General features: G+C 46.3%; 50 protein-coding genes. 1 reads left to right on the plus strand and 49 read right to left on the minus strand.

Annotated elements, in window-relative coordinates:
* Positions 1-277 precede the first annotated feature (277 nt).
* Complete coding sequence (locus tag OCL06_RS07450) at positions 278-1,042, plus strand: hypothetical protein (RefSeq protein ID WP_262993842.1); 765 nt, start codon at positions 278-280, stop codon at positions 1,040-1,042.
* 103 nt (positions 1,043-1,145) lie between these two features.
* Here the strand turns inward: OCL06_RS07450 and OCL06_RS07455 are convergent, their stop codons facing one another.
* From OCL06_RS07455 to OCL06_RS07695, 49 genes are all read right to left on the minus strand, one after another.
* Positions 1,146-2,333, minus strand: a complete 1,188-nt coding sequence (locus OCL06_RS07455; protein ID WP_262993132.1) for a nucleotide sugar dehydrogenase — start codon at positions 2,331-2,333, stop codon at positions 1,146-1,148.
* A 128-nt stretch (positions 2,334-2,461) separates the two neighbouring features.
* A complete protein-coding gene (gene rfbB / locus OCL06_RS07460; protein ID WP_262993133.1) occupies positions 2,462-3,544 on the minus strand; it encodes a dTDP-glucose 4,6-dehydratase in 1,083 nt (360 codons plus the stop codon).
* Positions 3,545-3,555: 11 nt separating this feature from the next.
* A complete protein-coding gene (gene rfbD, locus OCL06_RS07465; protein ID WP_262993843.1) occupies positions 3,556-4,413 on the minus strand; it encodes a dTDP-4-dehydrorhamnose reductase in 858 nt (285 codons plus the stop codon).
* Between the two features lie 6 nt (positions 4,414-4,419).
* Positions 4,420-4,965: a dTDP-4-dehydrorhamnose 3,5-epimerase gene (rfbC, locus tag OCL06_RS07470; protein ID WP_262993134.1), complete on the minus strand. Its 546-nt coding sequence runs from the start codon at positions 4,963-4,965 to the stop codon at positions 4,420-4,422.
* A gap of 62 nt (positions 4,966-5,027) precedes the next feature.
* Positions 5,028-5,909 carry a glucose-1-phosphate thymidylyltransferase RfbA gene (rfbA, locus tag OCL06_RS07475; protein WP_262993135.1) on the minus strand — a complete coding sequence of 294 codons (882 nt, stop codon included), beginning with the start codon at positions 5,907-5,909 and terminating at the stop codon, positions 5,028-5,030.
* Between the two features lie 28 nt (positions 5,910-5,937).
* Entirely contained in the window at positions 5,938-6,678 is a 741-nt protein-coding gene (locus OCL06_RS07480; RefSeq protein ID WP_262993136.1) for a sulfotransferase family protein, read from the minus strand.
* A gap of 32 nt (positions 6,679-6,710) precedes the next feature.
* Positions 6,711-9,452: a glycosyltransferase gene (locus OCL06_RS07485; protein ID WP_262993137.1), complete on the minus strand. Its 2,742-nt coding sequence runs from the start codon at positions 9,450-9,452 to the stop codon at positions 6,711-6,713.
* 8 nt (positions 9,453-9,460) lie between these two features.
* Complete coding sequence (locus tag OCL06_RS07490; RefSeq protein WP_262993138.1) at positions 9,461-10,666, minus strand: glycosyltransferase family protein; 1,206 nt, start codon at positions 10,664-10,666, stop codon at positions 9,461-9,463.
* The gene (locus OCL06_RS07495) at positions 10,666-11,118 is read right to left on the minus strand and encodes a hypothetical protein (protein ID WP_262993139.1); all 453 of its coding nucleotides are present in this window, start codon (positions 11,116-11,118) and stop codon (positions 10,666-10,668) included. Before OCL06_RS07495 ends, OCL06_RS07490 begins: the two co-directional genes overlap by 1 nt.
* A 10-nt stretch (positions 11,119-11,128) precedes the next feature.
* A complete protein-coding gene (locus OCL06_RS07500; protein WP_262993140.1) occupies positions 11,129-11,605 on the minus strand; it encodes a GDP-mannose mannosyl hydrolase in 477 nt (158 codons plus the stop codon).
* Positions 11,606-11,609: 4 nt separating this feature from the next.
* A complete protein-coding gene (gene fcl / locus OCL06_RS07505) occupies positions 11,610-12,569 on the minus strand; it encodes a GDP-L-fucose synthase (RefSeq protein WP_308446000.1) in 960 nt (319 codons plus the stop codon).
* Between the two features lie 60 nt (positions 12,570-12,629).
* The gene (gene gmd, locus OCL06_RS07510) at positions 12,630-13,745 is read right to left on the minus strand and encodes a GDP-mannose 4,6-dehydratase (RefSeq protein ID WP_262993142.1); all 1,116 of its coding nucleotides are present in this window, start codon (positions 13,743-13,745) and stop codon (positions 12,630-12,632) included.
* Positions 13,742-14,383, minus strand: coding sequence for a sulfotransferase domain-containing protein (locus OCL06_RS07515; protein ID WP_262993144.1), 642 nt, complete (start codon positions 14,381-14,383; stop codon positions 13,742-13,744). Before OCL06_RS07515 ends, gmd begins: the two co-directional genes overlap by 4 nt.
* A gap of 33 nt (positions 14,384-14,416) precedes the next feature.
* Positions 14,417-16,948, minus strand: a complete 2,532-nt coding sequence (locus OCL06_RS07520; RefSeq protein WP_262993145.1) for a glycosyltransferase — start codon at positions 16,946-16,948, stop codon at positions 14,417-14,419.
* 11 nt (positions 16,949-16,959) lie between these two features.
* Positions 16,960-17,901: a sulfotransferase family protein gene (locus OCL06_RS07525; protein WP_262993147.1), complete on the minus strand. Its 942-nt coding sequence runs from the start codon at positions 17,899-17,901 to the stop codon at positions 16,960-16,962.
* Positions 17,885-19,159 carry a hypothetical protein gene (locus OCL06_RS07530; RefSeq protein WP_262993149.1) on the minus strand — a complete coding sequence of 425 codons (1,275 nt, stop codon included), beginning with the start codon at positions 19,157-19,159 and terminating at the stop codon, positions 17,885-17,887. The genes OCL06_RS07525 and OCL06_RS07530 overlap by 17 nt, the downstream gene beginning before the upstream one ends.
* A 19-nt stretch (positions 19,160-19,178) precedes the next feature.
* Entirely contained in the window at positions 19,179-21,305 is a 2,127-nt protein-coding gene (locus OCL06_RS07535) for a hypothetical protein (RefSeq protein WP_262993150.1), read from the minus strand.
* 158 nt (positions 21,306-21,463) lie between these two features.
* Positions 21,464-21,997, minus strand: a complete 534-nt coding sequence (locus OCL06_RS07540; RefSeq protein WP_262993151.1) for a hypothetical protein — start codon at positions 21,995-21,997, stop codon at positions 21,464-21,466.
* A gap of 71 nt (positions 21,998-22,068) precedes the next feature.
* Complete coding sequence (locus OCL06_RS07545) at positions 22,069-25,749, minus strand: FG-GAP-like repeat-containing protein (RefSeq protein WP_262993152.1); 3,681 nt, start codon at positions 25,747-25,749, stop codon at positions 22,069-22,071.
* 296 nt (positions 25,750-26,045) lie between these two features.
* Positions 26,046-26,969: a hypothetical protein gene (locus OCL06_RS07550; RefSeq protein ID WP_262993154.1), complete on the minus strand. Its 924-nt coding sequence runs from the start codon at positions 26,967-26,969 to the stop codon at positions 26,046-26,048.
* Between the two features lie 214 nt (positions 26,970-27,183).
* Complete coding sequence (locus tag OCL06_RS07555) at positions 27,184-30,828, minus strand: hypothetical protein (protein ID WP_262993155.1); 3,645 nt, start codon at positions 30,826-30,828, stop codon at positions 27,184-27,186.
* 268 nt (positions 30,829-31,096) lie between these two features.
* A complete protein-coding gene (locus tag OCL06_RS07560) occupies positions 31,097-32,557 on the minus strand; it encodes a glycosyltransferase family 32 protein (RefSeq protein WP_262993157.1) in 1,461 nt (486 codons plus the stop codon).
* Positions 32,547-33,419, minus strand: coding sequence for a WcbI family polysaccharide biosynthesis putative acetyltransferase (locus OCL06_RS07565; protein WP_262993159.1), 873 nt, complete (start codon positions 33,417-33,419; stop codon positions 32,547-32,549). The genes OCL06_RS07560 and OCL06_RS07565 overlap by 11 nt, the downstream gene beginning before the upstream one ends.
* Entirely contained in the window at positions 33,416-34,198 is a 783-nt protein-coding gene (locus tag OCL06_RS07570; RefSeq protein WP_262993160.1) for a CatB-related O-acetyltransferase, read from the minus strand. Before OCL06_RS07570 ends, OCL06_RS07565 begins: the two co-directional genes overlap by 4 nt.
* Before the next feature lie 78 nt (positions 34,199-34,276).
* Positions 34,277-35,365 carry a glycosyltransferase family 2 protein gene (locus OCL06_RS07575; protein ID WP_262993162.1) on the minus strand — a complete coding sequence of 363 codons (1,089 nt, stop codon included), beginning with the start codon at positions 35,363-35,365 and terminating at the stop codon, positions 34,277-34,279.
* A 3-nt stretch (positions 35,366-35,368) separates the two neighbouring features.
* Positions 35,369-36,334 (minus strand): sulfotransferase family 2 domain-containing protein, encoded by a 966-nt coding sequence (locus tag OCL06_RS07580; RefSeq protein ID WP_262993164.1) that lies wholly within the window; start codon positions 36,332-36,334, stop codon positions 35,369-35,371.
* Positions 36,335-36,355: 21 nt separating this feature from the next.
* Positions 36,356-38,650: a glycosyltransferase family 2 protein gene (locus OCL06_RS07585; RefSeq protein WP_262993165.1), complete on the minus strand. Its 2,295-nt coding sequence runs from the start codon at positions 38,648-38,650 to the stop codon at positions 36,356-36,358.
* Positions 38,651-39,334: 684 nt separating this feature from the next.
* Positions 39,335-40,645, minus strand: a complete 1,311-nt coding sequence (locus OCL06_RS07590; RefSeq protein ID WP_262993166.1) for a glycosyltransferase family 2 protein — start codon at positions 40,643-40,645, stop codon at positions 39,335-39,337.
* A gap of 475 nt (positions 40,646-41,120) precedes the next feature.
* Positions 41,121-41,522 (minus strand): 50S ribosomal protein L17, encoded by a 402-nt coding sequence (gene rplQ, locus OCL06_RS07595; protein WP_262993169.1) that lies wholly within the window; start codon positions 41,520-41,522, stop codon positions 41,121-41,123.
* Positions 41,523-41,563: 41 nt separating this feature from the next.
* Positions 41,564-42,556: a DNA-directed RNA polymerase subunit alpha gene (locus tag OCL06_RS07600; RefSeq protein ID WP_262993848.1), complete on the minus strand. Its 993-nt coding sequence runs from the start codon at positions 42,554-42,556 to the stop codon at positions 41,564-41,566.
* A 19-nt stretch (positions 42,557-42,575) separates the two neighbouring features.
* The gene (gene rpsD, locus OCL06_RS07605) at positions 42,576-43,196 is read right to left on the minus strand and encodes a 30S ribosomal protein S4 (protein WP_218310942.1); all 621 of its coding nucleotides are present in this window, start codon (positions 43,194-43,196) and stop codon (positions 42,576-42,578) included.
* Positions 43,197-43,220: 24 nt separating this feature from the next.
* Positions 43,221-43,613, minus strand: coding sequence for a 30S ribosomal protein S11 (gene rpsK / locus OCL06_RS07610; protein WP_073325331.1), 393 nt, complete (start codon positions 43,611-43,613; stop codon positions 43,221-43,223).
* A 16-nt stretch (positions 43,614-43,629) separates the two neighbouring features.
* Complete coding sequence (rpsM, locus tag OCL06_RS07615) at positions 43,630-43,986, minus strand: 30S ribosomal protein S13 (protein WP_262993173.1); 357 nt, start codon at positions 43,984-43,986, stop codon at positions 43,630-43,632.
* Positions 43,987-44,145: 159 nt separating this feature from the next.
* Positions 44,146-44,259, minus strand: coding sequence for a 50S ribosomal protein L36 (gene rpmJ, locus OCL06_RS07620; protein ID WP_128786443.1), 114 nt, complete (start codon positions 44,257-44,259; stop codon positions 44,146-44,148).
* A gap of 25 nt (positions 44,260-44,284) precedes the next feature.
* The gene (secY, locus tag OCL06_RS07625; protein ID WP_262993175.1) at positions 44,285-45,604 is read right to left on the minus strand and encodes a preprotein translocase subunit SecY; all 1,320 of its coding nucleotides are present in this window, start codon (positions 45,602-45,604) and stop codon (positions 44,285-44,287) included.
* A gap of 5 nt (positions 45,605-45,609) precedes the next feature.
* Entirely contained in the window at positions 45,610-46,044 is a 435-nt protein-coding gene (rplO, locus tag OCL06_RS07630; protein ID WP_262993176.1) for a 50S ribosomal protein L15, read from the minus strand.
* A gap of 3 nt (positions 46,045-46,047) precedes the next feature.
* Positions 46,048-46,227: a 50S ribosomal protein L30 gene (rpmD, locus tag OCL06_RS07635; RefSeq protein WP_262993178.1), complete on the minus strand. Its 180-nt coding sequence runs from the start codon at positions 46,225-46,227 to the stop codon at positions 46,048-46,050.
* A gap of 6 nt (positions 46,228-46,233) precedes the next feature.
* Positions 46,234-46,734, minus strand: a complete 501-nt coding sequence (gene rpsE / locus OCL06_RS07640; protein WP_262993179.1) for a 30S ribosomal protein S5 — start codon at positions 46,732-46,734, stop codon at positions 46,234-46,236.
* A gap of 9 nt (positions 46,735-46,743) precedes the next feature.
* Positions 46,744-47,097 (minus strand): 50S ribosomal protein L18, encoded by a 354-nt coding sequence (gene rplR / locus OCL06_RS07645; RefSeq protein ID WP_262993180.1) that lies wholly within the window; start codon positions 47,095-47,097, stop codon positions 46,744-46,746.
* 12 nt (positions 47,098-47,109) lie between these two features.
* Positions 47,110-47,643 carry a 50S ribosomal protein L6 gene (gene rplF / locus OCL06_RS07650; protein ID WP_262993181.1) on the minus strand — a complete coding sequence of 178 codons (534 nt, stop codon included), beginning with the start codon at positions 47,641-47,643 and terminating at the stop codon, positions 47,110-47,112.
* 14 nt (positions 47,644-47,657) lie between these two features.
* Positions 47,658-48,050 (minus strand): 30S ribosomal protein S8, encoded by a 393-nt coding sequence (gene rpsH / locus OCL06_RS07655; RefSeq protein WP_262993182.1) that lies wholly within the window; start codon positions 48,048-48,050, stop codon positions 47,658-47,660.
* A 12-nt stretch (positions 48,051-48,062) separates the two neighbouring features.
* A complete protein-coding gene (gene rpsN, locus OCL06_RS07660; protein ID WP_262993183.1) occupies positions 48,063-48,368 on the minus strand; it encodes a 30S ribosomal protein S14 in 306 nt (101 codons plus the stop codon).
* A 13-nt stretch (positions 48,369-48,381) separates the two neighbouring features.
* A complete protein-coding gene (gene rplE, locus OCL06_RS07665; RefSeq protein ID WP_262993184.1) occupies positions 48,382-48,921 on the minus strand; it encodes a 50S ribosomal protein L5 in 540 nt (179 codons plus the stop codon).
* A gap of 16 nt (positions 48,922-48,937) precedes the next feature.
* Positions 48,938-49,252 carry a 50S ribosomal protein L24 gene (gene rplX / locus OCL06_RS07670; RefSeq protein ID WP_262993185.1) on the minus strand — a complete coding sequence of 105 codons (315 nt, stop codon included), beginning with the start codon at positions 49,250-49,252 and terminating at the stop codon, positions 48,938-48,940.
* Positions 49,253-49,264: 12 nt separating this feature from the next.
* Positions 49,265-49,633: a 50S ribosomal protein L14 gene (rplN, locus tag OCL06_RS07675; protein WP_262993186.1), complete on the minus strand. Its 369-nt coding sequence runs from the start codon at positions 49,631-49,633 to the stop codon at positions 49,265-49,267.
* A 213-nt stretch (positions 49,634-49,846) separates the two neighbouring features.
* Positions 49,847-51,934, minus strand: a complete 2,088-nt coding sequence (locus tag OCL06_RS07680; protein ID WP_262993187.1) for a GAF domain-containing hybrid sensor histidine kinase/response regulator — start codon at positions 51,932-51,934, stop codon at positions 49,847-49,849.
* A 121-nt stretch (positions 51,935-52,055) separates the two neighbouring features.
* A complete protein-coding gene (locus OCL06_RS07685) occupies positions 52,056-53,465 on the minus strand; it encodes a DUF4397 domain-containing protein (protein ID WP_262993188.1) in 1,410 nt (469 codons plus the stop codon).
* 218 nt (positions 53,466-53,683) lie between these two features.
* Entirely contained in the window at positions 53,684-55,642 is a 1,959-nt protein-coding gene (locus tag OCL06_RS07690; protein WP_262993189.1) for a S8 family serine peptidase, read from the minus strand.
* Between the two features lie 346 nt (positions 55,643-55,988).
* Positions 55,989-57,650, minus strand: a complete 1,662-nt coding sequence (locus tag OCL06_RS07695) for a S8 family serine peptidase (protein ID WP_262993190.1) — start codon at positions 57,648-57,650, stop codon at positions 55,989-55,991.
* Positions 57,651-57,671: the final 21 nt, after the last annotated feature.

Here is a 57,671-nt window from a genome sequence, read left to right on the forward strand (position 1 = left end):
AAGCCTTGCGGTTAGTAGTGACTCACTTGTTCGGTTGGCGTTGTTGCTTTCCCGTCGAAGTGGAGGCGCATTTTAGACAGTTATAAGTAAAGGTCAACACCTATACCCTAATTATATTGCTTCAACGCGTTCAAGTGGCTACTTTTTATTCATTGACACTTCTTTTGTAGACAATTTGAACTAAATAGGACTAGGATGGTTCAAATGTTACGATATGTTAATGTGCCGACAAGGATGAGTCTCACGATTAGTACAACTATATAGGTGGCAAGTTATGATGCGTAAAACAGGTCTGTTATTCAGTCTGGCGTCGCTTTGCTTTACAGCACCAGTGTTTTCAGCTTCATCAGACACCCCAGAGTCACGGGATAAATTTCAGACCACATTTCTAAAACGCCAGGTCGACCAGAACATGTCGGTAGGCAGGGCCATCCGCTCTATTGCCAGTCATTATCCGCAGGATGTGGTATCCATTGTCGATATCGCGTTAGACACCTACCCCGACCAGCATCGCGAAATCATCTTTGCGGCGATTTCAGCGCAGCCCGCATCCACTGAAGAAATAGTCCAGCTGGCTATTGCGAAGGATGTGAGTTCGTGTGCGGCGATTGTAAAGCTGGCGATTACGGCTGAGCCGAGCTATGTCGATTTCGTCGTGCAGGCAGCGGCCAATAGCACGCCGGAAGATCTTGACGAAATAGTACGGGTTGCCGTACTCACCGAGCCGGACTCTGCAGATAGCATTGTGCAAACCCTCAGTCAGGAACATCCGAACAAGTTTGTGCAAATTATGACCACCGCGCTGAATACCGTTCCGTTTGTTGGCGAGTATGTCGTAGATGCCATGCTGGCTGTGTTTCCCGATGAAGCAGATACTGTAATAGAAACGGCTGTCCGCGAGTCAGCTTCAGAACGCGAGCAGGTACTTAAAATATTAAATACCGCTCAGCACGCAGGTGTACCCGACAGCAAATTACGAATGTATGCGCTGGCGGCAGGCATTTCTGAGTCGGACTTCACTACTCATGTGGCGGGTAAGTAACACGGGGCACATCCTGGCTGTTTACTTCTCTTATAAAATAGATGAGTTAAAAACAAAAAAGCCGCGCGAGCGGCTTTTTTAGTATCTAGCGTATCGCTCACTTTTAGTCAGCGTTGAATAAATCCCGGGTATACACTTTATCCAGCACGTCGCTGATGTCGTCAGTGACACGGTTGGCAACAATCACATCCGACATCGCTTTAAATTCATTCAGGTCTTTCACTACCTGTGAGTTGAAGAATTCCTCTTCTTCTAACACAGGCTCATAAACCACCACTTTTATTCCCTTGGCTTTGACACGCTTCATAATGCCCTGAATAGCACTGGCCCGGAAGTTGTCAGAGCCTGCCTTCATGATAAGGCGGTAAATGCCTACTATTTTTGGTTTCTTACTGACAATGGAGTCGGCAATGAAGTCTTTACGGGTACGGTTAGCATCCACAATGGCCTGGATCATGTTATTCGGTACACTGCTATAGTTTGCTAATAGCTGCTTAGTATCTTTCGGCAGACAGTAGCCCCCATAACCAAAGCTGGGGTTGTTATAATGACCGCCGATACGAGGGTCTAAACTCACACCTTCAATGATTTGTCTGGTGTCTAAGCCGTGAGCCTCAGCGTAGCTGTCTAGTTCATTAAAATACGCCACCCGCATAGCCAGGTAGGTATTCGCAAACAACTTGATAGCTTCAGCTTCGGTACTGTTGGTAAACAGTACGTCGATGTCTTTTTTGATTGCGCCCTGCTCCAACAATTGCGCAAAGACTTTTGCCCGCTCACTTTGCTCGCCCACAATGATACGGCTGGGGTGCAGATTGTCGTATAGCGCCTTGCCTTCGCGCAGGAACTCAGGTGAAAATATCAGGTTGTCGGTGCCGTGGCGCTCTTTAGCGTCAGCCGTAAAGCCTACCGGCACGGTAGACTTGATCACCATTACAGCATTTGGGTTCACCGCCATCACAGACTGAATAACGGCGTCCACACTGCCAGTATTGAAATAGTTCGTCTGCGGGTCATAGTCGGTAGGCGTGGCAATAACCACATACTCGGCATCTTTATATGCGGCCTCTGCGTCCAGAGTCGCCGTCAGATTCAGCTCTTTTTCAGTCAGGTAAGCTGAAATCTCTTTGTCTTCAATTGGCGACTTTTTACTGTTAAGCAGCTCGACTTTTTCGGGAACCAAATCGACGGCGGTTACTTCATTGTGCTGCGCCAGAAGGACAGCGTTTGATAATCCTACATAGCCTGTGCCGGCTACGGCTATTTTTAAGCCATTTTGAACGCTTTCCATACCTGCGTAACTCCTTCATATACACACTAAGTTTTTCTACTGCTATTAAAGCAGGAACGATTTCTTTGATAAAGCAATAAAAAAGCCAGCTGGACATGCTGGCTTCGTTAATTTATAACATTTTTTAACTAGGAACCGGCGCCCAGACGCTCGCCCTGATAACTGCCATCCAGGACCGCTTTCCACCAGGCTTCGTTATTCAAATACCATTCAACAGTTTTACGAATGCCGCTTTCAAAGGTTTCCTGTGGGGTCCAGCCAAGTTCTCGCTGTATCTTTGAAGCATCAATGGCATAACGCATATCGTGGCCGGGACGATCCTGTACATACGTGATTTGCTCAGCATACTTCGCATTTTTAGGCTTCACATCATCCAGAATGGAGCAGATTGTTTCTACAACCTCGATATTCTGTTTTTCGTTATGCCCGCCTATATTGTAGGTCTCACCGATCTTGCCTTCCAGCGCAACTAGTACCAGCGCACGTGCGTGATCTTCCACATACAGCCAGTCGCGAATTTGGTTCCCTTTGCCATACACTGGCAAGGGCTTCCCTGCCAGCGCGTTTAAAATAACCAGCGGGATCAGCTTCTCAGGGAAATGATATGGACCGTAGTTGTTTGAACAGTTAGTTACCAGGGTAGGTAGCTTATAGGTACGCAGCCACGAGCGCACAAGCTGATCAGATGACGCTTTGCTCGCAGAATACGGCGAGCTGGGCGCATAAGGGGTAGTTTCTGTGAATAAGGGCAGCTCGGTATCAGCTTCCACTTCGTCTGGATGTGGCAAATCACCATATACCTCATCGGTGGAGATATGATGAAACTTAAAGCCGGCTTTCTTTTCCTCTGCCAGCTTTGACCAGTACGCGCGTGCTTGTTCAAGCAACGTGTAGGTGCCCACGACATTAGTCTGAATAAATTCGCCCGGCCCATCAATAGAACGGTCTACATGGGATTCCGCCGCCAGGTGCATAATAATGTCCGGCTGGTAGGCTTCTAACACTCGTCCAATATTTCCGGCGTCACAAATATCTACCTGCTCGAAGTGATATCTGTCGCTATTATCCACTGACGTAAGTGATTCCAGGTTACCTGCGTAGGTAAGCTTATCGACATTTACTACGGTGTGGTCCGTGTCATTAATCAGGTGCCGGACTACTGCCGAGCCGATAAACCCGGCGCCGCCGGTAACTACAATAGTTTTGCTCATATGGCTAATTCTTACTTTAATTCGTTCATCATCGCTGACAACTGCTGTCGCCAGTGCGTTAGCGTTGCATCACTAAACGTTTTCCGCGTTAATGTTTTATCCAGCACGCTGTAATGCGGCCGCTTGGCCGGCGTGGGATAATCTTCAGTAGGGATAGGTGCAACGGGAATCGCAGTATCCAGTAAGCCTGTTTCACGGCCTAACTGTTGAATCGCGAGTGCGAAATCATACCAGCTACAAACGCCTTCATCTGACCAGTGGTACACACCAGTGATTTTCTTATCAACCGCCTCAAGACACGCTTCCGCCAGTCCTTTAGCCCAGGTGGGCGAGCCAATCTGATCATCTATAATAGTCAGTGCTGGCTTTTCCGCCATCAGGCGAAGCATGGTTTTTACAAAGTTATTACCATGGGCTGAATATACCCAGGAGGTGCGAATGATCGTACTTCTATCAGGCAATATCGCCTGGAGTGCTTGCTCACCTTCTGCTTTGGTTTTTCCATAAACGCCTTGAGGTTCAATTTTGTCATCAACGGCATAAGGTGCGCCTTTTTCCCCGTCGAATACGTAATCGGTAGAGCAATGCACCAATTGAAGCTGCTTCTCCCGGCAATATTCTGCTAAGTTTTTTACCGCGGTAACGTTTAGCGCTCGCGCTGCTTCTTCATCAGACTCGGCTTTATCCACAGCAGTATATGCTGAGGCATTAATAACTGCGGTAATCTCACGCGCCTCCAGCTTTTCCTGTATGGCTGATTTATCGCTAAGGTCAATATCCTCTCTGCCTAAGCAAATACATCTGTCTGAAGCTAAGCGTTTAAGTTCCCAGGCTAACTGCCCATTTTTTCCAATAACTGCAATCATAATAGCTGCTTAAAACGTAGGGGCATCAACGAAGGCTAAGCCGTCTTCATCTTTTGCAGACAATGAGGGAGTCTTGCCATCGACCAGTGGCCAGTCTATGTTCAGTGAAGGGTCGTCATACTTTACTGAAATTTCAGACTGCGGGTGATAGTAGTCAGTGCATTTATACACAAATTCCGCAGAGTCACTGGTGACGTAGAAACCGTGGGCAAATCCAGCGGGCACCCATAGCTGGCGCTTATTATCTGCAGAAAGCAGTACACCCACCCATTGTCCGAAGGTAGCTGAGTCTCTGCGCATATCCACCGCAACGTCATATACTTCGCCACTCACAACACGCACTAATTTACCTTGAGTATGTTCAAGCTGATAGTGCAAGCCGCGGAGAATTCCCTGGGAAGATTTAGAGTGGTTATCCTGAACGAACTCCACATCAGCGCACTCTTTTTTAAACCAGTCAGTTCGGAAGGTCTCCATAAAGAAACCACGCTCGTCGCCGAAAACTTTAGGCTCGATAATTTTGACATCTGGGATATCAGTTTTTACTACTTGCATTGCTTTTCTTTATTCCGAATAGTCTTAAATTCAGGCTTGCGATAAGTACACCGGCAAACTGGTTATTGCTTTACCCGGTCGTGGATAACCTGCAGCAGGTAGTCGCCATAGCCGCTCTTTTTCAATGGCGCAGCCAGCTTTTCAAGTTGAGCAGCATCAATGAACCCCATACGGAAAGCAACTTCCTCTGGACAACACACTTTCAACCCCTGGCGCTTTTCGATAGCCGCCACAAAATTTGCGGCATCCAGCAGGCTGTCCAACGTGCCCGTGTCCAGCCAGGCTGAGCCTCGCCCCATTAGCTCTACTTTCAGGCTACCATCCTGTAAGTAGAGATTATTGAGGTCAGTAATTTCAAGCTCGCCTCGGTGAGACGGCTTCACTTCTTTGGCGAAATCTACCACACGGTTGTCGTAATAGTATAAGCCGGTTACCGCATAGTTTGACTTCGGTGCAGGGGGTTTTTCTTCAATAGACAATGCATTCCAGTTTTCATCGAAGTCTACTACCCCATATCGCTCCGGATCCTTTACGTGATAACCGAACACTGTAGCCCCATGTTCTTGCTTAAAGGCACTTTGCAGTGACATCTTTAAGTCGTGCCCATAGTAAATGTTATCACCCAGCACCAGCGTACAGCTGTCGTTGCCAATAAATTGCTCGCCAATTAAAAATGCCTGCGCTAAACCATCAGGTGAATCCTGCACGGCGTACTGAATATTCAGACCCAGCGATTCACCATCGCCAATAAGCTCTATAAACCTTGACTGTTCAGCAGGGGTGGTAATAATTAGAATATCGCGGATACCTGACATCATTAATGTTGTCAGCGGATAAAATATCATTGGTTTATCGTAAACGGGCATGAGCTGCTTACTTACCACTTTGGTAAGTGGATGGAGACGGGTGCCCGATCCGCCCGCCAGGATGATTCCTTTTCTCATTTCTCGTACCCTTTTCTACTGACAAGCATTATGCGTCAAATTTTTGCTTAGCTAACTCGTATAATGCGAGGTCGTCTGCATTGTTTTCAAGTAGAAACTCATATGCGTCTTCACCAATTTCATCACGGATTTCAGCAAGCTTCTCATCGATGGATTTTCTGGTATCCCGACTGACGTTATGTTCTTTCGGTGCAATCGTAATATCCTTGAAGCCTTCCTCACGCAACCACGTTTCCAATTTGCGTAATGAATCGTCAAAAGCTTCGACAATTCCGACAAATGGCAGATGTTCAACAGCAAGCTTTGCTCTCGTAAGTTCATCACCGTGTTGGGGACCACACATGTATGCAAACCGATCGGTATGAAAGTTTTTACACTGCCTGTCGTAACCCAGTGCTATACGCGTCTCAATGTATCCCTTGAGAGACGTATTTCTAGCTAACACTGCACCAAATCCATCGCCGCCTTGCTTCTTTTCAAATGAATACGCGGAAGCAATTCGATCTATAGGGTGACGTATAAAGATGACGGGCAACAATTCCATTTCATCTACTCTGGGCACAGGTAATAATGCCGTATGGGAAGAAAAGCACTGAGCCTGCGTGTTACTACGCACCCAGTCTTTTACAAGTTCCCGGTTTTTACCCGGATGGGCCGGAAACTCTTCGGTGACCCACTCGACGCCTTCTTCAAAGTTTTCTTTAAGTGAAGCGTCAAGCGATGTCCCGGCATTTTTAAAAAGGTGGTAATGGAAAATTGCTTTTTTCATAAATCTCAAATTCTGTTTCGAACAATCCAACTTTATTGAGTGGTGTACAAGCCAACGCTCGCAAAGATCTCTTTAAACACTTTTTTGCCATGCTCAAATGAGTAACGTTCTGATACCAACGACATCGCGTTAGATGAATATTGTACCCACTTCTCTTCGTTGTCATATAATTCTTGAATTGCGGTGACCCACTCATGTGAACTTTCTGCAATTTGTGTACTGATACCGCTAGCCAGACCGGTACCTTCAGCTGCCACTTCGGTCAATACAGAGGGTAACCCATAAGCCATCGATTCCAGCACTTTACCTTTAATACCTGCACCTGATAGCAGTGGCGCAACAAACACCTTATGTTTATGGAATACGTCGTCTAAGCTTTCCGCGAAGCCCACCATTTTAATGTTGTCACATTCATAATTTTTAAATTTGGCAGGCATCTTACTACCATACACATACAACACGATATCGGGTCGTTCTGCGTGGAGGGCTGGCATAATTTCTTTAACAAGATACTCTACCGATTCAACGTTGGGGAGATGGTTGAAGCCTCCCAAAAAGGCAATCCCCTCTCTCGCATAAAAATCGGGACCAGGGACTTTTTCTTCCAAGACCCAGGGTGTGATGTGCATATTATGCTGCTCAAGCGTATGCGACTGGATCACCGCATGCTCCGTTGAATTATACGTAAGGATAGCGTCTGCTTTTCTGCACACATCCAGCTCACGTTCTTGTGTAACCAAAGCGGCTTCTATTGCGTCACTGTCGTTACTTCGCAATGCGGCACGGATTTCACGCAGAAAATGTAAGTCAGCGTTATTAAACAGCACCGGCTTACCACTCTCTTTAATGACATCTATATATTTTTCCGCCACTGTATAGCGGGTAATATAGACCGCATCCATTTCCGGCAGTCTTCTTTCCAACACATCAAACAACGAAGTGTAGAACGGTGCTGCAAGCACTTCCACGCCCATGCGCTGAAGGTTCTTGGTAAATTTGCCCATGTACGCCAGGTTATCGGGAACGAACGTCACCTTGAAACCCAATGCCTGCATTAATTCAATTTCTTTAACTGCAGCATAGCTTCCCGCGTCGTTATTCGGCATAGGGACGGCGTAATCAATTACCAAAACCCGTTGATCTACATTGTTATCCTTTTCTTGGTGTAAGCGTTCTGCTGATGGTTTGCTCTTGGCTTTAAACGCGCTAAACCACTTCTTTCTGAACGTGGCTTCGTTTACCTTCTGGTAGCGCTTTAACCCCACGGTAGTGTCAGTACCATGACTTTTGCCTTCCAAATGGATCACCACTGAATGAGGTACGTACATGGTTCGGTACCCAGCCTCTCTTACTTTGAAAGCAAGATCAGCATCTTCATAGTAGCAAGGGGCAAACTCATCGCTGAAGCCACCCACTTCTTCCCATACGTTTTTGCGAATACACATTGCTGCACCGGTGACGTAGTCTACGTCACGGGCATAGTTCCACTCAGGCGCCCATGGGTTACTATTTCTGCCTACATTCCACGGCTCACCGTTGCCCCAGATGAGGCCACCGGCTTCCTGCAACGAACCGTTTTCGTTGATTAGTTTCGATCCCGTTAATACTACCTGGTCGTCTTTTTCGTGCTGGAGAACAAGCTCGTCTATCCAACCGGAGGTAACCTCTGTGTCATTATTTAAAAATACGAGGTACTTACCCTTCGCTATTTTAGCAGCCTGATTACAACTTCTTAGGAAACGAAGATTTTCTTCGTTCCGGGAGATAACCAGGTTCTCTATAAGGTCTTCAGCTCTACTGGTTACATCTTCTGAACAATCATCGGCTAAAATAACTTCGTAACTGGTTTTATTAAAAGACAATGCAATAGAAGCTATGCAGCGGTACGTGAGTGCGAACTTATTGTAGGCGGGCACCACGATAGATACCTTAGGGTTTTCTACCTTAGGCAGTGCAAAAGCCGAAAATGAGGTCATGTCTTCGTGAGCATTTACAACGGCATTATGCACTACGTGTAAATTTCTAATTTCATCGACCTCACCACTTTTTGCGAGCGCTTCCATCTGTAGCTTTAGCGACTCATAGCGATAACCGGCATGACCCGGCTTGCCTAACAATTCTGGTTCTGATGCGCTGTGCGCTAAAAACTGCACTGGTGTTAGGATGGGCGATGATTGTATGTAATCGACACCGGCGTTTGTTGACGCACCTATTACGCTTATGACAATTTTCTGCTTACTGTCGGTCAGTAGATCTTCGGGTAACCAGATATAATCAAAAAATTCCGTATGCTCGCTTTCAATGGCCTTTTCACAAAACACGCCTTGTTCGGAAGCAAACCGAATTACCTGAGAACCAATTTCGGTGGCCGAGGTTAAGCGATAACTGAGTTTGTTACCTTCCACATTGATGATATCCGCATGAAAATGCTGACCAAGCTTAGGAAGAGTAAATTCGTTAGTAGGAATTTTTTCATTAGAACTGGCCACTCTAATCTCTACAGAAGTTCCAGGGGTGAGTTTATCTTCGTCAATCTCTACAGAAAACGCGTGATAGCCCGCGTTGATCCCATGTTCTTCCAGATCAGCCCGAAATTCGTTTGCTAAGCCTTTACCTAACAATTCGCCTTCGCTTGTATAGATACAAACTTCCAACGGCGCTTCATCCTCCAATAATGCCGCCCAGCCTGTAAGTTTTCCGGCCTCCAGCCCATCAATTGAACCTGCGAGTTTCTTTCCTTTGGAGGCAAGCCGATTCTTTCCTGCTTTAAACATGGTATTTCCTATCTGGTCAATTTCTGTAATTTTTCTGATACCCAACCGCCGAACGAGCGACAAATTTGGCGTTTATACTCATTGTCTGCGATCAATTCGCCGCCGGTTGTATCTCGCCAAGCGCGCAGAGCGGCATTCAAACTCGCATCGTCATTATAGTCAAATAAAAATGCCCGGCTTCCAGTGCTAGTTGCTTGGCGGGATAGCCACGTTTTACTTGTACAAAGCAGTGCACAACCTCTGGCCAGGCCATCCCAGAACACCCCTGAGGTTTTGTAAAAGTAACTTTCCGGGTGATAATTAAATAACATAGCGTCCACGCTGTTTAGTAAACCTTGATAACGCTCAAAGCTTAGCTCGCCTAAGTACAGCTCAAAATTGTCGTAGCGAGGCTCTAACGCAGATAAATGACTTTCAGCATCAGGAAAGTCTCTTATTCCCGGCGACTCAGTGTTCCAATGCACGATAAATTTGATATCGGGGAAAGAGTTAAGCAAATTTTCTAGCTGGGCTAAAATTAGCTCAATACCTTTATCTGCTTTTACACTTCCTACATATATTAAAATCCGTCTCGATTGATTACCCTTATTCGGCGTAACCTGCGAGTTTAAGTTAATTGCCGGGTGCAGTTCTACCGGGGCTTTGAGTATCTGTTGGTAAGCCGCCACATATTCTTCGCAGCTTGTCGCAAATACTAAACGTGAAGTTGCTATAGAAGATTCCAGCAATGTCAGCGCCAGATTATATTTTATCGACCATGCTACACGATCAGCGTTAGTGCGCGAATCAATAAGATAATTGCCTGGATCGAACATGCCACATAGGAGCAATGCAGGCCCGGCGTCTCTGCCCACCTTCATAAAGAACTTAGCTAACCCAGATATATGAAAGCTAAAGCCTGTGTGCAGAAGTAGAGTGTCTGACCGTTGAACTCTCCCTTCGCTGTACAAGCGAAGTAATTCATCAGCAAAGCTATCAGAAATACGCTCCTCTTCTTGAGAAGAAAGCGCAAAAAGGCGGTTAGTATAACAAGGCGTCTGAAAGTACGAATTTACGCGCCCCCCGCTTGGGAGGGTTATAGCTTCGTTCAACTTCTCAGACGCATATACCCGAATATTGCCAATTGACTCGCCCAAGAGATGGGATACGGTGACATGATGGGAGTGCGTATCTTCGAAACCGGGATCGAGAACAACGAGACCAGACTCCTGCATTACTTTATGAGGGCGGTTAGTTTTTCACTAAGCTCGTGGGTAGAGAGCTGTATTTGCCTGTGAATTTGCTGAGTCATGGCCACCATCATCTGCTTTTGCGATACTTGCAGCTTAAATATACTCACTGGAACCTCGTTTACCCATAACACCAGTTCATTACTGCCAATTTCAAGCGCCTGCCAATTTGGCTCAGTGGTGAAACCGAATTGCCCATCGCCCACCCCGGATTTAACCAGATCCTCCCGCATCAGGTTAGCCTCGGTCTTGCATACTGGGGTGTTATTTACTGTAAGTGAAACTTGGCACTGTTCTTTGCTAGCGTTCCTGGGAATGTACGCCCAGCCAGAAAAAACATAAGGTGAAAGCTCATCCACATGGAATATAGCGAATTTAGGGTTACATTTAACTCGACGCTTTTTATTTTTTAGTTTTTTAATTATTTTAGATAACACCTGTCTTCACCTATTTATTGCCCAGCTCCAAAGCCGGAATATATGCTGCAGAATGTGCGTGCACCTCGGGATGAGTTGAAACTTTGTGTTTATCCATCCAAATGTACCGTTGGTGCTGTTCTCCCAGAGGCAGAGGGAGGTCATTATCGCCTATCTCAAGGTGATATCCCAGCACCACATAATGCGTTGAAGGGTGAGACCCCATAACACTGTCTTCATAAAAATGCTCATACACACCTAGCAGGTTAGCGTTCGCCCTCGCGTAGCCTACACCCAGCTCGTGCTCAGACAGCCGTAAAAATGCCTGGTCCAGTGATTCGTTTTTTAAAATTCTACCACCTGGGACAAACCAGAGCCCCTGGGCAGGTCGGTTATTACGAAAACCCAGTAACACTTCGCCTTTGTCATTTTCAACCACGAGATCTATTGATACGAGTGGTGTGTTATCGATTACTGCTGTAAACGCCTCTTTTGAGAGAAATCCCACTTTATCAGCCTCTGAAGTTATCCTGATTGTTCAAAAACCATTGGTATGCATTCATTAGCCCTTCTTCAAGGGAATAAGTATGCTGCCAGCCCAACGCATGCAATCTCGAAACATCCATCAGTTTACGTGGGGTGCCGTCCGGTTTACTTGTGTCCCATACAATATCGCCCTTAAATCCAGTCACTTTTGCAACCGTCTCGACAAGCTCCCTGATAGTGCAGTCTTCGCCGGTTCCCACGTTAATGTGGCTTAACATAGGCTGGGTATTGGCAAGATAGGTTTCACTGTCCAGATTCATTACGTGCACACTAGCTGCCGCCATATCGTCCACATGAAGAAATTCGCGCATAGGTTTACCGCTTCCCCAGGCCACCACTTCACTATCCCCTCGTTCCGCAGCTTCGTGAAATCGGCGTAGCAGTGCTGGAATTACGTGAGAATTCTCAGGGTGAAAATTATCATTGGGGCCGTAGAGATTGGTAGGCATGACAGACCGGTAATCGCGTCCGTACTGACGGTTATAACTTTCACACAATTTAATGCCGGCTATTTTGGCAATTGCGTAGGGTTCGTTGGTTTCTTCCAGCGTGCCTGTTAACAGAGCGTCTTCCGACATGGGCTGAGAAGCCAGCTTAGGGTATATGCAACTAGAACCCAGAAACAGTAACTTATTTACGTTATTTGCGTGTGCAGCGTGAATTATATTTGCCTCAATCATGAGGTTTTCATAGATAAATTCAGCAGGGTAGGTGTTGTTGGCGTGAATACCGCCCACTTTTGCGGCCGCCAGATACACTTCATCAATGCTATTTTGAGCGAAGAACGTCATGACTTCAGACTGGTTTGTAAGATCTAACTCGTTACGAGTACGCGTTATAATTCTAACTTCTTCACGGTCTTCCAATTGCCTTACAATCGCAGCGCCAACCATACCGCGATGACCGGCTACAAATATAGTTCTCATTAAAATTTCCCCAAATATTAAAAAAGCCCTAAAAAGGGCCTTTTCGAAACAAATCCAACCCTATTCTTTAGCCACTGATACGGTATATCCATGCTTTTTAAGAAGAGCATGCTGTTTTGCCTTTTCAAGGTCCGATTGCACCATTTCTGCACACATTTCTTCCACAGTGATTTCTGGCGTCCAGCCCAATTTTTCTTTGGCTTTAGAAGGGTCACCCAGCAGAGTTTCAACTTCGGCGGGGCGGAAGTAACGAGGATCGACTTGGATAATCACATCACCCGGGCTAACGCCAGGGGCCATCTCGTGATTCACTTCAACCACTGTAGCGATTTCCTGTTCGCCCTCGCCGCTGAACTCTAGAGTTATACCTGCTTCGGCCGCTGACATACGCACAAATTCACGTACAGAAATTTGCTTTCCTGTAGCGATAACAAAATCTTCTGCTTCATCTTGTTGCAGCATCATCCATTGCATTCTTACATAATCTTTGGCGTGCCCCCAGTCTCGCAGTGCGTCCATATTACCCAGATACAAGCAAGACTCTAATCCCTGTGCGATATTGGCTATACCGCGAGTGATTTTACGGGTTACGAAGGTTTCGCCTCGCCGAGGTGACTCGTGATTAAACAGAATACCATTGCACGCATACATGCCATAGGATTCACGGTAATTAACCGTAATCCAATACGCATACATTTTTGCAACGGCGTACGGGGAACGCGGGTAGAATGGAGTGGTCTCTTTTTGCGGTGTTTCCTGTACTAATCCATACAACTCAGAAGTAGACGCTTGATAAAATTTCGTTTTCTTTTCTAATCCCAGAAAGCGAATAGCTTCAAGCAGACGAAGTGTACCAATAGCGTCTACATCGGCAGTGTACTCAGGAGCTTCAAAGGACACTGCTACATGTGACTGGGCGCCAAGGTTATAAACCTCGTCAGGCTGCACTTCCTGTAAAATACGGGTTAGGTTAGAAGTGTCTGTCAGATCACCATAATGAAGGTAAAATTGTGGATTTTTTTCGTGAGGGTCTTCATAAATATGATCGACACGCTCAGTGTTAAATAACGAAGCCCTACGTTTGATACCGTGAACTTCATATCCCTTACCTAATAAAAACTCGGCAAGATATGAGCCATCTTGCCCAGTAACCCCAGTAATTAAAGCTTTCTTCACGAACACACCTTTTCTAAATCAAGTTCAGTTAATAAGTCCGATATTTTAGTTTCTTTTTCTCTAAAAATCTCCAAAGCGTTTTCTATAGTTCGCCTTTTTGGGGAAAAGTAGTCTGGGCTATATGAGCTAGACGGCTTCCTTTCTAATTGTAAAAAATCTGCTATTTCATCCAACTTGGGTTTCGATGACAGAGAATTATAAGGAGCATAGAGTACATTTTCCTTCTCAAAATACTGATACCACTTAGTAGCAAAACTCTCCCAAAAGTTCATTTTATCATCAATAAACTCCTCATAACTCTGTGTTAATCCTCCTGTCGACTTTTCAAGCTCATACCAACTGGAAACGGAGAGAACTGGATTCCGCAGTTGGACTAGATACTTTCTTTCTTCAACAAACGGCAGTGAAAGATCAAACTCATGAGTCTTAGTTATTCTCTTGCCAGCTCCACAGAGGTTATTTTTCCTAGTCCAGTCTAACCCTGAGCTCGGACAATCTATTTTATTACCATCGGCATCACTACAAGTGTAAAACTCGCAGTATTCGTTATTGGCGTAACAAAAAGTGTCTAAAAGACCGACTAAGATATGGTGTCCACTACGAGGGAATGTAACTATATGTGCCCTACTCTTATTCATTACCTACATCCTAAAATTATTATTAAAAAAATACTAAACATCTTCTATCGATAGCAGTTTAAATGATAATTCCCGCTTCTCATTTAACGATGATTTATGAAATTTGGAAGGAATGAGAGTCACCTCAAAATAATTTGACTTCATGTTCGCAATGTAAAGATCTACAACCTTTTCTTCACTTCTACTAAGAGAGACCACAAGTTCCTCATCTATAAATCTTATGGATATAACTTGTTCAGAAAACAAAACATTTTTTATCCGTAGCGAAAGCTTTTCTACTTCCTTTGATATGCTCACACCGATTACAGACTTGGACGAATGGCACCAACGAAATTTATAGTCTATCCCAGATTCAGGATATGGTCCTTCTTCGACATCGACGCCCTTTTTATATGAGAGAATCACTGGTTTATCTCTGATAGACTTAACATCATGGCTCAATTCAATTTTTCTGGGTGCGCCAACCTTGTCAAAAATCTTTTCCTGCAGTAGTGCTGCATGAATAGAATGATAACAAGCCTCCAACGTGAATTTATTATGAGCATACAAATGGGAGCTTTTAGATAACGAGCGCCTCATGGTCTCGTCTCTATATAATGTACTTATTATTTTACTTAATTCTTCAGAGGAAGAGTTATTTAATTTATAGCCAGTTACGCCATCAATGATAGCATCTTTTATACCACTCATATTTAAACCTATTGAAGGAACGCCGCACATGGCTGCCTCTAAATAAACCTGACCCAGGGTTTCTTCAGAACTCGGAGCAACAAAGAGATCCATAGCGTTTAGAGCGCTCACTACCGTTTTTTGTTCTTTAACATATCCTGTTGAAATAATGCGACAATTGTCTAGTTTTATCGATACATCCAAATTTCCGATTAGTAAAATCACCAATTTGTTAATATCTAAACGACGAACTGCATCTAGGAAAAGTTTTCCACCCTTCCGCGGGTCACTCAACGAAGAGACACTAAATCCTAATACAAACTCATCGGATCCAACGCCAAACTCTTCCCTGCAGTGGCTTTTATCCACTGGTTTGTATAGGTAACTCGGCACACCTAGTTGAATATCATAGACTGGTACACTAGCACCCAACGCCTCGAGTTTCGAAGCAACAAAACTTCTGGTCCACGCCGAATTAACAAATAACTTTAAGTTTGTACTATTTTTTAGTAACGAAACTTTTTCTTCCCACGCAGCATTGATTTTGTATTCATCAATAATCGGATATTCGTTTTTACTTGGGCATTCCGCATCACAGCCAGTTAGATGTTTTTGACAAAAACCTGGGTAAGCGCACCTTCCGGTGAACAACCAAAAATCGTGTACTACCCAATAAGTAGGCAACTTTTTCTGTATTTCATCAATTAGAGCAACTGTGTCAGGAATTTGAGAATGAATATTTCCAAATATCACAATATCAGGGTTATTTTTCTCAATTGCTGCATTAACATAAGCCGAGTGACTACCTTTCGAAACTGAAAGGTCAAGTGGTGTTACCTGATGCCCAGCCATTTCTAAAGCTGCGCATATTCTCTGATGTGCTATGCCAGCGCCATAATTGAAACCATGGTCATTTATTGCAAGAACCCTTAGTTTCCTTCCCCACTCAAATTCAGGCCGATTTAATTCTTCTGGTTCTATATCCCACTCCTCAATAAAACGCTTACGAACGCTAAGGAGTTCTTGCTTAAATTTTGTAGGGTCCGCGGTTTTCTGTTCTGGGTGTGACCGAAAATTAACTATTGGGGTATGGATAATATGGAGGTTTGCTTTGACAGCTGCAAACCTACACCACATTTCATAATCCATACTATAAAAACAGTCTGTTTTTACATGTGCACCGGCACGTTCCCACAAGTCTTTTGTGAAGAATACCTCCGGTTGGTAGAAGAACTGACCAGCGTTCCAGCCTTTATCAAGGTCGAGTAATTCCTGTATCGGTAAAACACCTTCTTCACACGCAGTTATATGTCTGCTTATTATTTTATCATTTTCATATACTTCACAAATACCAGCCACTAAATCAGCCTTGCTGGTGATAAACGCCAGCGCCATTTTAAACAGGGCATTTGGAGCGAATTGATCATCGCTATTTAACCAGGTATATATATCGCCGGTGGCTTTATCGAATCCCTTATTGATTGCATCACTTTGCCCTTTATCTGGCTCAGAGACAAAGTAGTTTATATGCTCAGAGTATTTCTCGATAACAGAAACAGTACTATCTGTAGATCCACCATCTATAATAATGAACTCTATATTTGGGTACGCCTGACTTATTACACTGACGATGGTTTCTTCGATGTACTTTCCTTGATTAAATGATGGAGTTACTACGGAGATTTTCGGCCAATCTATACCGTTTGAGGACATTGGAAAGCAAGCGGGATCATCTTTGAATAATTTTTCAGAAATGAATTTTTTTAACTTAATTGAAGCAGGAAGTTTTTGGCCAATGAGTAACGCATCTAACTCATATCGCGCTTTATCTAAACGACCGTCTTTCCAACTCTTTATAATAATATCGAACTTCTTGCTAAGCATTAAATTTTCCATTAACGATTTCTTTAAAAGCTATACGACATCATATTAGCAACCTCTTCAAACGCGCGAGATTTGCTAACCTCATCTTTAAGAGACGATGATAGCCCAAGTCTTTCTCTAACCTGAATCTTACTGCCCTTTCTACCGCTATCGCCCGTAACATTATGTATATTAAATGTAGTAGAAAAGTTTTCATCATATTTGATATCTAAAGCTGTAGATATTAACTCCATCTGGGCCTTTGGATTATCAACAAAATCTTCGTATTTATAAATCTCACTCATTTCAAAGTTTTTTAAAAAATATAAAAGTCTGGTGCAATACTCATTAAAAGTTGGCGGGGAGAAGTGAACCCAATTATTTTTTATAAGAGAGAGGTAACTATCGACCGGATGTCTAACTGTAGCTATTTTCTTAATCTCGAAATCATCACTTAGTATATTTAAAATTGAACATGAATTAGAAGAGTTATCACCGACACAGAAATCCGCATGACTATGGTCGCGTATAACTAATTCACCACCTAAAGCATTTATATGATCGCTCACGGTGACGATGTTATTACGCAATATGGTCTCGGATAGTGAATTTATATTGGGAACATTTGCATAATGACATAATCGAGTGATATCAGTTGGAGAATACTCTGCTCCGCTTTCATTAAAGTGGAGCTTGGTATAAGGATGGACTTCACTCAGCAAGTACACATTAGGTAATGACGATATACATTTTGAAATTAGGGTTCCGCCACTACACGCGAAATGGTGTACCGTTCTCAGAACATCTTTTTTATTAATTTTTGATAGCTTTTCGCACCTTTCTAACAAACTAAATTCTTTACTCTCTACTGAAGCGGTCGACTCTTTTTTTGGCAACAAATACTTCTGTTCAATAACTTGCAGCGCACTTTCTATTTCAGTATGCAAGCTTTTCAAACTTTTTTGATTATTATATATTTTTTTCATCAGCAATCTCAGGGTACTTTTTTTCTAACTTGAGATAAAAATCTGAGGCTTGCCTTAGCTTTTCGTAAAGTTCGTTTATCAGAAGGGTAAGCTCTTCTTCACTTTTTATCTTTGTACGATATTTTTCTCTCAAATCTTCTAGATCTGAACTCAGTTTTAAGTTTAATTTAGAGGTAATGTCCAAAGTTTCCATTAGTTTTCTTTCCGAATTCTTCGCTTCGGCTATTTTATTACTGGAATCTTCGAAATAATTCTCCCATTTTAACTTATCGCTTGAGTATTGCTCGATGAGGTTATTTAGTTCAGCATCGCACTCATCTTTCCCTTGCTTTAAACTTTCACTTTCTTTTATTAAACTATCTTTAATCTCAATAGATTTTGAAAGCTCACTTTCTAACTTATGATTAATTACTTTTAGATTTTCTAAGTTAGCTTTTGCTTCTTCTGCTTTTTTATTTAGTTTTGATTCTGAGAGCAATACTTCTTTTTTACTGTCTTTTAAATCGCTTACCTCCACACGCAGTGACTTTAAAGATATTTTCAGTTCTTGATTTTCCTTTACAAGTGCATCTACGTTATTTTCATGGTGATTTCTCTGTCTATAATATTCTTTTGCTGCAGTAAGATCAGTAGACTTAGTGGAAACAACCATGACAAATGGCGGCGCGAATTCAGGTACTACAATAAAATCTCGCTCGGCCTGTGCCAATAACGTTTTTACATTTGCAAGTGGAGACTCATCTCCAAAAAGCGGAGGTTGTGAAGTTTGAATAAGTAGATGAGTAAAGTCAGTCAGTACTTGTGGAGAAATACACTTGCTTTCTGCACCGTTCAATTGGGTAATTAACAAACTCGGTTCACACTCGCTAATACCAAGTTTATTCATGCAGTCACTTAATAAAACAGTTTTGGCTACCTCCTCCTTAAATTTTAAGGCGGGGCGAACTTTTTTTATTTTTGAGGGCATTAACGAGGAAGTGTATCCCACTAAATTACCGATAAAAATCGGTAGTTCATCCCGTTGCGGATTGTCAGATAGGGGGACACCTTCCTCCACTATAACAGAGTTAGACCTCTTCTGTTCAGATACCAGCAAACGGGCCCGTTCAGCTAGCGACTTTTCCGGCTCGATTATGAGGACCTTACTCGCAGATGACTCAACTGCCCAGCTTAGCAGTGACTCTGACTTTGCACCTAATATAACGATGTTTTTAGGCTGAACGGACAACCCCTTTGCCATACGTAGCATGTCACTCATTGAATCGCTCCTGCGCTAGTTACGAAAACTTATCAATCATATTAGAAAGCAAACTCTGCCAGTTTTTCAGTGGCTGATTTAATTTAAGCCGTTTTAGATCCAGGGTATGTAAACGGTCAGCTAGTTGCTTCAACAGTTCGGATATAAATTCTCTGTCCTCTTCTTTTAACTTCTCGATCGCAGTTTTTTGATTCTCATTGAGCTTCTCGGGCAAATCTAAAACTAATTTAGGCCCCCACTTATCTTCCTGTTCGGGCGGCCAGGTAGCTAATGGCGCCTGTTTATTCGCAAGCTCTCTGAACTCTAAGCTGCCATAATTTGTGAAGTCTTCACCCTTGATTTGCTTAGCACCAATTTTAATTTCATAGTTTGCGAAAGATTTTACTCTATGCCGCAGACCTTCAACGCTAATAAGCAAGTGCTCGTTGCTTGGTCCTACCATATTTTGTTTCAGCGTAAGCTTTTTGAAACGCAATGGTTTTTCCGCAGGGGTTGTGGATACGAGTGGTACCAAAGCCTCCCGCAACGTGTTCAATTTACTTGGCCAGCTAGAAAGGTCCAGTTGCTGTGTGGCTTCAGTGGTGGCCACTTCGCGCGCTTCTAATTTTGCTTGTACTTCCTCTAATAAACCCACTAACATCAATTTGTCGTCATTAGTCAGACTATTAAGGGCCTTTTTCCCAGCGTCAGTAAACGGTGTCAGGATTGAAAAGTCACTTACTTTACTGCTACCGGTTTTAATAAATTTAGAAAGTGGATATACCCGTTTCTCAGTTGGTGCATGAAACTCCAGTTCAAGTACTCCATTGCGTTCGTTCACCGTGAAAGAAAAAGCATCCCAGTGGTTATTAGCATGCTCTACATTGGTTAAGCGAACTGTAATACGTTGTAAGTCTTCACGTGAAATCCCCCCGGTGAGGGTGACAGATTCTGTTAGTACGAGCGTTGGAAAACGTGCAGCAATCCGTTCTTTGTACTCATTTAAACTTTCGTCTTGCTGAGAACCACCTTCACTCTTAAGCTTTTGATATTCCACGAAGTAAAATTCTAATTCTTCCTGCAATTGTTTTATTTGTAATTGCAACAGCTCTTGTTCATTCATCGCGTTGGTTAACTCGTGCGTTAATTCTGTTGAGACGTTGGTGCCATCAATGAGTTTAGTTTTTAGCGCTAAGTACTCGCGCTTCTCTTCCTCAGCACGTTTATACACCCTTTCATATTCTTCTTGCATTTGTGCAATTTGCAACTGCAGTAATTCTAATTCTTTGTTCTCGGCCGGTTGTTTTTGGGAAGCTTGAGCTTCTTGCGCCTGCTGTAGGTCTTCTAGCTTTTTCAACTCGGCTGAAAGTCTGGCTATCTGGGTGGTGTTATCAGTTAATTGAGCTTCCAATTCAGTAATTTTACGCTGTTTGTTGGTTGTGCTATCCGTCTCTGTCTGTAACTTTTTAAAAGTGACTTCCAGTTCTTCTTGAAGCTGTTCAACCTGGAGCTTTAACAGCTCGTTATCTGCTTTCTCACGGCTGACGGCGTCCTCCAATTGTTTAGAAGCATCAATCGCTTGGTTCGCTTGGTATTCTAGGTTTTCTAATAACTGATGATGAGACTGAGCTAGCTCTAATGTCACATAGGTTGCGTTCAGCCACTCCCCCCCTTCTGAAGCTGCAACAAAACCATCACACTCAGCAATGAAAAGAGCTAAGTTGGGGTCTAACTTTAAACTGGCTTCAAGTACACGACTGAACTTCTTCTGGTTTGCATCCAGACAGTCGCATGCTTCAATGACACTTTCTTTAGAGTAAATATAACAATAGTGCTGTAACGCCCGAAAATATGCTGACCATTTATCGACCCGTTGACGTAACGCGTCTTTTTCCAAACTGGTTTCTCGTAGACCGATAAGCAGGTATTGAGCCAGAGTAGGCAGTATAAAACGCAGTTTGGCGTCATCAGCTTTTTCAGTGGCAAAAGCAATGTCAACGTCATTCTCACTTTCGCCTATAGTAGCCAAAAATGCTTCAGTGGTGTAATTTCCCCCGGCATCCAGCCAGTCTACATCGGAAGCTAAACTCCCAGTTTTTATGTATTCGTTATTCGGGTAGTTTAGTTTCAAGATATTTTCGTCAGGAGCAATAATTGCCTGCGACATTGCTTTACATCCTTTTCACTACATATCAGGCAATGATACCGAAGAGCGCTGTAGCCCGCTACCGCTCATAGTATTAAATCACAGTGACAATAAAATTTATTTCAGCTCAGCGAGTTGTTACAAAAACTACCTGCCTTCTTTACGCTTCGTGAAAATTGTTAAAAGTCATCCATAGTCGCGGACTCTTCTAACGGCTCGCTAATCATATAATCCTCTGCCGAAGTAGGCTCTTCTAGCTCTACCGTCTCAAGCGGAATGTAGCTCACACCATCAGTGTTCTCCGGCAACTGGGCTTTTGCTTCTGCCAGTTCATCCTCAAAGCGCAGTTGGTCAAGCTCCGTGGGTTCACGTAACCCCATCTCTGCATCTAACTCAGCAAGTTCGTCGTCATCCTTAACCCAGCGAATCATTTCATTGTCTTTGGGTATAACGTCAGCTTTGTGTTTTCTTTGTGGTGTTTTTTGTGATGTTGTTGCTGGAGTTTTTTCTTGTATGGGTTGAGCGGATTTAGGACTGTTAACCTTTATTGTTCTGGTTCCTGGCAACTTTTCTCCCGTATTCTGGTTGGCTGACTTGCCGTTCTCTTGGGGCAATTGTTGTTTTTGTTCCACAGTAGGGGCATTACTATCACCATGTAGCAAATATGCTAAACCTCCCAATGCGATTGCCAACAACAGCAGTGCAACTTTCATTTTTCATTTCTCCATATCAAAGAAAACGGCCACTCGTGTGGCCGTTTTATATCACACCAGTTAGGTAAGAATTATTGCGCCATAAACCAGCGGCCACCTACGGTCTTAACTACCCCTGAAGCGATGCGCTCGGTGCCGTCCATTAGATGAATAATGATTCTGCCACCTTGCGACTCATTGCGCCACATGAAGTCTACTTTGCCATCGCCGTTGAAGTCTTCCACTTTGGCCAGCGACCAGGCGGTGGCCACCTGCAGTAACGCTTCTGAGCTGGCAACCATGCCATCCTGCATAAAGTACACCGAGGTACGCCCGTCTACGGTATTGCGCCAGATTAAGTCATCAGTACCGTCGCCGTCCAAGTCACCAGTGCCAGCCAAACGCCACGCACCAGGGGCTACTGCATCTGAGCTGAGTTTAGTCAGGCCACCCTGGGTATCCGCCAGCGACCAAATGCTTACGGCATTGCCACTTCGCATGATCATATCTGCAGCGCCATCAGCCTTAACATCTGCGGTGCCAGCTAAAGTATAGCCTGCCAGCGGGTCACTAACCCGATACGCTTTATTGGTGCCGTTCATAAACCAGAATGCCAGCGAGTTTCGCTCCTGATTTATCCAGATAATATCGTCTTTACCGTCACCGTCCAAATCATCAATATTACTTAGAGTAAAAGTACTACTCACATTTGGCATGCGACTGCGTGCCGTTACATTTGCACCGTCCATCAGGTAGAGATAATTCATGCCACCGAACTGAGCAGGATCACGCCAGAATAAGTCAGACTTACCATCACCCGAGAAATCGCCCAAGTACAACTGCCAGTTCTCGCCTTGTACCACACTGATGGCCTGTGGTCTGGGGTACCGTAATTCTGTGCCCGCCATGCTCCACAGAAAGTTCCAGCCACGGGTATTGCTGGCATTTCGCCAGACGATATCGGCACGGCCATCACCATCAACGTCGGCGCGTACCGGCAGCTCGGAATTATCACCAATGCCATCGCCGTCTGTATCCTGCCATTCGGTGGGGTCGGTAGGAAACGCATCTTCCCCATCTGACCTTCCATCCCCATCGCTATCAGCTTCGCGAGGTGATGTCCCAAGATAGAACTCTTCGATATCTGTTACCCCATCACCGTCAATATCTGACATTGGATCGTGGGGGTAATAAGGATCAAATCCATATCCCGTTTCCCACGCATTCGGCAAACCATCGCCGTCAGCATCGGTAGTGGCAAGATATGCCTGGATATAAGTGCCCGCTACATCGCCCACATCGTTATTCTTAGAGCCATAAGCAATGACACTGCCATCCCAGTTTATTTGTGGTTGGAAAAGATAATATTTATAGTCGTCTTCACCAATATCTTCACTCACTATGTGTAATGTGCCTGTGGTCAGGTCTTTCACAGCAAGCGCGAGGTTTGACCCTGCGTCATAATTGAAAGCTACTACTTCCCCATTGCCAGAAATAGTTCCCCAATTAATAATATCCAATGCGTTCCCATCGGCATCTACGCTTACTGCGGTTGCGTCGAGAGTACCTACATCGACTTTTACGATGTAAGGAGTCCAATAACTCCCAAACCCTTCAATAATATTTGTCGCTGTAGTTGTGTAAACTACTATTTTTCCATCATAGGAAATGTCAGGATTATATGAGCTGTCATCGCCTAAATTATCACCCTGACGGGATATCACCGTGTTACTTTGTGCTTCTACGTCGTACAGTACTATCTGTTCATAATACGCTGTAAAACCCCACACGGCCTCATCGTTAGAGGCATAAACTATATATTTACCATTGCCTGAAATTTTGGGGTTCACCGAGCTTCCCCACGACTGTTCTTCCCAGTACGGCTGCTGTTTGCTCACCAACGTAATTTCGTTGCTTTCGTGATCATATAGATAAACATTGCTATACCAACTCGAAACATCATGGTTGGTTAAATTACTCGCCACTGATTCAAAAGCAATGAAACGACCATCCGAAGACACGGACGGATTGTAGGAAGAGTCATCCGCCGCTGTTCCATTAGCAGCCAACGTCACCAGGGTGAGTTCCTGAGTGTCCAGTTGATATCGATAAATATCCTGATCATAGGTCACGTCATCAATATGTATATTGGTAGCACTTGAAGAAAATACAATCACATTTCCATCATCGCTGATGTCAAAGACTTCCTGATATCCACCGTTAGCATCTGCCTCTCGTAATCCCAGGCGAATTTGCTGGATACTTTTATCTTGCCTGTTATATATGAAAAGCTCATCGTAATACGAATCGCCTTTTTCTGACAAAAGCCGGTCGTCTGTTTTAAACAGTACAAACTGACCACTATCGGAAATCGCTAAACTGTCAACATCATCAAAGGAGCCTAACGACATCGGCGCGCTCAACTTCGAGACCTCCTCAGTTGCTATTAGTACGGCGAAGACATCCTCATAATTATCAGTGTCTGTAAAATCAGGTATAAGGTGTGCACTTTCTGACTGAAAGCCAGCAATGCTGCCGTCACCACTCAGGGCAACGTTCGATACCCTGTCAAAATAATTCAGATCGTCAGTGGTATGTTTAGACAGCAAGGTAGTTGACTGTGTGGTTAAATCACGCAAATAAGCGTTTTCATACTCATATTCAGAGGATAAATTAAAGGTGCCATTCCAATCATAATAAGAAAAAGCAACTTTACTCCCATCAGAGCTAAGCGCTAAACGGTAGTCGTACCCGAGATAGCCGTCATCGTTATTTCCACTATTAGTTACGCTTACAAGCTGTGTAGTGCTTTCTGACATGTTTCTGACGTAAACATCGTTGACCCAGTCATTGTCTAGGCCGTCGAGTTCTGCATCAGAAATAAATGCTATGACATTCCCGTCATCACTTATTACAGCAGAGAAACTGGAGTCATTGCTATCCTGGAATCCCAGGGAGCTAACACTCACCAATTCTATTGCGCCAGTTTCGATATTATAGCGATATATATCCGAATACCCGCCGTTAACATCCGTTTCGTTTAGTAGGTTAGAAGCTGAAGAATGAAAGCTGATAAACCGACCATCACCGCTTATCATAGGTGCTTCAGAATCACCGTTGCCTTCTGCACTCCCCTCCCCCAGGCTAATTCTGGTAGTTGTGCCTGCTACTCTGTCTCGAAGGAAAATATCAGCGTAGCCATTCGTATCGTTCTGCGTGGCGTCCAATGTGGTAGCAAAGCTCGCGAAAACCACCAGGTTACCGTCGTCAGATACAGAAGCGGCGTATGAATCGGAGTCCCCCTTGAGACCATCAGTTGCTACCGAAATTAATTCAACTTCGTCGGACTCTGCGTCCCAGAGATAAATATCACTATACGTAGTTCCGCCCAATGCTATGAGATCATCAGACCTTGACTGGAAAACGACAAATCTGCCGTCACCGGAAATAAAAGGTTTTTCACTTCCTGAATAGGAAATTGAGGTCAAGTCCGGGTGCATTTTGGATATGAGATCTAAGGCACCCGTCTCAAGGTGTTTACGGTAAACATCACATCGAGGTTGACTTTCGCCGCTAATATTTTCTGCACAACTAATAAAAGCTGCATAATCACCGGAGTCGGAGAATGCCACATCAGTGCTGTTACCAAGACTGTAGTTCGTTGTAGTTTGTATGACGGTTTCTGTAGGTAGCCAGGTATCTGCTGTTGCGCTTGCAACTAGCACACCTAGGCTCACAGATAGGTATCTGAATGTAAATAAAGAATTTTTCATAACTTTCTCTTAAGATAAACAAAAAGCTATGAAATGAAGAAACAAGAAAACTCCACTTTCCTTCGTTTTGTCACATGACTTCCATGTCATAGCCAGACCAGATTATCAATAATATTGTCGAGTAAAGCAAGATAACGATGGCAAAGGGGTTTATTGTCTGCAGTAAACGCCTGCGACACATAAAAATTCGTGAGTGGTGATGCTGCGTTGAAGGGAGGGGCGGCTTGTACTTCTTATAATGAAGGCGCCGCCCACTGTTTGACCAGCCGTTAACGGGGGGGCAAAAGCTGTTTCTTTTACACGAACTGAATTTTGTCGCCTGTGTCTTCGAAATACTGTTGAAACAGCGCTTCGTTAACAGTCGCAAATGCGTCCAAGAACGCTTCAGCTGATTCCTCCGACGCTATATCTAAGCGACCTTTGAATGAATCTGCTACTTCCTGTCGCAGCTTTCTGAATTCTTTTGCAGTAAGTTCGCTGTCGCCGCTCCGTTGCCAGTAATTCAAAGCGCGCAGTAGGTTTACGCCCTGAATACTCAACGACTGGTTTTCAACGCTCATTTCAAAATTAAGGTTTTCGGTTGTGGGGAAAAGAGACGCGAAATCTTGTAACAAATCGCCTTCTTTTAACATGGCAGGCTGGAATACTCTTACCGTTACATTTCCACTACCTACAAAGTCGCACCAGTTTTGATAAACCGCCTCAAAATTATAATAGTACGGCAAGCCCGCTTTGGTATTCGGAAACGTAAACGGGGCTGAGTATCCTGCTTTCAAGGCAGTGGCATAATGGCTAATTGCCATTTTGTGCTGCGGCCGTATGTACATAATTACTTGGATGTTTGATGCCACACACTCAAAGAGTGTTCTCAAACGCTCAAACTCTTCAGTTGTGGAGATTTGGCTGTGAAGCCATTCGCACGATATTAACATGGCGCTGCAATCGGTATCTTGCACTTCATTATATAGTGCAGACTGTACGTCATCCCGAAAGTCCTGCAGGCTGGTGTCCGGCCCTAAAAATTGTGTTAAGCCCTTATCCTCGTTAGCCGCATAAATACCTATTTTGGTGTTATTTTTCTTGCCTAAGGACTGGCAAACTCTGATACCGCTTTTTTCAAACGCATCTCTGTTTTCATACGTGAAGTGTTGAATTGAGGTAGTGCCGGTTTTTTCGCAGCCAATATGCAAATAGAGAGTATCGAGTTTTTTAGTTACCACGGGACAGACCATATCGTTACTTAGATTTAGAATTATCGCATACGGCCATTGGTATTTACATAATTCATAATGAGATATGGGTCGGCCCTGACGGTTACGGACACAAAATAGTTATTAACCTTAATTGTAGCGCATAAAAAAAACGCCCGGTGATATGACCGGGCGCTTGCTTTACTGGGCTATGGGGCAGTTAACTTAATAACTGTACTATCGCCTATTTGGCCATCTCCCACTTCCCGCCTACCGTTTTTACCACGCCGGCGGCGATGCGATTGGGTCCGTCCATTAGGTGGATGATATTTCTGCCGCCCTGACTGTTATTCCGCCACAGAAAATCAACGCGATCATCACCGTTAAAATCTTCTATTTTTGCTAATGTCCAGGCGGTATCAATCTGGGTAATTAAATCCTGCCCAATCACTACCCCGTCTTGCATGTAATACACGGATGTCCTTCCGTCATTAGTGTTTCTCCAAATCAGGTCGTCAGTTCCGTCTCCATTCAGGTCGCCGGTACCGGCCAGTTTCCACGCTGGCGGGGCGATACTGCCAGTATTGGCGTTTACCAAGGCACCATTGTTGTTTTCCAGCGACCACAGATAAATGGTGCTTTGCTTGCGGGTGACCAGTTCTAGTGTGTCGTCGTCGTGGAAGTCACTAATTCCTTCCAGTACATGGTTATCAAGAGTTGCACTTTGTCTAAACACTTTTGAAGTGCCATTCATAAACCAAATACCCAGTCGGTTTTTCTCGGTATCCAACCACACAAGGTCGTCGTCATGATCCCCATCCAGATCACCTACCAGACTCAGCTCCCAGTTTTTACTGACATCCGCTACCCGGGCTTTTTTAAGAATGGTTTTACCGTCCATCATGAAGATGTAGTTCATGCCACCGAACTGGTTAGGGTCGCGCCAGAAGAAATCTGACTTGGCGTCGCCATCAAAATCACCAAGGGTAATAGTCCAGTTCTCACCCTGCACCACGTTAATTGGCGTTAAGTAACGAATTTTCTCCCCTGCTATACTCCAAAGGAAATTCCAACCTCTGGTGTTGCTACGGTTACGCCAGACAATATCAGCTCGTGCATCGCCATCAACGTCTGCCCGGACTGGCAGCTCGGAGTTGTCACCTATGCCATCACCGTCGGTATCCAGCCATTCGGTTGGATCAGTAGGGAATACATCCACAGAGTCTGAGAATCCATCTCCATCTGAATCAGTTTCCAGCGGAGAAGTACCGGCCTGATATTCTTCCAAATCGGTAAGGCCATCACCGTCGGTATCAGTCGCGGGATCTTGTGCTACCAGTGGGTTTAACCCGTAGGTTTCTTCCCATTCGTTCGGCATGCCATCGCCGTCAGCATCGGTCGACGCGAAAAACGGCTGCATGAAACTTCCCCATACATTGCCATTGTCATTGTCCCGTGAACCGTAAACTACTAAATCTCCTGTACCGCTGATAGCCGGTGAAAAGATACTGCTATCATCAGGCGCTGCAACACTGTTGTTCACAATGCTGAGCTTACTATTTTCCAAATCAACAACAGCAACGCCTACGCTTCCGCCATTGTCATAGTTAAAGGCCAGACTTGAACCATCAGCAGCTAACGACGGTGCATCTATAGGTGCGAGGACATTCCCGTTCTCGTCTAAGTTTACTGCCACCGCGGCAGTGGCTTCGCCCGCCACCTTAACGATAACTGGTAGACTGGTACTGCCGTAGCCGGAAACAATATTTGATGCCTCGGTAGTGAAGGTGACGACTTCACCATCCCCTGAAACATCGGGCAGGTAGGAATTTGCGTTACCTGGCTCTCCGGTCGCCGAGGCAGACAGCAAACTGTTTTGCCCTGAAGCTATGTCATACTCTACTACCTGAGAGAAATCAGTGGCCATGGCCCACACGGCAGGCTTAGTCGATTGATAAACAACGGTAGTACCATCGGCTGATATATTGGCCGCTGAAGAAGCTCCGGCTAATGTTCCGCCCCATGCAGGGTCAGCTTTACTCGCCAGGGTAATAGTGCCTGCAGTGTGATCATAAACAAACACATCCCACTCAGCCGACACAGAATCAGACGTCAGATTTTGCGCGTCAGAGATAAAACTAACCCGGGTTCCGTCAGCAGAAACCGTGGGTTGATAGGACTCGCCATTAGAGCCGGCTGTTATAAGTGTAAGCTCACCACTATCGCGCTTATAGAGGTAAACATCCGAATTGCCAGATGTGTCCTGAGGATGGAGATTGGTTGCTGAAGAGCTGAAAACCAGAACATTGCCATCGTCGCTCAGGTCAAACGTGGTACCGAATTCTCCGTCCACATCTTCTCCATTGAGACCAAGGCGGATATGTTCCATCTGCTGTAGCTGCAAATCATATAAAAAGAGCTCATCAAACGCAGAATCGCCAACGGTAGACAGCGCTTTGTCATCAGATTTAAATAACAGGAACCGCCCATCTTCTGAAACCGCAACACCGTCAACGTCATCTAGTGTGCCGCTAGTCTGGGGGATGTTCACTGCTTCAATCGTGCCATCCTCAAGCTTTGCTCTGAATACATCAAATGTGGCATCTGCATCGTTAGGGATAAAAGTGGGGCTACCCGATTCAAACACGGCGTACTTCCCGTCGCCACTCAGTTTAACCTCGTACGCACCTGACGCACTCTCGGAATTCTGAACTACGTGCTGCGAGATAAGCGTAGTGGTTCCGGCGGTCAGGTCTCTCACATAGGCATTATCACCATTAAAGCTACTGCTATCGAAATTACCCGTAATATCCTCATATACGAAAGCCACTTTCGTACCATCGTTACTGATACCCAGTCGTAAATCTCGCTCAGCGGTGCCCTCATCATTCAGGCCCGCATTAGTGAGACTTACCAGGTCAGTAGTGCCGGCCGCCATATCTCGAATATATACGTCTGGAGCACCATCAGTATCAGCGGCTGCCAATTGCCCGTTGGAAATAAAGGCAATCTTGTTACCATCGTTACTCATCACGCTGGTATAACTGCTGGCATTAGTCGCCTGTTCACCTGAGGTAGACTGACTTACTAATTCAATAGAGCCATCCTGCACGGTATAGCGCACCACATCTATAAAGGCATTATTGGCATCCTCTCCGGGGATAATACTGGAGGCTTGAGTCTGAAAGGTTACATATTTACCGTCCCCACTAATATAGGGTACATCTGAATCATGATCTGCCTCGGTCGACCCGACCTTGGTTAACCTAACGGTAGTCCCTTCAGCTCTGTTCCGTAAAAATATATCCCGGCGTCCATTACTATCGGCAAGTTGGGTATCAAGATTGGTGGCATCGCTGGCAAATACTACAAGATTGCCATCATCGCTCACCGCCGGTGCAAATGAATGACCATTTGCCGGGGTTCCATCACTGCTTACCGAAATTAACTCAAAAGATTTTGACTGCCCATCCCATAGATACACATCGTTCTGCGTGGTGCCGCCGGAGGGGAGTAAATCTGAAGAGGCAGAGTCAAATACAATAAATCGTCCGTCGCCGGACATAAACGGCCGGTTACTTGGCGCTGCTTCAGAAAGTGCGACATCGGGATGCTTTTTAGTTACCAGCTCAACTTCGCCCGTAGCCATATTTTTGCGGTATATGTCACATCTATCCTGTGTGTCCACAATGATATTCTGTGAACAGTCTACAAACGCGGTGAAATCTCCTGAGTCTGAAACGTCTATACTGTAGCTGTTGTTCAGGCTGTAGTGCACTGGGCTGATAAGTTCCGTGTTGCTAGTTAGCCATGTGGTGGCCTGCGCAAAGCCGGAAGCCAGAGCCACTGAACAACCCAGGGCTATTTTCTTCTTGGAAAAGAGTCTCATAATTGCCTCATTTATACGTTAAAAGCTTATGAGATGGAGCTGTTGAAGGGTGATGTCTACCGAGTCAACTCATCCATGTCAGTACTATGAGATCTACTAGTTGGAAAGTAACTTTTTAGATCATACTTTAGGATAAGATTTTTGAAATTACCTGACCATTTTCGTGTTAAGGCAACTCGCTTTGTCTTATCTCTTATTGTTACTTAACGATCTCTTCCTCAATAAGCGTCGTAGGTTAAACGCCGACTCTGCAGCTTAAGGTAAATATCTATCTTAGGGCGTCCAGCTTCGCCATAGCTCCACGATACCAGAATGCCAGCGGGCTGGTCAATTTATCACCTCTCAAGTCCATCGTATGAAGCTTCTCAATTACCTCACGTGTTAGCTCAATGGGAGCATGAAGAGCGCTCTCTAATGCCCCAAACTCAATATGCGTCACTTGCAGCGCGCCTGTACTACCAACGTCGGCGTGGAAAGTCACTACAATGTCACCCATGTGGGTGCTATTAAGTTTAGTATCTTCTACATTAATTGCTAACCATGTACGCGAACCTGATCTGGAGTGACCATGCAAATTTAGTTTTCGAAAGCTGATTGTTGCGGCATGCGCAGTGTTAGGGGGTATGGCAAAGTTAGTAGCTAAAAGGCGAGTCTGCCATGAAACGGGACAGAGTTCGGCGTCGGCCGCCTCCCTAGTGAGTTCTGCGTCTTGTAAACTCGACTGTAATACCGTGATTAAGTCGTTTATCACCGCGTTGTCATGGTTAGTCAACCCACTATACGTATTTCCGCACCTTACTCCGTGCTGGGTAATGCGCATAAAATTACAAAGGGTGTTGCGTCCCGAAGCAATAAAGCACTGCACGGGAATATGGGGTTGGCGGTCAGGCGAATAAAACTCGAGCGACACGCCTGATTTGTCCCAGTTAATTGCTAAAGGAAACTGTTTAAAAGTCTCACCATTTGATTTAAATCCAGATACCTGGATAAAAGCCCTCGCGCCGTCCTCTTTTTCATGACCGCCGGTAACCCTCAGGGACACACCTTGAGAGCGCAGTGATGCTACCTGCGCTTTAGGTTCAACGGGCTGTTTAGGCATAGCGGGGGCAGTATTGCCGACAAACACACTTTGGTTTTTTTGTACTTTCGACCAGTGTTGCTTTTTGTGCTCCAGTTCGTTAACCACCCGAAAAGCTTTTACATGTTTCTGCTCAACTACCCGAATGACACTATCGTACTCACCGCCATCTACCACCTGATTAAAAGAAGCAGGGCCGGTTAATTTCCATACGTCATTGGACGGCCGCTGCTCCAGGTTATCAAGTATGCGATGCCAGATTGCCTTCAGGCCTGGGTTACCCGCCTTGCACGAGATCATTCCGTTCCAAATACCACCGTGCCATTTTCGCATAAGCACTAGTTCGTCATTATCTGGCAACAGGTCAATGACCGCGGCTGAACATTCAGTGCCTGCGTCTATATAAAATCCACCATTCGCCAGACAATAAGCGACCCTGAAGATATCAGATTGCATGGCCGGCAACGCGGCCTCGTTGAACAAACTGGCCACGTGTGCCCCGTATTCCTGTTCAATAAAGTCGCTTGCTGTTTTGGTATTGAACAGTAACATTTCAGCCTGAGGATTATTTTCCTTCCAGGTATTACGTAGTTGTGCGATATCCGGTGGGAGGTTCTGCTGATTCCAAAACTGAATTACTTTATAACTCACGGTATTTATCCTTCAGGAAGTCAGCATTTTTATCGTAAATTTCATAAAAATATGCCACCAATTCCGAGTTAGAATATTCACAGGCACCTCCCAGCTGAATTTTGGCGCCGTCGATAGCGAGTAATTTCTGCCCTTTTGATTTTTTCTGAGTAGGCAGGGTCAACCCCAACCCCGGAGGCGGTACAGGGATCAGCAAGTCGAGAGGCTCATGTGGCTTTTCGGGTAATGAGGCGTAAATGTTCTCATTAAATACATCTCTGCAAATACGCACTGCGTATTCGTACAACAAAGCCGCAGTGGGATGATTAAACGTAAAAAACATGCGTGCGGCTTTCCAGTTTTCCTCGATAAAGTCGGCAATCGGTACATCGACTTTGGCTTCACGCCTTTTCAGTTCGGCGAGCGAGGCTTGCTGTTCGTCACCGTATTCCCTGCTGTTGTAAAATTCATCTTCAAGCCACTGTACTACCTGACTTTGATCTATGCCTAACAGCCAGCCTTTCAGGATGGTCAGATTGTGGTAGTCTCCCAGCGGTCCTTTCAGGGTTCCTTCCGACGGATGTCTGATATACATCAGGTCAGGGGTATAACCACTGAAGTAGAGGTTTAGAATAGTAAACACCTTGCCGGGATAGCGTGCACGCAGTTCACATGTACGGACAAACTTACAGGGATATTTGTCGGCAATATTTTGAGTAATGATCACATCGGCTTCTTCAAACGCAGATGCATAGTCAGGCTCATCTTTGTCTTTCAACAGATGCACAATGGGTGTTGCTGTAATTTCAAGTGTCGGAATTAGCTCAGTTAAGTACGTGGCCAACGGGCGGGCCTGGCAATTACCTACTACTACGGCTTTCATTGTCTCTCCTTAAACCACTTGGCATCTACAGCCTGATAGTTACACAAACCAACCTCGCCTTTTGCAATTTTTTCGCTAGCGCTACCGATGAAATCCTCCACCTGTACGTCAGTGCGCTGCCCCTGTATTAAACCCGCCAGTTCGTAATTCCACCACTGAAGGCTGTTTAACTTCTCAATTACCCCGTCTTCGAAGCGGTACTTTATCACTCGGGCTGGCGTGCCGCCGACTATCGCGTAAGGAGGAACGTCACGGGTTACCGTGGACTTCGCTGCCACAATGGCACCGTCACCTATATTTACTCCCCTGGCAAGGGTGACATCTTCACCTAACCACACATCATTACCGATTGTCACAGGTAGATGATTTTTAGGCTCTGCGTTAGCACACTGCTGGAACTTCAGCGACTGTTGATCTTTCAGATATTGCTGACAAATGATAAAAGTCGGGTCGTAGGTTATCGACGCACTGGTAAACCGGCTTTTCGGGTGGTCTGGTCCCATCACGTTAACCCGCGCACCAATCGAGCAATACCTGCCCACCTTGGTATTCAGCGGTAACGGACTGCGCGAGAAGCTGTGGCTCCCCATGGAAAACAACAGTCGCCCGTTTATATAGCACGTGTAAGGTTCAATACGGACATCCGACAGATACTGTAACGACTCAGCAGGCCGGAATCGCCCTGCAACCTTATCGTCGCCTTTAGGGGAAAAATATACCCGCTTTTCATTGAGTTCGGTGAGAAGAGCATCAGTCACCTGAATCTGTTGGCGGCTCATGTGCAAATACCTGTTAGCTGTTTTTTTATCATAACGTTCTTTACTTATTAGTTAACGTCAATGTTACATACATTTGCTTCACCCCGAGACACTTTTACTGTCATTAAGGTCTTGCAGAATAGCTTTCACTTCGGGGATATCTACCCTTTTTAGGGCACGATTAACTCGGTCTGCATGTTCAGGGGGTATCCGTTTAACCAGGTCGATAACCTCTGAGTAGCCTTTTTTAACAAAACGCCGGCCTAGGTCAACTTCACGCTGAACCGAGGGTTTACTCAGGCAACCCTGCATATATTCTGAGTACTGCCGGTAAGACTCTTCGTCGAACGTGACTGTAGTTAAGTGGGGGAACGGGCCATAGCCGTTGCGATTACTCTTCAGCGAAGCTATACCTTCATTCTTGTGGGCCTTATTTGGTCGCCCCCGCCCCAGCAAAGACACATATTCTATCTGGCTGCGGAACATTCTGTGCACGATAAACCAGCTATCCATTGGCCCTGATAAGGATTGCTTGCTTAGCAGCGCATGCTCTTTCCCTTCAGCTATGAATACCCCGCCGGTGACACACTTGCGCAGCAAAGCTGAATGCGTGGGGCCGTGGGGTGTCATTGCTTTTACCTTGGCCGTAGTGGACACCAACGCTTTCACATGCACATTTTTTGATAGCGCCAGTTGCTGGCTTATCGCCGGCGAGAACGGTTCGGCAGGCTCCTTTTTATTCCCCCACTGGAACACCAACACATCGAAGTCTTTAACCCTTTCTATTAGTGCTGATAACGGTTCGTTTAGGTTCTGTGGCGTAAGAAATTCATCCACATCTATAAACAAGCAGTGCGTAAACCCTGCTGCTGATGCCGACTTCAGCGCAGTCAGGTAAATAGTTGTCTGCGGATTTTTTACGGATGAATTGAAAACATCATCGGCGTTGATGAATTCTACACGGGGCTCGTTTGCAAACACTTCCCTATAGTTTTCAGTGTTATCGCTGCAGCGATTGTAATGCACTTCAATGTGATCTACCCCTATATAAAGGTGATGGTAAAGCCATTCAGGGAGATAGGCTGCCTCATTTTTCGCAATGGCTACCAGCTTAACACTCGGCTTTTGCGGCGCCTTGTCAGTCCGTCGCAACACAACATCACGGACTTTTCGAAACAGACTTGCCACTGCTTACACTGCCGTATCTTCAAATAAGACTTGCTCGGTTTCCCGACAAATAAACTTAACAGTGCTTCCCGCTTCGATATTGTCAGCGTAGCGATAGCTGAGTCCCACATAACCATTTCTGTGAATTGCTCTTTCCTTTGCCAACGGTCGGTAAGAGGCAAAAGAAGTCTGATCTACAATCTGCTCATTTACGACCACATTTGCTGTAATCGCTTCCTCTTGTTCGAAGCAGGCAGCCCAGCCATTAAACTGACGCCCCTTATCTTTAGGATCAACATGTAAATGACCGCTTCTGACGAAGGGGACGTCGTTCTGTAGGGCGTGCTTTTGTCTTTCGAAACGCTTAAGTGCATATTCGTACAAGGCAAAGTCTTGTTGATTCATTTTTTGAATCAGCGCCAGCTCCTCTGCAGATAACTGGTAGGCGTGCTGATTTTTGCGCTCATTTTTATTAATTTCCAGGAACTCAACCGAGGTGCCATAGTACTGATTGAATACCTTCAGCGACTCTGAGAATTGCTCAGTGATACCAATAAAACCAATGGCGTCGTGCCAGATTCCATTGAGTGCTTTTGACTGCATATTGGCAAAACGTCTTTCGCGGATAAAGTCAGCAAAACTTCCCTCGTAACCATGGAGCCGGGAAAAGTGTTCGTAGTGAGACCGCACTTGCTGAGCCGGATTGCGAACAAAAGTCACCACACTGCGAGCAGGAAAGAAAGGTGCATACTTCGGATAAATAAAGTGACCTGACAGGAATTTAGCGTGCTGCTGCACAGCACGTCCGGCCATATGCCGGTCCTTGAGTTGGTACTCGTACTTCAGGATATCCTGATGGGTTTCCTGGGCGCCCGCGCCGTAATCATAATAAGTGGCCTCGGTACCAAAGTAACGTTCCGCGGCCACCCTAAAGCTGGAACCCGCCGTTTTTGGAATATGGATAAAATATAAAGGAGAAGTAATACTCATAGGTTCTCTAGAATTCAATAATCAACGCAGAGAGAAGTTTTCATGCGTCAGAGATAAGTTCGGATTATACGCGGGATCGTTGTCTAACAGTTCAGCCCATGACTTTCTCATAAAATCAGATTCACCGTTAAACCGTTTTATCTTTTCCGGGCTGTCTTCTTCACCGCGACTAATAGATTCATGATGGTACAGTTCTGCCCAAGGGGTAAATACGTTTTGGTAGCCTGCAGTCAGCACTTTCAGACAGAAATCAACGTCATTAAATGCCACTGTGAGGTCTTGTTCGTTTAACCCATTTACCTGCTGATACACTGTTTTGCGTACCAGCAGACAGGCAGCGGTCACCGCAGATACGTTCTGCACTAAGTGCAGGCGTGTAAAGTAGCCTGGTTCATGTTTAGAAAAGTACTTATGTGAATGTCCCGCAACGCCACCTATGCCAAGGATCACGCCTGCATGCTGAATCGTGTCATTTGCGTAAAAGAGTTTGGCCCCCACACAACCTATGTCTGGCCGTATAGCGTGTGACACCATTTCTGTGAGCCACTCTGGGGTTATCACCTCAATATCGTTATTTACCAGCCCGATGACCTCACCTTGCGCGTGACTTACTGCAAAGTTGTTAATTGCGGAATAATTAAAGGGTTGGTCCCATTTAAGCAAGGTGAAATTGCTGTACTGTTGCTGGTACTTTTCGAATAGTGCCAGCGTATCTTCACAGGTAGTCTGATTATCCACAACCAGCACTTCATAGTGCTTGTAGGTTGTAAGACGGTAGATAGAATCCAGACACTGCTTAAGAATGTCATACCCATCGCGTGTAGGAATAATGAGGCTTACCAAGGGTGCAGGTTCCGGAATCGGCCAGCACACCTTATATGTATTCGGGTAGCGCCCTAACTCTGCCGTTGCACCAGGGTGATTGCTATTCAGGTAGTCAGAGACCGCCGTCAGTCCGGCTTCTGAGGTATAGCTTTTTGCTGAAGCATCCGCGGCAGTAGAATTCTCAATGACACGCCAGTGATAAAGGATATACGGCAGGTGAACAATATTGTCTGCTGTTAAGTGCGCCGTCGCCCGCAACAGCAAGTCATGATCCTGTGACCCTTCTACGCCTTCCCTGAAGCCCCCTATTTGCTCCAAAAGCTGGCGCTTCATCGCAACAGGGTGACAAATGTAATTTTGGCTTAGCAGTAAATCGCGGTTCCAGTCGGGTTTGAAGTGCGGCTGATGGCGCTGACCTGCCTCATCAATTTTATCTTCATCCGCATATACAAGCTTCACATCCTGATTTTCATGGATAGCCGCAGCAAACAGCTCCAGTGTATAGTCGGCCAGCATATCGTCATGGTCCAGCAACAGCACAAAGTCCATCTCGGCCAGGGCCAGTGCTGCATTGCTAGACTTTGAGATATGTCCGTTAGTTTGTAAACATTGTAATTTTACTTTTTCCGGATACTGGCGCTGAAAGTCATGTAATACATCCAGCGTCGCCTGACTGGTGGAGGCATCATCTGCAATGCATAGCTCCCAGTTACTATAGGTTTGTCTCACCACCGACTGCAAACATTCTGACAACAAATCCGGATCGGTGTTATACGTGGGCAGCACAACCGAAAAGCCTGTCTGGCCAGTGAGTTTTGTATGGCGCCGGGCCTTTTCCAGAAGTTTCTTTTCATCCAGTCTGCGCCACGCAGCATAACTTTTCTCTGTGTGCGTAGCGGAAAAGGTTTCATCGTAGAGGGCAGCTAACGCCAGTTGTCTGGAGACATTACCCTCGAACCGGGTACCCACCATTGCGTTAATTTCTTTCGCTGACCCGCTTTCAATCTCGCTGTGCAGCTTAACAACGCGCTCTGTGAGTGATCGTTTGGCAAGATAGGCCGGCACCTTGATTAACAAGCAGGTATTTAGCTCAAAACGGGTTTCAGACTCACAAGGGTCAAAGCGAATATGGCTGACAGCCTGCTTTAAAAAAAATATGCGATTCACAAACTTCTGACTGGTCCACGGCACATCCTTCACCTCAAGCTCGCCATTCTTGTAGTGGATATAAATTCGCCCCAACTGCGACTCATGGTTTTCTTCGGTCAGCTTAATTCGCAACATGTACCAGCCTCGATTAAAGCGGCGACCAAATACAGACTTTGCCGGGTAAAGCAGAAACTGCGGATCATTACCCTGAGTTTGCCAACGAGTACCTGTGCGCTCTGAGCCTAGCTGCTCAAGCTGGTGATGGGGAACAATGGTTATTTTTTTGGCAAATCTTACTGCCAGGCGTTTCAGATTGGCAGGACTGAGAAATTTAGAAATCAAGGCGACAGTAACTCATGGTTGTTCGAACAGAAATGACGGGAGTATCTGATACTCGCAATAAATACGTTAAGTCGAAGAATTGTAACTTATTTAAAAGGGAAGTCATATGCTCTCGTGATTATCCTGACGCGCAGTGCAAACATTGAGATGCTCGATATTAGGGCATTAGCAACGTTAAGGTGTAGGACAAGTTGTGGGCGTATTCCCAAAAATCACAAACATGCTCAGGTCGGGTTTATTGTTTCTTACAAATACTTGAGCTGGTGTCATCATTCCATAATTGGTAAGTAGGTGCGCCAATTATGGAAGAGCGTCAGAGTAAAGCGCCGCAAGCGACGTCGGTGACCTATGTGCATCGAGAGTAGCGCCCAGCTCCTGAAGTCATCACGAATCTAAGACATACTCGCCAAGCGTATCGCGTGATCGGCAGTCCGGCGGGAGCCGGAACCATTTTTTATATCATCACGAACGATACTCTTGCGATTTTACCCTGCGCACTATCGCGCAATGCGCATAATGAAGGGCGTTAACCCAGTTAATTACCAGCATCCTAAACGTCCACTAGGAATGCAACAAAAGAGCATGTTGCTATCCCAAACCTTTTGGACAGGCAACTTGGTGACCGCGCCAATTCAGGTTGGTTTGATCAAAAACAACTAATTTCAGATACTCACAAGCCTTTTGTTAGTGATTAATTGTTTCAATCTCTTTTAAAAAATCCGCTTTTTCATTTGCATCTACCCATGCTGCACGTTTGTGAGATTCTTTGCTTATTTCCTTTTTGAGCGCTCGGTTTTTTTCTAACTGCTCAGGATTTTTGAAAGTAGGCGCATCATCAGAGTTTAACCCCGTGTTAATGGCTGGATAAACCCACTGTTTTTCTGTTGTGCCGTTATAACCCTGTCGAATAAATCGTTCAGTCCACTCAACATGTCCTGCACCATAACCATTGAACCTTGGATCAAGGTAGCCAACATTATCCATTGCTTCCTTACTACAAGCTGTGCACTGCCCCGTAACCAGCTTGCATAAATAAGGCGCTGTACTAGACCCCGTGCCAGAAACAACTGTCTCTTCTTTTTTAATAATCCGTTTATGAGCATAATTAATGTGCCCCCATAAAAGAGCTGCTATCACCCATTCTTTTTGCCAGTTTTCTTTATTTGGGCGACAGTCATCTTCTAACAGAATTAAAACATCCACTTTTTTAACGTCATTAAGATAGTACAACGCTCTGTTCTTATTCCGAACAACACCTTTATTCACGCAACTTGTGTGGGGAACACCATTCTGTTCACACCAGTCTAGCGTTTCGTCTTTACTGCCGTCGTCAGCAACAACAAGCTGATAGTCACCCTTTGTGAACGCCCTGATAGCATCGACCGTTTTTGCCAGATAATCTTTTCTGTTGTAGGTGATAACGCCGATTCCTACATTTAATTTGGCTATATATTCGTCTGTTATCGAATCGAACAGACTTGAAATTAGCGGTCCATCAGGGCGAAGTATCTTTGCTCTTGCAATTAGCCAGAAGCTTGTACACTTATTTACCTTTCTAAAAAGAATGGCTAGGTCTCTGAAGACCTCTGGGGCAAGATTTTCGTTCATTATGAATTGCCTAACTGGAAAATTTGCGTGATTCAGTATTAATGTAGCTAGCGTAGTGATATCAGTAGAGGGCGAGCAATTAGCAACCATTGCTTTAGCAGTATCTGGCGAAATTCTTATTTTTATATGTTTATTAACTTCGCCATTTTCAAAGCCAAGAAGGTTACCAAGCTCTTTATTCCCTTTATCTATTTCCTGTTGAACAAAGGCCTGTTCAGTATTGGTTAAGCAGCTCCTACCAACCATAGCTCGCATGCGGGTTTTAACACTATTATGTAATTTCGCGCTGTTTAACCTTTGGCGTATGACTTTAACGTAACGCCCTGCTTGTTGCTTTATCGCAACGGCCACCTTGCGGAAGTCTTTTTGTTTTAAAGATTTTGTCATTTTGATATCACTTTAATAAATCGAACACTACAGAAGTCATACTTTTTAGTTGGCAAGTTTTATGTAGTTCCCAATATCTTCAAATATTACTCTCTGAATCTGTTTTTCTCTAACCATAACCTTTTGGCCTGTCTCTAAAGTTGGTGGGTATTTATCTGAGTCGCGACCAATAACTTAAACATTTCCCAGCCGTTCTTGGTAACGGTTTTCATACTCTATTGATGACAAAAGTTTATGGGAACCGTGGGTGCGATTACTGTTATTAAGCATTTAGGTGTTATCAGAGATTATCACTTATGGCATCAGCCCTGTTTGAGTAGAGCCTCCAGCTGATGCGCTCGCGTTCAGCAACTGGGGCAGCTAACTCACCAGGCATCGGATAAACGACGCCAGTTTAAGCATTTATAAGACACAAAAAACCCGGCCTAAGCCGGGTTTTTAACAAATCCTGATTACTCAGAATAGCGAGTATAACTTACTCTTCAGTCGCTTCTACTGCTTCTTCTTCAGCTTCTACAACCGGACGGTCAACTAGCTCAACGAATGCCATAGGAGCATTGTCGCCGGCACGGAAACCGCATTTCAGAATGCGCGTGTAACCGCCTGGGCGAGCTTCGTAACGAGGACCAAGCTCGTTGAACAGTTTACCTACAACCTCTTTATCACCTGTGCGGGCGAAAGCCAGACGGCGGTTTGCAACGCTGTCTTCTTTAGCCATGGTGATAAGAGGCTCGATTACGCGACGTAATTCTTTCGCTTTTGGTAACGTCGTTTTAATCACTTCGTGCTTAACCAGTGAACCGGCCATGTTTTTGAACATAGCTTGACGATGGCTGCTGTTGCGATTCAACTGACGACCACTCTTACGATGGCGCATAGTTTTATCCTTCTCTACAAATCAGTTTGATAAAAACCTGATTAATCTTTTTCAGCGATGCTCTCTGGCGGCCAGTTTTCCAGGCGCATGCCCAGAGACAGACCACGAGATGCTAGAACATCTTTGATTTCAGTTAGCGATTTCTTACCCAGGTTAGGCGTTTTAAGTAGCTCAACCTCAGTACGCTGAACCAGGTCACCAATGTACTGGATAGCTTCAGCTTTCAAACAGTTTGCAGAACGTACTGTCAGTTCCAGGTCATCAACCGGGCGAAGCAGAATCGGATCAAACTCCGGTTTCTCTTCTTTCGCTTCTGGCTCAGACACATCACGTAAGTCTACGAATGCGTCAAGCTGTTCCGCTAGGATAGTCGCAGAACGGCGGATCGCTTCTTCAGGATCCAGAGTACCGTTCGTCTCCATATCGATGATCAATTTGTCTAAGTCTGTGCGTTGTTCAACACGGGCAGACTCAACAGTGTATGCAATACGTTCAACTGGGCTGTATGAAGCGTCAACTAACAAACGACCAATTGGACGATCATCTTCTTCAGAGGAGCGACGAGTAGACGCAGGAACATAACCGCGACCCATTTCAACCTTCACGCGCATGCTGATTTCAGCTTCGCCTGTCAGGTTACAAATGACGTGGTCAGGATTCACAATTTCTACATCGCCGTCATGCTGAATATCACCAGCAACAACAGGGCCAGCGCCAGATTTCACTAGTGTCAGGGTCGCCTCGTTTTTACTACCATCAAGGCGAACCGCTAAACCTTTCAGATTTAGCAGGATCTCAATCACATCTTCCTGAACACCTTCTTTGGTGCTGTACTCGTGTAGCACGCCGTCAATTTCAACCTCTGTTACTGCACATCCTGGCATGGATGACAGTAAAATGCGGCGCAGGGCGTTGCCCAGAGTGTGGCCGAAGCCGCGCTCCAGGGGTTCCAAAGTTACTTTGGCACGAGTAGGAGAAAGGTTTTCGATCTCAACTAATCTCGGTTTTAGGAATTCAGTCACAGAACCCACAATGCTTCCTCTTTAGTTAGCTTTACTTAGAGTAAAGTTCGACGATCAACTGTTCGTTAATATCGGCAGACAGGTCAGTTCTTTCAGGAATACGCTTGAACGTACCTTCCATCTTGTTGCTGTCTACTTCAATCCAGGTAGGCTTCTCACGTTGGTCAGCCAGTTCCAGAGCAGCCACGATGCGCGATTGCTTCTTAGCTTTTTCACGAACAGAAACCACGTCTTCGGCAGTAACGTTAAAAGATGGAATGTTTACCACTTTGCCATTAACCATAATCGCTTTGTGGCTAACCAGCTGACGCGCTTCTGCACGAGTGCTGGCAAATCCCATCCGGTAAACTACGTTATCCAGACGCTGCTCAAGCAGTTGCAACAGGTTTTCACCGGTGTTGCCTTTCAGACGGGCAGCTTCTTTGTAGTAGTTACGGAATTGCTTTTCCAATACGCCATACATACGACGTACTTTTTGCTTTTCACGCAGCTGAACACCGTAGTCAGACAGACGGCCACGACGGGCACCGTGCTGACCAGGCGCTGTATCGATCTTACATTTAGAATCGATTGCGCGAACGCCGCTCTTCAGGAACAGGTCTGTTCCTTCGCGACGGCTAAGTTTGAGTTTAGGACCCAAATATCTTGCCATGATCTTTCTCCAACTGTCCGTCGATTAAACGCGACGTTTTTTCGGTGGACGACAACCGTTGTGAGGAATAGGGGTCACATCGGTAATGTTTGTGATCTTATAACCTGTTGCGTTAAGAGCACGGATCGCAGACTCACGGCCTGGACCTGGACCTTTAACGAACACTTCTAGGTTCTTCAGACCGTATTCTTGTGCGGCTACGCCAGCACGCTCAGCAGCAACCTGTGCAGCAAAAGGGGTAGATTTACGTGAACCACGGAAACCTGAACCACCTGATGTCGCCCATGCCAGTGCATTGCCTTGACGGTCAGTAATAGTCACAATTGTGTTGTTGAAAGACGCATGGATATGAGCCATTCCGTCTGCAACCTGACGTTTTGCGCGTTTACGCGTACTACGAGTAGGTGCTTTTGCCATAACTTATCTCCCCCGCTTACTTCTTGATTGGCTTACGAGGACCTTTACGGGTACGCGCATTAGTTTTAGTGCGCTGACCACGTAGAGGCAAGCTACGACGGTGGCGGATGCCACGGAAGCAACCCAGGTCCATCAGACGTTTGATGCTCATCGATACTTCACGACGTAAGTCACCTTCAACGGTGAATTTCGCCACTTCATCACGAAGCTTATCAATAGTAGCTTCGTCTAACTCTTTTACTTTTGTGTTTTCTGCAACACCAGCGCCTTCACAGATGCTTTTCGCACGTGTAGGACCAACACCGTAAATTGCCTGTAGGGCAATCACAGTGTGCTTGTGTTCAGGAATGTTAATGCCAGCGATACGGGCCATTAACAGCACTCCTCTAATTATTGTTGACGGCCTAAAAAGCCCGATAGGATACTTACCCGTCAACTAAATTGCAAATTAGGTTCAGGCTACTGAATACAAATGGGCAGAACCTGTTGTCAGGTTCTGCTTACATTCGATTCGTATTCTGTACCGCGAAGATTAACCTTGCCTTTGCTTATGCTTTGGCTCAATGCAAATCACACGCACAACACCGTTGCGCTTGATGACTTTGCAGTTACGGCAAATCTTTTTTACTGATGCACGAACTTTCATTACATCACTCCGTAGTAGGCTAAGCTTATCGGCCGTAGCCTTTAAGGTTAGCTTTCTTCAGAACAGACTCATACTGAGAAGACATCAGATGGGTCTGCACCTGCGCCATAAAGTCCATGATAACTACCACAATAATCAGAAGCGACGTACCACCGAAGTAGAACGGCACATTCCAGGCAATCAGCATGAATTCAGGCACCAAACAAATAAAGGTTATGTAAAGTGCGCCAGCCAGTGTCAGGCGAGTCATTACCTTATCGATATATTTTGATGTTTGTTCACCCGGACGGATACCAGGGATAAACGCACCAGACTTCTTCAGGTTATCTGCCGTATCACGCGGGTTGAAAACCAACGCCGTGTAGAAGAAGCAGAAGAAGATGATGGCTGCTGCATACAACATCACATACAGCGGCTGACCAGGAGAAAGCATTAATGCTACATCCTGCAACCACGCTGTAGATTCATTCTGACCGAACCATCCTGCGATGGTTCCCGGGAACAGAATAATACTGGACGCAAAGATGGGTGGAATAACACCAGCCATATTGACCTTAAGCGGTAAATGCGTGCTCTGTGCCGCAAACACCTTACGGCCCTGCTGACGCTTCGCGTAGTTTACCACAATACGGCGTTGTGCGCGTTCTACGAACACCACCATATAAGTCAAACCAATGACAATCACACCTATCAGTAACAGGAACAACAGATTAATGTCACCCTGTCTTGCTTGTTCCGCAGTCTGACCTATCGCTGTTGGCAGACCGGCAACAATACCAGCAAATATCAATATAGAGATACCGTTACCGATACCCCGCTCAGTAATTTGCTCACCCAGCCACATCAGGAACATCGTTCCTGTGACCAAGCTCACTACTGCCGTAAAGTAAAATCCGAAGCCAGGACTTATCACCAATCCATTAATCAGGTTGGGCAGGCCAGTCGCAATTCCAATTGCTTGGAACGTGGCCAGTACTAACGTTAAATAACGCGTGTACTGACTGATTTTGCGCTTGCCTGCTTCACCTTCTTTTTTAAGCTCCATCATCGGTGGATGAACCACCGAGAGCAACTGCATAATAATGGACGCAGTAATGTATGGCATAATGCCCAAAGCCAGAACGGATGCTCGCTCAAGGGCGCCACCGGAGAACATGTTAAACATCTCTACGATGGTGCCTTTCTGTTGTTCAAACAACTGCGCGAGTACCGCAGGATCGATACCAGGAATAGGCACATAGGAGCCTAGTCTGAATACTACGATCGCACCAAGTACGAACAACAATCTTGATTTCAGCTCACTCAGGCCGCTTTTAGCGCCTGAATCCAATCCTGGTTTAGCCATCTAGCTTATTCCTCTACTTTACCGCCAGCAGCTTCAATCGCTTCTTTAGCGCCTTTAGTAACCTTCAACCCGCTTACCGTTACCGCGCGTGATACTTCACCGCTCTTAACGACTTTGACGAACTGCATTTCTTTCTTAACAAGACCTGCAGCTTTCAGAGTCTCAAGCGATACGGTATCACCTGCTACCTTCGCGATTTCAGTCAGTGTAACCTGGTCAGTAACCATGCCCTTACGTGACGTGAAACCAAACTTAGGCAGACGACGCTGGATTGGCATCTGACCACCCTCAAATCCTGGCTTCACAGAACCACCTGAACGGCTTTTCTGACCTTTGTGACCACGGCCACCGGTTTTACCAAGACCTGAGCCGATACCACGGCCAACACGTTTACCAGTATTTTTTGCTCCTGGTGCAGGAGAAATATCGTTCAAACGCATTTCTTACTCCTCCACTACTTCAACCATGTACGAGACACGGTTGATCATGCCACGTACAGCTGGGGTGTCTTCCAGTTCACGGACATGGTTGATTTTACGCAGGCCTAAGCCTTTCAGCGTCGCTTTGTGCTTTGGCAAGCGGCCAATTGCACTCTTCGTTTGCTTTACTTTAATCGTTGCCATGTCTGATTACCCCAAAATCTCATCTACAGACAATCCACGTTTCGCGGCTACCTGGGCTGGAGAATTCATCTCTGTCAGCGCGTTGATAGTTGCACGAACTACGTTGATTGGGTTTGTAGAGCCGTAACATTTTGAAAGTACGTTCTGCACACCAGCTACTTCAAGTACTGCACGCATTGCACCGCCGGCGATGATACCGGTACCTTCTGATGCAGGCTGCATGTACACTTTAGAGCCAGAGTGACGACCCTTGATTGGGTGCTGCAGTGTGTGGCCGTTCAGGTCAACGTCAACCATGTTGCGACGTGCCTTTTCCATAGCTTTCTGGATTGCAGCAGGCACTTCACGTGCTTTGCCGTAACCGAAACCTACGCGACCATTACCGTCACCCACTACTGTCAATGCAGTGAAACTGAAGATTCGACCACCTTTAACCACTTTAGAAACGCGGTTTACGGCAATCAATTTCTCTAACAGTTCACCATTCTGAACATCTTGTTTAGCCATTATAAACTCCTAGAACTGAAGGCCAGCTTCGCGAGCTGCATCAGCCAATGCTTTCACGCGACCGTGGTATTTAAACCCGCTACGATCGAAAGCAACATCTTTGATGCCTTTCTCGATAGCACGTTCTGCGATTGCTTTACCGACTATCGCCGCTGCTTCAGCGTTACCAGTTGATTTAAGATCTTTTGACAGATCTTTCTCAACGGTAGAAGCCGCTGCCAATACTTCAGAACCGCTAGGCGCGATCAGCTGAGCATAGATGTGGCGAGGTGTACGGTTTACAACCAAGCGATGCGCGGCCAGTTCACGAATTTTTGCGCGTGCGCGAGTTGCGCGACGAATGCGAGCTGTTTTCTTATCCATCGTATCACCCACCTACTTTTTCTTAGCTTCTTTACGGCGAACGTGCTCGTCTGCATAGCGTACACCTTTACCTTTATAAGGCTCTGGTGGACGGTACGCGCGAATGTTTGCCGCAACCTGTCCTACCACCTGCTTATCGGCGCCTTTGACGACGATTTCAGTTTGGCTAGGAGTTTCAACCGTAATGCCTTCTGGCATTTCGTATGCAACAGGGTGAGAGAAACCAAGCGTCAGATTTAGTTTGTTACCTTGTGCTTGCGCACGGTAACCAACACCATTTAGCTGCAGCTTTTTCTCAAAACCTTGTGATACACCCTGAATCATGGTGTTCAGAAGTGCGCGTACAGTACCTGCTTGCGCCCATGCATCAGCAAAACCTTCGCGAGGCAGTGCTTTCAGCTGGTTTTCTTCCTGAACAATTTCAACAGCATCGTTGAAAACACGGTTCAGTGTACCGTTTTTACCTTTTACCGAGACTTCTTGACCGGAAATAGAAATTTCTACTCCTGATACAATGTCTACTGGGGCTTTTGCTACTCGTGACATTTCAACTCCTCCGATTACGCAACATAACCGATGATCTCACCGCCCATGCCAGCATTACGCGCCGCACGGTCAGTCATCACACCTTTAGAAGTCGACACGATAGCTACGCCCAAACCGCCCATTACTTTTGGCAGCTCATCTTTTTTCTTATAGATGCGCAGACCAGGTCGGCTAACACGCTCGATAGTGTCAATTACTTGCTTTCCTTCGAAGTACTTTAACGTCACTTCTAAAGAAGGCTTAACGTCACCAGAAACAGCGAAGTCAGTAATGTAACCTTCAGCTTTCAACACACCTGCGATAGCAACACGCAGTTTTGAAGAAGGCATAGTTACAGATACTTTCTGCGCCATCTGGCCGTTACGGATGCGGGTAAACATATCCGCGATAGGATCTTGCATGCTCATTTTAGCTACTCCTTACCAGCTGGCTTTTTTCAGGCCAGGGACTTCACCGCGCATTGCCGCTTCACGCAGCTTAATACGGCTAAGACCGAATTTGCGTAGGTAACCATGTGGGCGACCAGTAATACGGCAACGGTTCTGTTGACGTGCTGGGCTGCTATCACGTGGTAGTTGTTGTAGCTTCAGAACAGCATCGAAACGCTCTTCTTCAGTTGCGTTTACATCGCTGATAGTCGCTTTAAGTGCGGCGCGCTTTTCAGCGTACTTAGCTACTAGCTTTGCACGCTTGACTTCACGAGCCTTCATTGATTCTTTTGCCATAACCCTACACCCCTTATTTTCTGAATGGGAAGTTGAACGCGGTCAGCAGAGCACGTGCTTCTTCATCAGTGTTCGCACTGGTAGTGATAGTAATATCCATACCACGAACTTTATCCACTTTGTCGAAATCGACTTCAGGGAAGATGATTTGTTCACGCACGCCCATGCTGTAGTTACCACGACCGTCGAATGATTTTGCACTCAGACCACGGAAGTCGCGGATACGCGGGATAGCGATTGATACCAAACGCTCAAGGAATTCCCACATACGCTCGCCGCGTAGGGTTACTTTACAGCCAATCGGATAACCTTCACGGATTTTGAAACCCGCTACTGATTTTCTGGCAACTGTGACAATAGGTTTTTGACCAGCGATAGCCGCCATGTCAGCTTGAGCATTCTCAAGCACCTTTTTGTCAGCAACTGCTTCACCCAGACCCATGTTCAGGGTGATTTTCTCAATCCGAGGGACTTGCATGACGCTTTTGTAATTGAACTGCTTCGCAAGTTCAGCTACTACTGTTTCTGTATAGAAATCATGCAGTTTCGCCATCGTACTCTCCAATCAATTAAACAAGTTCGCCGTTAGACTTAAAGAAACGTACTTTCTTTTCGTCTTCGAAACGGAAACCAACGCGATCTGCTTTGCCCGTTGCCGGGTTAACAATCGCTACATTTGAAACGTGAATAGAAGCTTCTTTCTCAACAATTCCACCAGGAACCTGCATGTGCGGGTTCGGCTTCTGGTGCTTCTTGACAAGATTTACGCCTTCTACAACTACACGGTTATCAGCAATAAGCACTTTCAGGACTTTGCCTGTTTTGCCTTTGTCTTTACCCGCTAATACGACTACTTCATCATCACGACGAATTTTATTAGCCATTATCGTGACTCCTTATAGTACCTCTGGGGCCAATGAGATGATTTTCATGAAGTTATCACTTCTCAACTCACGGGTTACCGGTCCAAAGATACGCGTACCAATTGGTTGCTTGTTTGCATTAAGCAAAACAGCCGCGTTACCGTCAAAGCGAATAGTAGAACCATCCGAACGACGAACGCCTTTTCTAGTACGCACCACCACTGCATTCAGTACGTCACCTTTTTTAACTTTACCGCGAGGAATTGCTTCCTTAACAGTAACTTTGATGATGTCACCGATACCTGCATAACGGCGATGCGAGCCACCAAGAACCTTAATACACTGAACCCTGCGAGCGCCGCTGTTATCTGCAACGTCCAGGTTAGTTTGCATTTGGATCATGTTAGTGCTCCGCTCTATTAAGACTCTCCCGAGTCGTTATTGCTGTAAAAAACAACACTCTTTGTTGTTTTTATGTACATACCCCCATAAAAAGGGCGCGAAATGATAACAGAAAATATCGGGGAGCGATAGCGGAAAAGTGAATTAATTTTAAACGATAGGTGGCTGGGAAAAGCGCCACTGAAGAACTGCCTATTGTAGAGAAATTAAGGCCTAAACGCCACCCCTGTGTGGCATTTGATAGGTGGCGATATTGGTCACCAGACAGGTGCGCAGATCGTCAATTGTGGCAGGTTTAGTAAGAAAGTCATTCATACCGGCTGCCTGACATTTTTCTTTCTCTCCCGCCAGTGCGTGGGCCGTCAGGGCAATAATCGGGGTCTGGGATTCGGGTCCAGCTAATGCACGTATTGACTGTGCGGCCTTGTAGCCATCCAGCACCGGCATCTGGCAGTCCATTATTACCAGGTCAAAGGGTGACCCACTACGGTTCGCCGCGGCCAGGGTGTCTACGGCCTGCTGGCCATTATCCGTAATTGTAAAGCTAACCCCCAGCTCCTGTAGCTGTTCTTTGATCACAAGCTGGTTAATGGGATTATCTTCAGCCACCAGGATGGTCTTCCCTTTTAAGCTGTTACCCGTTTGCTTTTTCGCTGCGGTGCGCGGCTCAGTAGTGTCCGGGAGTGATGCCAGTGGTAACTGCAGCGTCACTGTAAAGGTCGCCCCCTGCCCCAGTTCACTGCTGACCCTTACCTCTCCCTGATAGTGCTTGACGATTTGTTTGACGATAGACAGCCCCAACCCGGTGCCTCCGTACACCCGGGTCGTCGCGGTATCGGCCTGCTCGAATGGCAAAAAGATTTTCTGTTGCTCGGCTTCAGCAATACCAATACCGGTGTCGACCACAGTAAGCTGCACCAGGTAATGACTATCTGACTGTTTTGTTGCCCGGGTGGCAATACTTATGCCCCCGTCCTGGGTGAATTTCACCGCGTTGCTGACCAGATTACTTATCACCTGATTGATTCGTAACGGGTCGCATTCAAAGATAATGTCTTCAGTGGCACGGGTCTCTACGGCCAGATGTAGCCCTTTCTCTTTCAGCTTCGCCTGATGCACGGCCACTTGCTTTACAATCATATCGTTGAGTGTGACCGGCACCTTTTCAAAGGTCATCAGGCCGGCATCAATTTTTGAAAAATCCAGTATATCGTTTACCTGCGCCAGCAAATGCTGCGCACTGTCCCACGCCAGCCCACAGTATTCCCGTTGCTTTTCGCCCAGCGGAGTGCGCTTTATCGCATCCAGCATGCCCAGCACCCCGTGGATAGGCGTACGTATTTCATGACTCATATTTGCCAGAAATTCGGTACGTGCTTTCAGTGCCGTTTCGGCCTGTTGCTGGCGCCGGCGCAGCTCATGTTCATCATGTACCCGTCCGGTGATATCCTGGGTGGCGCCAATCATGCTCACGTGCTGATTGTTTATCACGACTGGCCTAGCGTAGGTGATCATCCATTTGCGGGTACCATCCTTAAGCTGTACTTCCACTTGTTTCTGCCAGGTGCTGCCCGTGGAGAGCGCATGTTCATGCAGCGCAAGTACCTCTTTGCGCTCGGTCGCGCTGACAATAAACTGCCCGGCTTTTTCGCTGGTCATGGTTTCGTCAGCTGGCAAACCGTGCATACGCTTCATCGTCTCTGACCAGCGTAATTCGCCGGTACTCAGGTTTTGCTCCCAGGTACCTACGTTTGCCATTTCACACACATGGCTGAATAACTGGTACTGGTGTTCAAGTTCGTTTTGATGCTGCATCAGCAGCTCAAACGAATGCTGATTCGCCAGCTGCATGCCTACCCACTCTGCTAACAGCATAAGGTAGTCGTAATGTTCATCGGTAAACGCCAGTTCAGCCGGCTCCGGGGACGAGAAATTCAGGGTACCGTAACGTTTACGATCGACAATGACAGGAATACCAATATAGCTGTAAAGCTGAAAGCTTTTACAGGCCGGGTGGTGCCCGCCGGGGTACTTGCTCACATTGTGATAAGCCGTGATACCGTCTGTAGCCAGAGTATCGTTGCAAAAAGTATCACCTAGCGGAAAGGTATCGCCCGGTGCAATGGCGTCCTCAGGGCTCACGGCGGCGACCACTTCGTAGGTATCACCATAGATATGACTGACCAGCCCAATATCCTGCCCGAATGCCTCGCAGCCAAGCCGGAGCAGGCGAGTCATTTTGTCAGCACTGGATAACGTGATATCCGCAGAGATTTCACGTAAGGCACGAATGAGCTTCATTGTTGAAAGTGGGTCCGGTAGTTATAAACAAAAAAGGGGAGTGATGTTCCCCTTCTGCTGCGTGTCCTAGCCCAACTTTTAACCATAAACCGGTAAATGGGAAGACTTGGGCTGTTATCAATTAGTCTAATACGTCGGTGGTCACTTCGGCTTCACTCAGAATTTTAATAGCATAGCCTGTCGGTGTTTGCGCTGGTTGAACCACTACAATGTAGTTTTGTTCCTCCGTAAAACCGACCAGCGCTGTGCGATCCAGCAGTGTTTGTTCACCCTGGCTGTCTTTGTGCACGGCGATGACCTCGTAATAATCGGCAGGCAGAACCTGTGTGCCATCTTCCCCAAAGGTCAGGTTCATCAACCGGTATTCCGCGGTATCGATAGTTTCGTCTCTGCGCACCAGGTAAATATCAACGTCATCTACATGGGTTGCCAGATTAATAAAGTTGACGGTTTTGTCATACGACTGCGGCAAACCACTTTCTATAAAGGTGGCGGCACCCAATTCATCGTCACGCTGGTAAATCATGATGGCTTTGCTCTCGCCCTGATTCAGGGTTAGCAGTTTATTATTCAGTGGCACGGCACTGTCGTCTGCGGTGCTCAGCGTCAGCCGGTAATCGCCGTACCGGATAGGGGTAAAGGTACTCAAACTTCCGGCATCCAGCGTCAGTTTGGTGTCCGGCTCATCGGCGTCACCGCCCAGGCTGACCATCACGGGGGTGTCCAGCGAAGTCGCATTGTATACTCGGTATTGCGACAGCGCATTAGCATCAGTAATTGTGCTGACCGACGTGGAGTTCAGTACCGCATCCACAGTGAGCCCGGTTTGAATGGCGCCGCTCACATCTCTTAGTGACAGCACGTACTCTGTAGAGTAGGCAAAATTAAGGGTTTGCGACTCGAACATCACCTCGGTTTCGCCCGGCAAAGTGAGATAAAGGGTATACTCGCCACTGTCAAAGTACTCACTGCTGCTGTCACCATCCCAGTAAGTGAACTCTGTTAGCTCGCCATGGTAGGTAGTACCCAGCAGGTGGGCCGCTTCGAAGGGTTCGCCTGACTCACTCAGATACACATCATACGCCTGTTCGTCTATCGTGAGCGCGATGGTTAACAGCCGGAAATGGTCTTCCATAGACGCGCGGGTATAGCTGGTGTCGTCTATAACCGGAGCTGTAAAGTCGCCGCTGAGTACCACCAGGGTTTTCTGTCCTTCCCGTAATTCAACTGTGTGGGTGTCTATAACGACTTCCTGATCGTCTGCGTCAGTACGAATGAACTCCAATTCGGTTTCCCCGGCCTCCAGCGAAAGCATCGCGGTAGCGTCTCCGAACTGGGCTGAGCCAAATGCATCGCCGTCCACTTCACGCATGGTAACCGTCGCGCCGTTAGGGGATGCATTGTAAAACTGCAGGTAAGCATAGGGGTAGTCACTGTTGCTATCACTGTCTGAGCCACCACAGCCGGTCACTAGAATGAGCATAATTAAGGTCGCAGCAATGCGCTGCGCCAGTAAAGATAAGCACTGCATAGATAAAAGATCCTTGTTTAATCACATAACCGGTCGCCAGGGGGCAACCGCACGCCGCTAAGAGCAGGCAAAAGTCAGTGCAGTTCAGGTCTTTACATATTCTTTGCAATTCACGGGATATCTTTACTTTAATAGTAATTAGCCTGGCCTCGCGCCCATAAAAAAACCGGTCTGTTAAGACCGGTTTTTGGTTGCTATCTCACCCTCAGGGTGGCTACTTACTCCATAGAAATTTGGAAGGTCACGCCACTGTAAGCTTCCCGTGCTCGCAGACCCAGGTGCCAGGTTCCGGCCTGCGGGCTTTCTATCACACAGGTTTCTTCATTGTCTGACGAATCCCATGACCGGCAGTCGAACTGGTACATCATAGGTTGACGATCAAACCGAGCAAACAGGTTTGCGTTTCCGGTTCCGCCAGTCGATGTCAGCGTCAGGCGGGCGGTGCCTGCCGGCACTTCCCAGGTAAACCGGTTCCAGTCTTTGTGCGCAGCGGACAGGTCGGTATACGTTTCTTCCATGTTCTCGTTCTTATCGTTACCGCCACCACCGTTGCTGGAGTAAGTCAGGGTTACGCCGTCAAATCCGCTATCACTGCGCAACGCGACGTGCCAGGTGCCAGCTTCTGGCGCGTTAATGGTACAGGTCTGGGCAGTGCCAGCCTGCTCTGACTTACAGTCATTAAAGCGCAGGTAGGGATACTTACCTTCCCTGACATATAAGTTCGCATTACCCTCACCACCTGAAGTAGTAAACGTCAGTTGTTCCAGCCCCGCCGGAACTTCAATGGTTTCCCGCACCCACTGCGAGGCTTTGCCGCTCAGGCCGGTTATCGTATCACCAAAGCCGTTTACCGGCGGCAATACAGGTGCCGGAGCGGCTTCGTCCGCCTGCCCGTTACAGCCATTCTGAGCTGCCAGATTATATGCCGCTTCAACATCTAACAGGCCGTGACCATACTTGTTGTCACGTCCGGCATCGCCTTTGTCGACAGCCGCCATGTTCAGCAAATCACGAATTTGCTTATTGCTGCATTGCGGATAAAAGCTCCACAGCAGGGCTGCTGCCCCGGACACGTGCGGCGTGGCCATAGAGGTGCCGGTCATGTTGCGGTAGTTGTTGTTTTTACCTGTGGAATAGACACCTGATCCAGGCGCTGCAATTTCCACCTGGTCATTGTGCTGAGAGTACCATGCACGGGTACCGTTAGAGCCCACCGCGGCTACTGATACAACTGAATCGTAGGACGCCGGATAAGACTTACTGGTGTTACCGGCGTTGCCCGCCGCTGCCACGAGCAGAATGCCGTCGTCCTCAAACTGCTGCATAGCATTGTTTTCAAAGCTGGAGGAACCACCACCGCCAAGACTCATGTTCACAACCTTAGCCCCCGCGTCCACACACTGGTCAATGGCAGAAACCAGATTCGATGCGTAGGTCCAGCCACCATTGTCGTCGAAGATTTTGACGACGTGCAGGTTCACACCCGGGTACACCCCAATGCTGCCGTAACCGTTGTCGTAAGCGGCGATAGTGCCCGCCACGTGGGTACCGTGACCATGGCCGTCGTTATACCAGTTACCCACAGCCGGACCATTGGAGTCTCCCGTAAGGCCATTGTTCTGGTTAGGCAAATCTTCATGGCCGGCACTGATACCGGTATCGATAACGCAAACTTTCATGGCGCTGGTATCGGGCTGGTTCAGTTGTTGCGCATTGATCATGGTATAACCATACGGCACCGTCTGGGCCATTGGCTTACGAACCGGGTCCACCGTGACGCTTTCAACATCGGCTCGTTGGCTAAGCTGCTGAGCGGCATAACGCCCCATAGTGGCCACCGCAATGCCTCGGCGGGCCAACACTTTATGCAAACGACCTGAAACACCATTGACTGCCGTAGCCGCTGTATCGGCGACATAGCGGGCGCGGCGACGTTCACTGATTGAGCGTGAAGCCTTATCTGATTTCGATTGCGCAACCGGGCCTTCAGCGTCTTCCTTAAACTTGATGATATAACGATCTTGCGCTTCCAGTACATACTGTAACTGGGCTGCCAGATCCTGTTGCAGACTGGCCGGCTTGTCGGCGTTCTGCGGCGCTGCAGATACAGTTGATACACACAGCCCGGTGGCCGCTATTGCGGTAAACAGTGTAGAAAATGATTTAGTAAACTTCATGATGGAGTCCTGTTGAAATCCACCCTTGTTTGAGAAGGGATGGACGCTACTTCAGCAACACGACTACGAAAAAGGCATCCTGCAAACTTCGCAGTACAACAAATAAAGGAACGATGCTTTCGTTCCGAATAAACACTTTTGACAGAATAATCGATAGATTCGAGAAAAAGACACTCTATGGGGATTTTAGGTATTATTTAAAATACGTTTGTGAGCACAAAATCGCCATATCTGTCTGATTTTTCGGCGGCAATCTACCAAGGGGAGGATTTAGCTGCAAGGAAATTTTTATTAAAAAAGCCGGCGAAATGCCGGCTTTGCTATAGGTTACTGACGTGTGAGCAATTTACTCGTAAGAATAATCCATGGTTACACCGCTATAAGAGCTGTACGCACGGATACCGATATGCCAGGTGCCGGCCGCCGGGTTAGTAAATGTACACACTTCGTTATTACCGTTCTTATAAGGACGGCAATCGTAGCTCATTGTAGAAGGCTGGGAGCCGAAACGCAGGTACAAGTCGGCATCGCCGCTTCCGCCTGAAATTTCAACCGTCATAGTCTGTACGCCGGCTGGGATATCCCAGGTATAGCGATCCCACGAGCCTGTTGAGCCCGAGAGGTTAGTCAGCTGACCAGTAACCGGCTCAACGCCGCCACCGCCGCCACCGCCTGAGCCACTACCATCGCAACCATTGGTGTTCAGGTAGTCGTAAGCATCTGCGACTTGCATCAGACCGTTACCATAAAAGTTATCGCGGCCGGCTGAGCCTTTGTCTTTTGCCGTTGCATTTAGCGCACTACGAATTTGTTCGTTGCTACACTGCGGGAAGAAGCTCCATACCAGTGCCGCACCACCGGCAACGTGTGGCGTCGCCATAGATGTACCGTTAAGTGTGGCATACGAATTAGTAGGATAAGTGGAGTATACCGAGCTACCCGGTGCCGCAATTTCTACTGCGCTGTTGTATTGCGAGTAGCTTGCGTGATTTTCGCTGCTGTCCACAGCCGCAACTGACATTACAGCGGGATAAGAAGCCGGGTAAGAAAGGGTACTGTTACCATCGTTACCAGCCGCAGCTACCAGCATCATGCCATCATCAACGAAGCCTTGCATGGCGGTTTGCTCAGCAGTAGACGAGCTACCCCCACCCAGACTCATGTTCACAACATTCGAGCCGGCAGCCTGACATTGGTTAATGGCTTCAATCAGGTCAGACGCGTAAGTCCAGCTCCCGCTATCATCGAAAATTTTCACGATGTGCATGCTCACGCCCGGGTAAACACCAATGACGCCTTCCACATTGTCATAAGCGGCAATTGTCCCTGCGACATGGGTACCGTGACCATTGCCGTCATTGCTCCAACTTCCTACTGCAGTATTGTTGGCTTCGCCAGTGACACCATTATTAGTATCTGGAAGATCAGGGTGACCCAGGTTATAGCCTGTATCAATGATACAAACCTTACGAGCGCCAGTATTATTTTGAGATAACTGGTTCGCCTGCACCATGTTGTAGCCATACGGAGTAGTTTGCGCCATTAGTTTACGACGGGCATCTACCGATACACTTTCAACATTCGGGTTCTTGCGCAGCAGGTTTAAGGTGCGCTTATCCATTGATGCAGCGACCATTTTTTGCTTTTCAATGACTTTGTGTGTTTTCGCACCGACCTGTTCTACCAGCGATTTAGCCGCCAGCACGTCAAACGCACGATCAGAGGCTTGAGAAGCTGGCATGCCTGCCATCTTTTTCTTACCGCCTTTCGTTTTCAGTTTAGGCCCGCCGATATCGTTGGTGTTTTTAAATTTAACGATATAACGCTGCTCAATGGCTTCGGCTTCAACAAAAGAAGCTAAACCTTGTTGCAGTTGAGCATTAACGGATTGTTTTGCCTCTTCAACTTTAACCGGCGCATTTACGGCGGCGCTGACGGAGGCACTAAGGAGGGTAAGAGATGCCACTAAAGCAGCTTTATTTATGGATGTGTGTTGATTATGTTTCATTTATTTCCTGTCTTGTTGTTG

Source organism: Alteromonas salexigens, assembly GCF_025628895.1.
In the GTDB taxonomy this organism is placed as follows: domain Bacteria; phylum Pseudomonadota; class Gammaproteobacteria; order Enterobacterales; family Alteromonadaceae; genus Alteromonas; species Alteromonas salexigens.

Coding starts and splice junctions, on each gene's coding strand:
- OCL06_RS07450 (WP_262993842.1), top strand. CDS start 278: ATGCGTAAAACAGGTCTGTTATTCAGTCTGGCGTCGCTTTGCTTTACA.
- OCL06_RS07455 (WP_262993132.1), bottom strand. CDS start 2,333: ATGGAAAGCGTTCAAAATGGCTTAAAAATAGCCGTAGCCGGCACAGGC.
- rfbB (WP_262993133.1), bottom strand. CDS start 3,544: ATGAGCAAAACTATTGTAGTTACCGGCGGCGCCGGGTTTATCGGCTCG.
- rfbC (WP_262993134.1), bottom strand. CDS start 4,965: ATGCAAGTAGTAAAAACTGATATCCCAGATGTCAAAATTATCGAGCCT.
- rfbA (WP_262993135.1), bottom strand. CDS start 5,909: ATGAGAAAAGGAATCATCCTGGCGGGCGGATCGGGCACCCGTCTCCAT.
- OCL06_RS07480 (WP_262993136.1), bottom strand. CDS start 6,678: ATGAAAAAAGCAATTTTCCATTACCACCTTTTTAAAAATGCCGGGACA.
- OCL06_RS07485 (WP_262993137.1), bottom strand. CDS start 9,452: ATGTTTAAAGCAGGAAAGAATCGGCTTGCCTCCAAAGGAAAGAAACTC.
- OCL06_RS07490 (WP_262993138.1), bottom strand. CDS start 10,666: ATGCAGGAGTCTGGTCTCGTTGTTCTCGATCCCGGTTTCGAAGATACG.
- fcl (WP_308446000.1), bottom strand. CDS start 12,569: ATGAGAACTATATTTGTAGCCGGTCATCGCGGTATGGTTGGCGCTGCG.
- OCL06_RS07515 (WP_262993144.1), bottom strand. CDS start 14,383: ATGAATAAGAGTAGGGCACATATAGTTACATTCCCTCGTAGTGGACAC.
- OCL06_RS07520 (WP_262993145.1), bottom strand. CDS start 16,948: ATGGAAAATTTAATGCTTAGCAAGAAGTTCGATATTATTATAAAGAGT.
- OCL06_RS07525 (WP_262993147.1), bottom strand. CDS start 17,901: ATGAAAAAAATATATAATAATCAAAAAAGTTTGAAAAGCTTGCATACT.
- OCL06_RS07530 (WP_262993149.1), bottom strand. CDS start 19,159: ATGAGTGACATGCTACGTATGGCAAAGGGGTTGTCCGTTCAGCCTAAA.
- OCL06_RS07535 (WP_262993150.1), bottom strand. CDS start 21,305: ATGTCGCAGGCAATTATTGCTCCTGACGAAAATATCTTGAAACTAAAC.
- OCL06_RS07540 (WP_262993151.1), bottom strand. CDS start 21,997: ATGAAAGTTGCACTGCTGTTGTTGGCAATCGCATTGGGAGGTTTAGCA.
- OCL06_RS07545 (WP_262993152.1), bottom strand. CDS start 25,749: ATGAAAAATTCTTTATTTACATTCAGATACCTATCTGTGAGCCTAGGT.
- OCL06_RS07555 (WP_262993155.1), bottom strand. CDS start 30,828: ATGAGACTCTTTTCCAAGAAGAAAATAGCCCTGGGTTGTTCAGTGGCT.
- OCL06_RS07565 (WP_262993159.1), bottom strand. CDS start 33,419: ATGAAAGCCGTAGTAGTAGGTAATTGCCAGGCCCGCCCGTTGGCCACG.
- OCL06_RS07570 (WP_262993160.1), bottom strand. CDS start 34,198: ATGAGCCGCCAACAGATTCAGGTGACTGATGCTCTTCTCACCGAACTC.
- OCL06_RS07580 (WP_262993164.1), bottom strand. CDS start 36,334: ATGAGTATTACTTCTCCTTTATATTTTATCCATATTCCAAAAACGGCG.
- OCL06_RS07590 (WP_262993166.1), bottom strand. CDS start 40,645: ATGACAAAATCTTTAAAACAAAAAGACTTCCGCAAGGTGGCCGTTGCG.
- rplQ (WP_262993169.1), bottom strand. CDS start 41,522: ATGCGCCATCGTAAGAGTGGTCGTCAGTTGAATCGCAACAGCAGCCAT.
- rpsD (WP_218310942.1), bottom strand. CDS start 43,196: ATGGCAAGATATTTGGGTCCTAAACTCAAACTTAGCCGTCGCGAAGGA.
- rpsK (WP_073325331.1), bottom strand. CDS start 43,613: ATGGCAAAAGCACCTACTCGTAGTACGCGTAAACGCGCAAAACGTCAG.
- rpsM (WP_262993173.1), bottom strand. CDS start 43,986: ATGGCCCGTATCGCTGGCATTAACATTCCTGAACACAAGCACACTGTG.
- rpmJ (WP_128786443.1), bottom strand. CDS start 44,259: ATGAAAGTTCGTGCATCAGTAAAAAAGATTTGCCGTAACTGCAAAGTC.
- secY (WP_262993175.1), bottom strand. CDS start 45,604: ATGGCTAAACCAGGATTGGATTCAGGCGCTAAAAGCGGCCTGAGTGAG.
- rplO (WP_262993176.1), bottom strand. CDS start 46,044: ATGCGTTTGAACGATATTTCTCCTGCACCAGGAGCAAAAAATACTGGT.
- rpmD (WP_262993178.1), bottom strand. CDS start 46,227: ATGGCAACGATTAAAGTAAAGCAAACGAAGAGTGCAATTGGCCGCTTG.
- rpsE (WP_262993179.1), bottom strand. CDS start 46,734: ATGGCTAAACAAGATGTTCAGAATGGTGAACTGTTAGAGAAATTGATT.
- rplR (WP_262993180.1), bottom strand. CDS start 47,097: ATGGATAAGAAAACAGCTCGCATTCGTCGCGCAACTCGCGCACGCGCA.
- rplF (WP_262993181.1), bottom strand. CDS start 47,643: ATGTCACGAGTAGCAAAAGCCCCAGTAGACATTGTATCAGGAGTAGAA.
- rpsH (WP_262993182.1), bottom strand. CDS start 48,050: ATGAGCATGCAAGATCCTATCGCGGATATGTTTACCCGCATCCGTAAC.
- rpsN (WP_262993183.1), bottom strand. CDS start 48,368: ATGGCAAAAGAATCAATGAAGGCTCGTGAAGTCAAGCGTGCAAAGCTA.
- rplE (WP_262993184.1), bottom strand. CDS start 48,921: ATGGCGAAACTGCATGATTTCTATACAGAAACAGTAGTAGCTGAACTT.
- rplX (WP_262993185.1), bottom strand. CDS start 49,252: ATGGCTAATAAAATTCGTCGTGATGATGAAGTAGTCGTATTAGCGGGT.
- rplN (WP_262993186.1), bottom strand. CDS start 49,633: ATGATCCAAATGCAAACTAACCTGGACGTTGCAGATAACAGCGGCGCT.
- OCL06_RS07680 (WP_262993187.1), bottom strand. CDS start 51,934: ATGAAGCTCATTCGTGCCTTACGTGAAATCTCTGCGGATATCACGTTA.
- OCL06_RS07685 (WP_262993188.1), bottom strand. CDS start 53,465: ATGCAGTGCTTATCTTTACTGGCGCAGCGCATTGCTGCGACCTTAATT.
- OCL06_RS07690 (WP_262993189.1), bottom strand. CDS start 55,642: ATGAAGTTTACTAAATCATTTTCTACACTGTTTACCGCAATAGCGGCC.
- OCL06_RS07695 (WP_262993190.1), bottom strand. CDS start 57,650: ATGAAACATAATCAACACACATCCATAAATAAAGCTGCTTTAGTGGCA.